The organism is Streptomyces sp. NPDC054813, assembly GCF_053611365.1.
Genome location: NZ_JBSHAF010000019.1, coordinates 140,340 through 195,441 on the forward strand (window position 1 = coordinate 140,340; position 55,102 = coordinate 195,441).

The following is a 55,102-nucleotide window of genomic DNA, read 5'->3' on the forward strand; positions in this document are numbered from 1 at the left end:
GCCCCTCATTACACCTACGCAGCCCCCCAGTGGGGGTGAGGGGGGGGGGGCGGGGGGGGGGGGGGGGGGGCCCCCCCCCCGGGGGGGGGGGGGGGGCCCCCCCCCCCCCCCCACGGCCGGTCGTCCCACACGGACGGATCGGCGGCGATCCCGCCGACGGACCAGGGGGACGTCGACTCCGGCGGCACGTTCATCTTCCGCAGGCCGACGCTGGGCCCCGCGGGCACCCCGCCGGCCGACCGACCGCCCATGGACGACGGCACGATGACCTTCCGCGCGATCCGCGCCGAGAACCCCCCGTACACGGGGGCGGCGACGGCCGGCACGGGTTCCGGCGGGGCCGGCGGACCGGGTTCCGGTGCGGCGGGCGCGGGTGGTCAGGGCGCGGGTGCCGGCGCGGCCGGGTTCGGCGGTCCGGGTTCAAGCGGCCAGAGTGCCGGGGCCGGGGCCGGCGGACAGGGCGCCGGTGCAGCGGCTTCGGGCGGGTTCGGTGCACCGGGGTCCGGTGATCCGGGCGCGGCCGGGGCCTCCGGGTCCGGTGGCTACGGCGCTCAGGGCCCCGCCGGTGCACCCGGTGCGTCCGGATTCGGCGCGCAGGGCCCGGTCGGCGCTCCCGGTGGCGCCCGCCCCGGCTTCGGCGCCGGAAAGGCCGCCGCGGAACGCGCCGCCGCGGCCCCGGCTCCCGCCGCTCCTCAGGCCGTCGCTCCCGCCGTACCCGCGCAGTCCGCCGGGTCCCAGGCTGCCGCCCCCATGACCGCGGGGCCCGGCGGGGGGCAGTCCTCCTGGGCGCAGCAGGTGCATCAGCTCGCGGGTGATCAGCCGGTCGCGCCCTGGAAGCCGCCAGTGGAGGACGTCTTCCAGGCGGCCGCCCGGCGGCAGGCGTCGGCCCGCCCCGCGGGACTCGGCAAGCGGTTCGCCGCGCGGCTCGTAGACAGCCTGGTCGTCGGCATGGTGACCGCCGCGGCCGCCGTACCGTTCGGCACCCGGGCGGCCGACCACGTGCGGGACAAGATCGACGCGGCCAAGCTCTCCGGCCGTACCGAGACCGTCTGGCTGCTCGACGGCACGACCGGCCTCTACCTCGGCATCGTGCTCGCCGTCCTGCTCCTCGTCGGCGTCCTCTACGAGGTGCTGCCCACCGCCAAGTGGGGCCGCACGCTCGGCAAGAAGCTGTTCGGCCTGGAGGTACGGGACATCGAGGGCCACGAGCCCCCGGCGTTCGGCGCCGCGCTGCGCCGCTGGCTGGTGTACACGGTGCCCGGTCTGCTCGGCATCGGGATCGTCGGCGTCGCCTGGTGTCTCTTCGACCGGCCCTGGCACCAGTGCTGGCACGACAAGGCGGCGCACACCTTCGTCGCCGGCTGACGGGGCGTCGTACCCCGTACGGCCCCTCGCCGGATGCGGACCGGGCGGCTTCGCGGTCCACTCGGGCCATGAGCACCGAACCGCCCCCGGACTCCGGACAGCCGCCGGAGGACGACCCGTTCAAGAAGCAGCCGCCGTCCGGTGAGCCGGGCGCGGGCCAGGGGCCGGGCTCGCCGTACGACACCCCGTACGGCGGCGCGCAGCCCCCGCCGCCCTCCTACGGCGGCGGTCCCTACGGAGCGGGTGGCGGCGGTCCCTACGACGGCGGAGGCGGCGGTCCCTACGGCGGAGGCGCCGGCGGCCATCCCGCCGATCCGCTCGCCGGGATGCCGCCGCTCGCCGACAGCGGCAAACGCACTCTCGCCCGGATCATCGACATGGTTCTGGTGCTCATCGTGGTCTGGCTGCTCACCTGGGCCTTCGGGGTGCGCGAGTACCAGGTGAACGGCGACAGGATGGAGTTCGGCAAGTCCTTCGCGCAGTCGCTGGTGGCCGCCGTCCTGTTCGTCGGGTACGACACCCTGATGACCGTCAAAGCCGGGCAGACCCTCGGCAAGAAGTGGCTCGGCATGCGGGTCGCCGACCTGGCCGACGGCGCCACGCCCTCCGCTCAGACCTCGCTGGTGCGGGCCCTGGTGCTGTGGCTGCCGTTCGCCTTCTGCTGCGCCTGTGTGTGGACGATCATCTGCGGCGGCTGGAGCTTCTTCGACAAGCCGTACAAACAGGGGCTGCACGACAAGGCCGCGAAGACGGTCGTGGTCAGTACGAGGAACTGACACCGGGAGGGGCCGGGGGCGCACAAGCAGTCGGCGGGTCCGTCAGTCTCACGGATCCGCCGACTTCACCTGCTTCTCGGGTGTACGTGTGTCAGGGCGCGGTGGGCTCCCGGACGGACTCGGCCGTGGCGGCGGCCACGGTCTCCCGGCGCAGGGGGACCCGCACCTGGGGCGATGCGATCGGGGCGGGCTCGGACTGTGCGACCGTGTGCGGCCGGGGGAGTGGCACCGTCATGGCGACCAGCAGTCCCAGACCGAGCGCCGCGAGCGCGATGACCGCGATCCCGATGCCCGAACTCGTCTGTGACAGCAGCAGCATGGCGAGCGTCGAGCAGATCACGGTGCACGAACCGTAGACGAGCTGTGCCGGGGTCGGACGAGGCATGGCAATCGTGTCCTCGGAAGATGTGGGGTGAGACGGGGAGCCGGCCTTGCTTTCCACCGGCTTCCGGACGTTCCACCGTTCGACTCTATTCGCGTGCATGCCCGAGCGGAACGGCCGGTAAGCGTGACCTAACCCACGGTACCGGTGCACAGGGGGCGCACGGTCGCATGGCATACGGCAACCGGAGGCATATGCGCGCCGGTTGAGCGAGGCCCGCCAGAGGTCAACCCCTACCACGGTGTCCGTAAAGCGAACTCCATCTCCGCATAGTGCAGTTGAACTGTCCAAGTCAAGGTCTGTCTTTTCTCGTAAACCAGTAGTCAAATGACGTCACTTGAATCGACGCGTTGATCGTGCGTGCACGGATCCCTCCATGAATCCGGACCCCCCTTCCGTGCGCGCGGCGCAGGGGAGGAACTCAAGTGACCAGTAGATCCAGGACGTTGAGAGCGCTCGCTATCGGGGTGACACTCGCAACGGCATCCGCGGGCTTCACCACCTTCGCGGTCGCCCAGGCCGCGACGAAGCCGGCGAGCTCCACCGTCGACCGGAAGGATCCGTCGACGAAGCAGGACGAGCACAATCTCGACGGCCCCCTGAGCAAGACCCAGGAAGCCCAGCGGCAGGAGGCCCTCGACCAGGTCATAGCCGGCAGGGCCCAGGTCAAGGACCGGGACGGCTCGAAGGTCGTTCAGCTCAAGGGCAAGAAGGGCGACAGCAAGTACGTCGAGCTCGGCCGGGAGAAGACCGACAAGATCTTCACGATCCTGGTGGAGTTCGGCGACCAGAGCGACCCCCGCTACGGCGGCACGGTCGGCCCGCTGCACAACCAGATAGCCGCGCCGGACCGCACCAAGGACAACTCCACGGCCTGGCAGGCGGACTACAACCAGGCCCACTTCCAGGACCTCTACTTCGGCACCGGCAAGAAGACCGAGTCGCTGAAGAAGTACTACGAGAAGCAGTCCTCGGGCCGCTACTCGGTCGACGGCGAGGTCACCGACTGGGTCAAGGTCCCCTACAACGAGGCCCGTTACGGCAACAACGCCTGCGGCTCCACCACCTGCTCCACGGTCTGGAACCTGGTCCGCGACGGACTGACGTCCTGGGTCGCCGGCCAGAAGGCGGCCGGCGAGTCCGACGCCGCCATCAAGGCCGACCTCGCCCAGTACGACCAGTGGGACCGCTACGACTACGACGGCGACGGCAACTTCAACGAGCCCGACGGCTACGTCGACCACTTCCAGATCGTGCACGCCGGCGAGGACGAGTCCGCGGGCGGCGGCGCCCAGGGCACCGACGCCATCTGGGCGCACCGCTGGTACGCCTTCGGCACCGACGCCGGCGCCACCGGTCCCGCGGGCAACAAGCTCGGCGGCACCCAGGTCGGCGACACCGGCATCTGGGTCGGCGACTACACCATGCAGCCGGAGAACGGCGGACTCGGCGTCTACGCCCACGAGTACGGCCACGACCTCGGCCTGCCCGACGAGTACGACACCAACGGCGGCGAGAACTCCACCGGTTTCTGGACCCTGATGTCCTCCGGCTCCTGGCTGGGCACCGGCAAGGAGGCCATCGGCGACCTGCCCGGCGACATGAACGCCTGGGACAAGCTGCAGCTCGGCTGGCTCAACTACGACGTGGCCAAGGCCGGCGCGAAGTCCTCGCACAAGCTGGGTGTGGCCGAGTACAACACCAAGAACAAGCAGGCCCTGGTGGTCTCGCTGCCCGACAAGGCGGTCACCACCACCGTGGTCGCCCCGGCCCAGGGCTCGGCCCAGTGGTGGAGCGGCAGCGGCGACAACCTCAAGAACACGCTGACCCGCGAGGTCGACCTCACCGGCAAGTCGTCGGCGGCACTGAGCCTGGACGGCTGGTACGACATCGAGTCGGGCTACGACTACCTCTACGCCGAGGTGTCCACCGACGGCGGCGCCAACTGGACCGCCCTGGACGGCACGGCGGGCGGTCAGGCCATCCCGCGCGACGGCAGCGACAAGCCGGCGCTCACCGGTTCGGTCGACGCGTACACCAAGCTGTCGTACCCGCTGGACGCCTACGCGGGCCAGAAGATCCAGCTGCGCTTCCGCTACCAGACCGACGGCGGGGTCGCCCTGAAGGGCTTCGCGGCCGACGAGATCACGGTGACCGCGGACGGCTCGGCCCTCTTCTCCGACAACGCGGAGTCGGCGGACCCGGCTTGGACCGCGTCCGGCTTCTCCCGCATCGGCGCGTCCTTCACCAAGGACTACGCGCAGTACTACATCGCGGAGAACCGCCAGTACGTGTCGTACGACAAGACCCTCAAGACCGGTCCGTACAACTTCGGCTTCTCGACGACCCGTCCGGACTGGGTGGAGCACTACCCCTACCAGAACGGCCTGTTGATCTGGAAGTGGGACCTCTCCGAGGCCGACGACAACACCAGCGTCCACCCGGGCACCGGTCTGATCCTCCCGATCGACTCGCACCCGACGGCGCTCAAGTGGTCCGACGGCACGCTGATGCGCAACCGCGTCCAGGCCTACGACTCGCCGTTCAGCCTCTACGCGACGGACGGCATCACCCTCCACAAGGCGGACGTGGCGACCAGGATCAAGCAGTCGTCCGGGGTGTCGGTCTTCAACGACCACAAGAGCACCTACTACGACGCCTCGAACCCGGCCGCCGGTGTCAAGATCACTGACACCAACACGAAGATCAACATTGTCACGGAGGCCCGAGACGGCTCGACGATCTCCCTCCAGGTCGGCCCTGCGGTGAAGTAGCTCGCATCTTCGCAGGTCAGAGACGTATCGGCGGCGACCCCCTGGCGGGTCGCCGCCGATCGTGTTTAGGTGCGTCCTGTGGATTTCTTATTGACACCGACTCGTACGGGGGTATGACCGCATGACCGCAGGAGGGTTCTGCAAGCTGCCGAACGGCAGCGTGGTGGTGGCACTGAACCTGCCCAGCCCCGCCCCTGCCGGGGGCACCGCCGGGGTACGGGTACTGGTCGTCGCCCAGAACCGCGCCCGCGCCCTGACCAGGCTCCGCAACCTGGGCATGCGGGCGGTCTACCTGCGGGGCAACGCCGCCCCGCCGACCCCGGACGAGATCACGGCCGTCCTCCACCACCCCGACGGCCTCATATGGCGAACGGCCCCTGACAACGGTGTCACGGTGACGGAGCTGTGGCATCCGATCAGGGCCCTGCTGCGCCGGCCGGCCGCGCAGGCCTGACTTCCCCACCACTCCTTGGAGCCCGTTCGGAGCCCCTTCAGACGACGGGCTTCCCGGTCAGTTCCACGCCTGCCTCGCGCAGTTCCTGGAGCGCCGCGGTGGTGGTCTCCGCGGCGACCCCGGCGGTCAGGTCGAGCAGGACGTGCGTGCGGAAGCCCTCCTTCGCTGCGTCCAGCGCGGTGGCCCGCACGCAGTGGTCCGTGGCGATCCCGACGATGTCCACCTCGGTGATCTCCCGGGCGCGGAGCCAGTCGGCCAGCGGAACCCCGTTCTCGTCCGTGCCCTCGAAGCCGCTGTAGGCCGCGGAGTACGCCCCCTTGCTGAACACCGCGTCCACCGCGCCGGAGGCGACCGCCGGGGCGAAGTTCGGATGGAAGCCGACGCCCTCCGTGCCGGCCACGCAGTGCGCCGGCCAGCTGTGCACATAGTCGGGGTTGTCCGCGAAGTGGCCGCCCGGCGCGATGTGGTGGTCGCGGGTCGCCACCACGTGACGGTAGCCGGCGGGCGCCTGCCCGATCAGCTCCGTGACCGCGGCGGCCACGTCGGCGCCGCCCGTCACCGCGAGGCTGCCCCCCTCACAGAAGTCGTTCTGCACATCAACGACGATCAAGGCGCGGCGCATGGTCGGTGTCCTTCGCAGTCGGTATCGGGTCTGTCGAGGGGGGAGACGCAGAAAGAAGGGGTGCGGGCCCGGCCTGAACCTCCGAGCGTAGAGACTTACGGGGGCGTAGGGGAGGGGGCTTTGCGGGGCGCGTACGCGGGCACCCGCTCTAGCTACCCGAGCGCCCCTGGACGTACTCCGTCGGAAGGACCGCTTCTCCGCGGGAGAGCTGGGTCGCGGAAAGCGGCAGATTGGCCCTGGCCGTCGCGTGGCGCGCACGGGACGCGTCCAGCGGCTCGCGGCCGACCACCTGGCCGGACTTCACCAGTTCGACCAGCAGCTGCTGGTCGACGAGGTCGGCCGGCACCTCCCCGGTGCCGATGACCTCCGCCTCCGCCACCCCTTCGGCGTCCAGCCGCCGCGCCGCCCACTTGCGGCCGCCGACGGACGTCTTGCCGCCGGTCGATTTCTTGGCGACCGGCACCAGCGGGGCCTTCGGGTCGGCGGACCCGGCGCGGGCGACCAGCTTGTAGACCATGGAGCAGGTGGGGTGCCCGGAGCCGGTGACCAGCTGGGTGCCGACGCCGTACGCGTCCACGGGCGCCGCGGCCAGCGAGGCGATGGCGTACTCGTCGAGGTCGGAGGTGACGATGATCCTGGTGTCGTTCGCGCCCAGCTCGTCCAGCTGCTGCCGGACCCGGTGGGCGACCAGCAGCAGGTCGCCGGAGTCGATGCGGACGGCGCCCAGCTCGGGGCCGGCCACCTCGACGGCCGTACGGACCGCCTCGGCGACGTCGTAGGTGTCGACCAGCAGGGTGGTTCCCCGGCCGAGCGAGACGACCTGGGCCTGGAAGGCGTCGCGCTCGTGGTCGTGGAGCAGGGTGAAGGCGTGGGCGGAGGTGCCCACCGTCGGGATGCCGTAGCGGAAGCCGGCCGCCAGGTCGGAGGTGGTCGCGAAACCGCCGACGTAGGCGGCGCGGGAGGCGGCCACGGCGGCCAGCTCGTGGGTGCGGCGGGCGCCCATCTCGATCAGCGGGCGGTCGCCCGCGGCGGAGGCCATCCGGGAGGCGGCGGCCGCGATCGCCGAGTCGTGGTTGAGGATGGAGAGGATCACGGTCTCCAGGAGCACGCACTCGGCGAAGGAGCCCTCCACCCGGATGATCGGCGAGCCCGGGAAGTAGACCTCGCCCTCGGGGTAGCCCCAGATGTCACCGCTGAAGCGGTAGCCGGCAAGCCAGCGCAGGGTGGGCTCGTCGACGATGTTCCGCTCGGCCAGGAAGCCGAGGACGTCCGGGTCGAACCGGAAGTTCTCCACGGCGTCCAGGACGCGTCCGGTGCCCGCCACGACGCCGTACCGGCGCCCCTCGGGGAGCCGCCGGGTGAAGACCTCGAAGACGCTGCGCCGCTCGGCCGTACCGGCCTTGAGCGCGGCCTGCAGCATCGTCAGTTCGTACTGGTCCGTGAAGAGCGCCGTCGAGGGAACATCCACCGGCAGCCCAAGGTCCGCTGTGTTCATGGCAAGCATGCTACCCCCATCTCGTCAGTGTGACGATTTGTGGGGCGCGTGGCAGCATGGGCCTTGTGACGTCACCCGCTCCCGTAGAGATCGAACGCACCGAGTCGGCGGAGGAGGTCTTCGCCGTACCCGAGCCCGACGTCCCCTGGGTGACGATCGTGCACAACGACCCCGTCAACCTCATGAGCTATGTGACGTACGTCTTCCAGACGTACTTCGGCTATCCCAAGGACAAGGCCACCAAGCTCATGCTGGACGTCCACCACAAGGGCCGGGCGGTCGTCTCCAGCGGCAGCCGCGAGGAGATGGAACGCGACGTGCAGGCGATGCACGGCTACGGCCTGTGGGCCACCCTCCAGCAGGACCGGAAATGACCCCCCGGCCGGACCGGAAATGATCCCTCGCCCGCAGGACCGGACGTAGCCAGGCCCCTCGACCAGCACCGGAAGCAGCGAACCCCCTCCATGCCAGGAATCTTCGAACCGCTCCCCGGCGGCGGCGCGGCCGTCGCGCTCGACGACGTCGAGATCTCGATCATCCGGACGCTGGCCGTCCAGCTGCTGGAGCTCATCGGCCCCGGCCCCGCCGAGGACGCCCCCGACGACCCGCTCGCCGAACTCTTCGCCGAGGGTCCGAGCGAGGCGCCCTCCGACCCGGTGCTGCGCCGGCTCTTCCCGGACGCCTACGGCGACCCGGAGCGGCTGCCCGACTCCTCGCAGGAGGCCGAGGAGCAGCAGGCCCATTCGGCCGAGTTCCGCCGCTACACCGAGAACGACCTCAGGGCCGGCAAGCGGGAGAGCGCCCTCGCGGTGATCCGCTCCCTGGACGCGCTGGCCCCGGTGGGGGAGGGCGGCGCGATCCTGAAGCTGGCGCCCGAGGAGTCCCGGCAGTGGCTCGGTGCCCTCAACGACCTGCGCCTCGCCATCGGCTCCCGCCTCGACATCACCGACGAGGACGACACCGACCTGCTCTACCGGCTTCCCGACGAGGACCCGCGCAAGCCGATGGTGATGGCCTATCTGTGGCTCGGCGGCCTCCAGGAGACCCTGGTCACCACCCTTATGCCGTAATCCATCCCGTTTTTGCGTTCGCTCAGAGGACGCTCAAATCCGGATAACGATCCAGTCACCGTTGCGGCCTGGTGTGACATTTTCTGTCGCGCTTTGTCCGGTTCTTCCAGTGGTGTGCGCCACAATCCCTCTCGGCGGAACCCGGTGATCAGTATTGCGGCCGTGATAAATCTTCACGACCGCCCGGCGACACCACCCACGTGTCCGTCCGGGTGCGCCACCGAACCGGCAACAGCCGGTCAGGCACCACTCCAGCAATCCGGGGGGATCGAAACCCGATCCGCGGCCGACCAGAGGCCCGGGTCGGCATGGAGAAAGGCGCACACCACACATGACCTCCGCTCAGGTCGACACGTCGGAGCAGTCCTCCGAAGCCTCGGAAGAGGGGTACGAGCGCGGGCTCGGCAGCCGCCAGGTCCAGATGATCGCCATCGGCGGCGCCATCGGCGTCGGCCTCTTCCTGGGTGCCGGGGCGAACATCGCCAAGGCCGGACCCAGTCTCATCCTGATGTACGCCCTCGCGGGCGGCATCATCTTCTTCATCATGCGGGCGCTCGGCGAGCTGCTCCTGTACCGCCCGGTCTCCGGCTCCTTCGCCGAGTACTCCCGGGAGTTCCTCGGCCCGTTCTTCGGCTACTTCACCGGCTGGACGTACTGGCTGATGTGGGTCGTCACCGGCATGGCCGAACTGACGGCCGCCGCGATCTACGTCAACTACTGGTTCCCGTCCGTCCCCCAGTGGGTGACCGCGCTGGTCTTCCTGGTGATCCTCTTCGGGGTCAACCTGATCTCCGTGAAGGTCTTCGGAGAGCTGGAGTTCTGGTTCTCCATGGTCAAGGTCACCGCCCTGATCGGCATGATCGTGATCGGCCTCGGCGTCCTCACCTTCGGCTTCAGTGCCGCCGGTGACACCGCGTCGGTCGCGAACCTCTACCAGTTCGACGGCTTCTTCCCCAAGGGCGTCGGCTCCTCCCTGATGACCCTCCAGGGCGTCATGTTCGCCTACCTCGCGGTCGAGCTGGTCGGCGTCACCGCCGGCGAGTCCGAGAACCCGGAGAAGACCCTCCCCAAGGCGATCAACACGCTCCCCTGGCGCATCGCGCTGTTCTACGTCGGCGCGCTCACCATCATCCTGTGCGTCGTCAAGTGGACCGAGTTCGCCCCGGGCGTCTCCCCGTTCGTCGCGGCCTTCGCGAAGATCGGCATCCCGGCCGGCGCCGGCATCGTCAACTTCGTCGTCCTGACCGCCGCGCTGTCCTCCTGCAACTCCGGCATGTACTCCACCGGCCGGATGCTGCGGAACCTGGCCGACAGCGGCGAGGCCCCGGCCGTGTTCCGGAAGCTGTCCGCGTCCAAGACCCCGGCGCTCGGCATCACCGTCTCGGTGCTCTTCATGGGCATCGGCGTGGTCCTCAACTACATCGTCCCGGAGAAGGCGTTCGGATACGTCACCTCGGTGGCCACCGCGGCCGGCATCTGGACCTGGCTGATGATCCTGATCAGCCACGTCCTCTACCGCCGCGCGGTCGACGCCGGCCGGCTGCCCGCGTCCTCCTTCCCGGCGCCGGGCGGGGCGGTGTGCAGCTGGATCGCCATCGTCTTCCTGCTCTTCGTGACCGGCCTGATCGCGTACGACGGCGACTCCCGGGTCTGCCTGTACGTGATGGCCGGCTGGGCCGCCGCGCTCGGCATCGGCTGGCTGGTCCTCAAGTCCCGCCACCCGGAGGTCACCGAGCGGCGTGAGCGGGCGCCGCTGGAGAAGGTGAGCTGACCACCCCCTCGCCACCCCCCAGGACGTCCCGTCGCAGGGAGCACTCGTGGCGCCCCCTGCGGCCGCCGCTCAGGACGTCCGGCATATGGGCCGCCCCGTACCAGCCTTCGGTACGGAGCGGCCCTCTGCTTATCCTGGCCGACATGCTGACCATCACCCAGGCCCTCGTCGACCAGATCGTCGCCCACGCGCGCAAGGACCACCCCGACGAGGCGTGCGGGGTCGTCGCGGGAGCGGCCGGCTCGGACCGGCCCGAGCGGTTCATCCCGATGCTGAACGCGGCGATGTCCCCGACGTTCTACGAGTTCGACTCCGGCGACCTCCTCAGGCTCTACCGCGAGATGGACGACCGCGACGAGGAGCCGGTGGTCGTCTACCACTCCCACACGGCGACGGAGGCGTACCCGTCCCGGACGGACATCAGCTACGCGAACGAGCCGGGCGCCCACTACGTCCTGGTCTCGACAGCGGACACGGACGGCGGCGGCGACTTCCAGTTCCGGTCCTTCCGCATCGTGGCGGGCGAGGTCACGGAGGAGGAGATCAGCGTCGTCGAGGGGTACTGACCTGTTCTCTTCCGTGCCGCGCACCCAGACTTCTCCGCCGCGACGGCGCTCAGCCGCGACGGCGGATTTCGGCGGTGCCGGACCGAGCGGCGGTCACCTGCGGGCCGGTGGGGGCTGAGCGCGCAGTTCCCCGCGCCCCTTCAGGTCGGCCGCCCCCGCCTGTGTCTCGAAGTGCGGTCGGAATCCGTCCACCATTCGGGATCACACTCCGGAGCACGGGCCGGGAATCGATACGATGACCCCATGGTTTCCTACGACGTGAGCGAGAAGGCGGCGGGCGGCATGCTCGTGGCGCGGCTGCACGTCGACCTGTGCAGGCTGAACAGCGCCATCTGTTGACGTTCCCTGCCGCCGTACGGCCGTGAGCCGCGGCGTGCCGCTGCGCGCCCACCCACCCAGACTTTCCGACAGGAGCCCTGAGCCATGGCCATCGAGGTCCGCATCCCGACCATCCTCCGCCAGTACACCGACGGTCAGAAGGCGGTGGACGGCAGCGGTGGCACCCTCGCCGAACTGCTCACCGACCTCGAGACCCGGCACCCGGGCATCCACGCCCGCATCGTGGACGACGGCAAGCTGCGCCGCTTCGTCAACGTGTACCTGAACGACGAGGACGTCCGTTTCGTCGACGGCATCGAGACCAAGCTGACCGACGGCGACACCGTGACGATCCTGCCGGCGGTCGCCGGCGGCATGGCCTGAGATCGGCATGCGCTACGACTCCCCGTTGGCCGCGGTCGGCAACACCCCCCTGGTGCGCCTGCCGCGGCTCTCGCCGTCCGCCGACGTCCGGATCTGGGCCAAGCTGGAGGACCGCAACCCGACCGGCTCGGTCAAGGACCGCCCCGCCCTGCACATGATCGAGCAGGCGGAGAAGGACGGCCGGCTCACCCCGGGCTGCACCATCCTGGAGCCGACCTCGGGCAACACCGGCATCTCGCTGGCGATGGCGGCGAAGCTCAAGGGCTACCGCATGGTGTGCGTGATGCCGGAGAACACCTCGCAGGAGCGCCGGGACCTGCTGGGCATGTGGGGCGCGGAGATCATCTCCAGTCCGGCGGCCGGCGGTTCCAACACCGCCGTGCGGGTGGCCAAGGAGATCGCCGCCGAGCACCCGGACTGGGTGATGCTCTACCAGTACGGCAACCCGGACAACGCGGGGGCGCACTACGCGACGACCGGTCCGGAGATCCTCGCCGACCTCCCCTCCGTCACGCACTTCGTCGCCGGGCTCGGCACCACCGGCACCCTCATGGGCGTCGGCCGGTACCTGCGCGAGCAGAAGCCGGACGTGAAGATCGTCGCCGCCGAACCCCGGTACGACGACCTCGTGTACGGGCTCAGGAACCTCGACGAGGGCTTCGTACCCGAGTTGTACGACGCCTCCGTGCTCACCACCCGCTACTCGGTGGGCTCGGCGGACGCCGTCACCCGGACCCGGGAACTCCTCCAGCAGGAGGGCATCTTCGCGGGCGTCTCCACCGGCGCCGCGCTGCACGCCGCGATCGGCGTCGGGAAGAAGGCCGTACAGGCCGGCGAGAGCGCGGACATCGTGTTCGTCGTCGCCGACGGCGGCTGGAAGTACCTGTCGACCGGGGTCTACACGGCCGCCACGACCGAGGAAGCCATCGAGACCCTCCAGGGTCAGCTCTGGGCATAGCCCTCATCATGCACGCGCCAACCCCCTCCTATGAGGGGGCTAAGCGCTGTCCATGCCGGAGCAAAGATCTTCCTCCGGGGGGACCGGGCTTCCCCGAACCCGACTAGCTTCTCCTCCGTCCTGTTCATGCCATGCGTGTCGGCATCGCAGGGTGTTCGAAATGTCATGCTCATGACTGCGCGCACTCTGCCGCCGCTACGCGCGTCACGGGCCTGCCTTGTAACCCCACCGATGGAGGCAGTACCCCCATGCGTGAATCACGACGGAGCCTGCGAAGACTCCTGGCCGTAGCCTTCCCCGCCCTAGCCCTCGCCGTCTCCGGATTCGTCGCGGCACCCACCGCCGGGGCCGCCCAGCCCGCGGCCGCGGCACCCCACGCCACCACCAAGGTCACCCAGAACGCCAAGGCCCTCAGCGACCCCGCCCGCCAGGCCGTGCACAGCACCGGCAAGGCCGGCCAGAAGGTGCCCACCAAGCACCTGTGCGCCACCGCCACCAAGGCCGGCCAGGTCTCCTGCTTCGCGCAGCGCCGGACCGACATCAAGCAGCAGCTGGCCTCCGCGCTCGCCGCCGCTCCCTCCGGCCTGAGCCCGGCCAACCTGCACAGCGCCTACAACCTGCCCTCAACGGGCGGCTCAGGCCTGACCGTTGCCGTGGTCGACGCCTACAACGACCCCAACGCGGCCTCCGACCTGGCCACTTACCGCTCCACGTACGGCCTGTCCGCGTGCACCGTCGCCAACGGCTGCTTCAAGCAGGTCAGTCAGACCGGTTCGACGACCTCGCTGCCGACGAACGACTCCGGCTGGGCCGGTGAGGAAGCGCTCGACATCGACATGGTCAGCGCGGTCTGCCCGAACTGCAAGATCATCCTCGTCGAGGCCAACTCGGCCACCGACTCCGACCTCGGCGCCGCCGAGAACGAGGCCGTCGCGCTCGGCGCCAAGTTCGTCTCCAACAGCTGGGGCGGCTCCGAGTCCTCCTCCCAGACCAGCGAGGACACCTCGTACTTCAAGCACCCGGGCGTCGCGATCACCGTCTCCTCCGGTGACTCCGCCTACGGCGCCGAGTACCCGGCCACGTCCCAGTACGTGACCGCCGTCGGCGGCACCGCCCTGTCCACCAGCTCCAACAGCCGCGGCTGGACCGAGTCCGTCTGGAAGACCAGCAGCACCGAGGGCACCGGCTCCGGCTGCTCCGCCTACGACGCGAAGCCGAGCTGGCAGACCGACACCGGCTGCTCCAAGCGTATGGAGGCCGACGTCTCCGCGGTCGCCGACCCCGCCACCGGCGTGGCGGTCTACGACACCTACGGCGGCTCCGGCTGGGCGGTCTACGGCGGCACGAGTGCCTCCTCGCCGATCATCGCCGGTGTGTACGCCCTCGCGGGCACCCCGGGCTCCAGCGACTACCCGGCGAAGTACCCCTACAGCCACACCAGCAACCTGTACGACGTGACCAGCGGCAACAACGGCTCCTGCTCGACGTCGTACTTCTGCACCGCCGGCACCGGCTACGACGGCCCGACCGGCTGGGGCACCCCCAACGGCACCGCCGCCTTCACCTCCGGCACCAGCACCGGCAACACGGTGACCGTCACCAACCCCGGCAGCCAGTCCACCGCCACCGGCAGCTCGGTCAGCCTGCAGATCTCGGCCTCCGACAGCGCGGGCGCGACCCTCACGTACAGCGCCTCCGGCCTGCCCACCGGCCTGTCCATCTCCAGCTCCACCGGCCTGATCTCCGGTACGGCGTCCACCGCGGGCACCTACAGCACCACCGTCACCGCGAGCGACTCCACCGGCGCCTCCGGCTCCGCCTCCTTCACCTGGACCGTCAGCACCAGCGGCGGCGGCACCTGCACCTCCGCCCAGCTGCTCGGCAACCCGGGCTTCGAGTCGGGCAACACCACCTGGACCGCCTCCAGTGGAGTCATCACCAACGACACCGGTGAGGCGGCCCACGCCGGCTCCTACAAGGCCTGGCTCGACGGTTACGGCTCCAGCCACACCGACACGCTCTCCCAGTCGGTGACCATCCCGAGCGGCTGCACCGCCACCACGTTCACCTTCTACCTGCACGTCGACACGGCCGAGACCACCACCAGCACCCAGTACGACAAGCTGACGGTCACCGCTGGTTCGACCACCCTGGCCACGTACTCCAACCTCAACGCGGCCACCGGATACGTGCAGAAGTCCTTCAGCCTCGGGTCCTACGCGGGCTCGACCGTCACCCTGAAGTTCAGCGGTGTCGAGGACTCCTCGCTCCAGACCAGCTTCGTCGTCGACGACACCGCCGTCACGACCAGCTGACCTCGCCCGTGAACTGACCGGATCCCGCGCCCGGAAGCCGTCCGGGTGCGGGATCCGTATGAGCGGCGGATACGTCATACCGGCACCAAGGGTCCCTTCCCCGACGGAAAGGCGGACACCTCATGCGCCGTACGACGTTCCACCGTGCGTCTCTCGCCACGGCGAGCCTGCTCCTGCTGGCGGGCTGCGGCTCCCAGGGCGGAGGCGAGGACAAGGGCAGCGGCACGGTTTCCCCCTCGCCCACCACCAGCCCCACCACCAGCCCCAGCGCGAGCGCCAGTGGCTCCTCCGGGAGCTGCGCTCCCCTGCGCGCCGAGCTCACCGCCGCCGACAACGGCCGTACCTTCTGCCTGGCCGAGGACGGTGCGTTCCGGGTCACCCTGAAAGGCACCGAACAGCGCCCCTGGAAGAAGGTCGCCGCAGCCGGGGACACGGACGCCCTGAAGCCCATCAACTACGGGCTCATGCTGCGCACCGGCTACGGCGGAGCCGCCTACCAGGCGGTCGCCGCCGGCACCGTCACCCTCACCTCGTCCCGCCCGCTGTGCGCCGAGCCCACCGCGCCCGGCGGGGTCTCCTGCAAGGGCATCCAGGAGTGGCAGGTCACCGTCAGGGTGAAGTGACCCTCAGGGGGCCAGGTGCCGCACCTGGTCCCACAGCACCGGGTCGACCACGCCCACCCGGCGCCGGAACTCCCACACCGAGACCTCGCGCAGCTCGTCCGTCTCCAGGAAGCTCGGCCGGCCGTGGGCGTCCCCGACCGAGCCCGGCGGCAGCGGGATCACCCCGGCCCGCTCGTCGTGGTACTTGCTGGTGATCTTGGCGACGGTCGCATGGTTGCCGCGCACCGCCAGCACCAGACAGGGCCGGTCCTTGGTGCCCGGGCCGTCCTCGTAGGGCACGTTGGCCCACCAGATGTCCCCCGGATGAGGCCGGCCCGCCTGCACGCGCGTGCCGCGCGGATACCCCGGCGGGCGGGTGCGGTGCCCGCGCGGACGATGCCCCCGGCCCCATCCGTCGACGAGCGTGGCGACCAGCGCCAGCAGGACGACTGCCGCGAGCGCGAGCCACCATGACGTGTCCATACGACGACGTTACCGGCGCGAGATAATCGACGCGCGCCCTTGCGCGATCCTTATGCGCCCCCGGTCCAGCCGAACCGGTGACAGCACAGGTGAGTTCGCCCACAACGGCCCCTGGCGGAGGAGCGACCGGCCCTTTTGCGCCTTACGCTCGACAAACCGCACGACCCCCGCTCACCTCTCTCTTCTCCGACTCCAGTTCCCGGTTGTTCCGGGTGTTCCGCCAACGGAGGTTTCTGCTTCATGAAGCTCACCGTCGTCGGCTGCTCGGGGTCGTTCCCGTCCGCGGAATCGGCCTGCTCGAGCTACCTCGTAGAGGCCGACGGCTTCCGGCTGCTCCTCGACATGGGCAACGGCGCCCTTGGCGAGCTGCAGCGCCACTGCGGTCTCTACGACCTCGACGCGATCTTCCTGAGCCATCTGCACGCCGACCACTGCATCGACATGTGCGCCTACTTCGTGGCGCGCTACTACCGCCACGACGGCGGACCGTGCCCCCCGATCCCGGTCTACGGCCCCGAGGGCACCGAGCACCGCCTCACCACGGCCTACGCCGACACCCCCACCGCCTCCTCGATGAGCGAGGTCTTCGACTTCCACACGGTCAAGCCGTCCACGTTCGACCTCGGCCCCTTCACGGTCCACACCGAGCGGGTCCGTCACCCCGTGGAGGCCTACGGCGTCCGCGTCGAACACGCCGGGAAGTCCCTTACGTACTCGGGCGACACCGGCGTCACGGACGCGCTCGAATCGCTGGCCCGGGACACCGACCTGTTCCTGTGCGAGGCGGCCTTCACGCACGGCAAGGAGAACATCCCGGACCTGCACCTCAACGGCCGCGAGGCCGGCGAGGCCGCGGCCCGCGCCGGCGCCCGCCGGCTGGTCCTCACCCACATCCCCCCGTGGACCGACCCCGCCGTCAACCTCGCCGACGCCCGCGAGGTCTTCGACGGCCCGGTGGACCTGGCGGCGCCCCGCGTCGTCTACGAGATCTGACACGTCGCACTACGGGGTTCAGGCCTGTACGTACGACGAGGCCCCCGCAGCCGCCGGGCTGCGGGGGCCTCGTCAGGCCGGGGTCGGACTCACGCCTTCGTGAGGTCCTCGATCTCCTCCTCGGGCTCGCGGCCCGGGGTGGGGAGGTTGAACCTGATGATCGCGAAACGGAAGACGAAGTAGTAGATCGCTCCGAACACCAGGCCGATCGGGATGATCAGCCAGGGCTTGGTCGCCAGGTTCCAGTTCAGCACGTAGTCGATCGCACCCGCGGAGAAGGTGAAGCCCGCATGCACCCCGAGCGCCCAGGTGATCGCCATGGACAGGGCGGTGAGCACCGCGTGGATCACATACAGCAGCGGCGCGATGAACATGAAGGTGAACTCGATCGGCTCGGTCACACCGGTCACGAACGAGGTCAGCGCCATCGACATCATCATGCCCATCACGGCCGCGCGGCGCTCCGGGCGAGCGGTGTGCGCGATGGCGAGGGCGGCGGCCGGCAGGCCGAACATCATGATGGGGAAGAAGCCGGACATGAACTGACCGGCCGTCGGGTCACCGGCGAAGAAGCGGGTGAGGTCACCGTGGACGACCTGGCCGGAGGCGTCCTTGAAGTCGCCGATCTGGAACCAGGAGACGGTGTTCACGAACTGGTGCATGCCGACCGGGATCAGCGCGCGGTTGATCAGACCGAACAGACCGGCACCGAGGGCGCCCAGACCAGTGATCCACTCACCGAAGTTCGAGATGCCCTCGCCGATCGGCTTCCAGATCAGACCGAAGAAGACGCCCATCACCGTGCCGACGAAGGCCATGATGATCGGGACGAGCCGGCGGCCGTTGAAGAAGCCGAGCCAGTCCACCAGCTTGGTCCGGTGGAAACGCTGCCAGACCACCGCACCCAGCAGACCCATCACAAGGCCGCCCAGCACACCCGGGTTGTTGTACGTCGCGGCTATGTCCGCGCCCGCCTGGACCTTCGCGTCGGTGACGGGGAACGCGGTGAGGACGTTCTTGTAGACCAGGAAGCCGACCAGGGCAGCCAGCGCGGTGGAGCCGTCCGACTTCTTGGCGAAGCCGATCGCGACACCGATACAGAACAGCATGGGAAGGTTGTCGAAGATCGCGCCGCCCGCCGTGGCGAACACCGAGGTGACCTTGTCGGGCAGGTGCAGCTTGTCGTGGATGTCCTGCTGACCGAAGCGAAGCAGCAGACCCGCCGCCGGCAGTACGGCGATCGGGAGCTGGAGACTGCGGCCGACCTTCTGCAGGCCCTGGAACAGACCGGATCCCCACTTCTTTGTGGGAGCCGCCGTTGTGGTGGCGGTTGTCATACTTCCTCCATCGGTGGTGGTCTACACCACTCAGTGGTGTAGACCTGTTGTACACGATGGGGGCGTTATAAGGAACCCGTCAATTCCGCAACCGGAGAACTACGCTTTGTACGCCGTCCGGGGACCGTCCGCTCAAGCCTTGGTGACGTCCTCGACCTCGTCCTCCGGCTCCCTTCCCGGCGTCTTCAGATCGAACCTCGTGATGGCGAACCGGAAGATCACGTAGTAGACCGCCGCGAAGCACAGGCCGATCGGGACGATGGCCCAAGGCCTGGTCGCCAGGTTCCAGTTGATGACGTAGTCGATGAGCCCCGCCGAGAAGCTGAACCCGTCGTGCACCCCGAGCCCCCATGTCACCGCCATCGACACCCCCGTCAGCAGCGCGTGCACCGCGTACAGCAGCGGGGCGATGAAGAGGAACGAGTACTCGAGCGGCTCGGTGATCCCCGTGACGAACGACGTCAGCGCCACCGACAGCATCAGACCGCCGATCTCCTTGCGCCGGTGCGGCTTGGCGCAGTGCGTCATCGCGAGCGCGGCGGCCGGCAGCGCGAACATCATGATCGGGAAGAACCCGGACGTGAACTGCCCCGCGTGCGGGTCGCCCGCCAGGAACATGTTGATGTCCCCGTGCACCGTCCGGCCGTCGGGCGTGGTGTAACTGCCGAACTGGAACCAGATGGGCACGTTCAGGAACTGGTGCAGCCCGATGACGAGCAACGCCCGGTTCGCGACCCCGAACACCCCCGCACCCCACGCGCCCGCGTCCCGCAGCCAGTGGCTGAAACTCTCCAGCCCGTCACCGATCGGCGGCCACACCCACAGACACACCACCGCGAAGACGATCGCGACGAACGACATGATGATCGGCACCAGCCGCCGCCCGTTGAAGAAGCCCAGCCAGTCCACCAGCCTCGTGCGATGGAAACGGGCCCAGAAGTAGGCGGCCATCAACCCCATGGCGATCCCGCCGAAGACGCCCGGATTCTGGAACGTGAACGTCGACACCGAGCCGTCGCTCACCTGACAGCCGATCCCCGGCAGCGTCCTGGACCCGCCCGGGCAGTCCTCCGGGAACTGGTGCAGCACGCCGTAATAGACGAGGAAGCCCGCCACCGCCGCCAGCGCCGTCGACCCGTCCGCCTTCTTCGCCATCCCGATCGCGACCCCGACGCAGAACAGCAGCGGGAGCCCGATCGACCCGTCGAGCAGCGCGCCGCCCGCGCCCTGCATCACCTTGGAGACATCCGTCCAGCCAAGGCCCTGGTCCCCGAACACGTCAGGCTGCCCCAGCCGGTTGAGGATCCCCGCCGCCGGCAGCACCGCGATCGGCAACTGCAGGCTCCGGCCCATCTTCTGCAGCCCCTGGAAAAGAGCGTTCCACCGCTCCCGCGCGGGACTGACCGTGCTGTCGGCGCTCTCGGCACTCATGGGCGCGTCCTCCGGGCCGCTCGGCTCCACCCCAGGGGTTTGGCGACCGCCCATCCGCTGGTGTAGACCAGTTGACGACGGTTCCGCCGCAGTGCTCGCCATCATTCGGCAGGCGCGGCACGGCCGCTCGAAAAGTTGGGCCAACTGTGGGTTACTGCGACAAAGCGGTTCGGATCAGGGAGAAGGAACATGGCCAGCAAGGCTGAGAAGATCGTCGCCGGCCTCGGCGGAATCGAGAACATCGACGAGATCGAAGGCTGCATCACCCGGCTGCGCACCGAGGTGCACGACGCCTCCAAGGTCGACGACGCCGCCCTGAAGGCCGCCGGCGCCCACGGCGTCGTCAAGATGGGCAACGCCATCCAGGTCGTCATCGGCACCGACGCCGACCCGATCGCCGCGGAGATCGAAGACATGATGTGAGCCTCCCGGCTCACGCGAAGGGGCTTCTCCCGCCTCGGGACAAGCCCCTTCTGCCGCTCCGGATAGGCTCATGGCCATGTCTCGAATCGACGGCCGCACCCCCGAACAACTCCGCCCGGTCACCATCGAACGCGGCTGGAGCAAGCACGCCGAGGGCTCCGTCCTCGTCTCCTTCGGCGACACCAAGGTCTTCTGCACCGCCTCCGTCACCGAAGGCGTCCCCCGCTGGCGCAAGGGCAGCGGCGAGGGCTGGGTCACCGCGGAGTACTCCATGCTCCCCCGCGCCACCAACACCCGCGGCGACCGCGAGTCCGTCAAGGGCAAGATCGGCGGCCGCACCCACGAGATCTCCCGCCTCATCGGCCGCTCCCTGCGCGCGGTCATCGACTACAAGGCCCTCGGCGAGAACACCATCGTCCTCGACTGCGACGTGCTCCAGGCCGACGGCGGCACACGTACCGCGGCGATCACCGGCGCATACGTGGCGCTGGCCGACGCCGTCACCTGGGCGAAGGAGCGCAAGCTCGTCAAGGCCGGCCGCCAGCCCCTGACCGGCACGGTCTCCGCCGTCTCCGTCGGCATCGTCGGCAAGGTCCCCCTCCTCGACCTCTGCTACGAGGAGGACGTCAGGGCCGAGACCGACATGAACGTCGTCTGCACCGGCGACGGCCGTTTCGTGGAGGTCCAGGGCACCGCCGAGGCCGAACCCTTCGCCCGCGACGAACTCAACGCCCTCCTCGACCTCGCCGTCGCCGGCTGCAACGATCTCGCCGCGATCCAGCGCGCGGCACTCGAAGCCACCCTCACGGCAAAGTAAAGGGAACCCAAAAAGCCGAGGTACGGCGGGGCAACCAGGGTGGGCGGCACCGCGTCCCCATAGGTACGGGCGCACGGCGTGAAAACCGTGCGCTCGGCCAGTCGTACCCAACGGGAGGGGAACACCGTCATGGCCGCCAGCCGACGCAGAGGCCGTCACCGAGGCCGCAGCACCGCCATCGCCGCCGCCGCCGCGACCGCCGCACTCGCCGCCGCGCTGCTCACCGGCTGCGACGCCGTGAACAAGGCCCTGGACTGCGTCCAGACCGCCGACTCCATCGCCGACAGCGTCACCGACCTCCAGCAGGCCGTGGAGAACGCGGCGAACGACCCCACCCAGGCCGACGCCTCCCTCGACTCGATCCAGAGCAACCTGAAGAAGATCGGCGACAAGACCGACGACGCCGACGTCAACAAGGCGGTCGACGACCTCGACAAGGCCGTGGACAACGTCCGTACGTCCATCAGGAACGGCGACTCGACCCCCGACGTCACCCCGGTCACCGACGCGGCCGGCGAACTGACCAAGGTCTGCACGCCGTAACCCGCCGGCCGGGGCCTTGGGATACTGCGTGTCATGACGACCCGCCTGATCCTCGCCACCCGCAACGCCGGAAAAATCACCGAACTCCGCGCCATCCTCGCCGAGGCGGGACTGCCCCACGAACTGGTGGGCGCCGACGCGTACCCCGACATCCCCGACGTCAAGGAGACGGGCGTCACCTTCGCCGAGAACGCACTCCTCAAGGCCCACGCCCTGGCCCGGGCGACGGGCCTCCCGGCGGTCGCCGACGACTCGGGCCTCTGCGTCGACGTCCTGAACGGCGCCCCCGGCATCTTCTCCGCCCGCTGGGCCGGCCACCACGGCGACGACAAGGCTAACCTGGACCTCCTCCTGGCCCAGCTCTCGGACATCGCCGAGGAACACCGGGGCGCCCACTTCGCCTGCGCGGCGGCGCTGGCGTTGCCGGACGGCACGGAGAGGGTGGTCGAGGGCCGGCTGCGGGGGCTCCTCCGTCACACCCCGTCCGGCGCGAACGGCTTCGGCTACGACCCGATCCTCCAGCCGGAGGGGGAGACGAGGACGTGCGCGGAGCTGAGCCCGGAGGAGAAGAACGCGATCAGCCACCGGGGGAAGGCGTTCCGGGGGCTGGTGCCGGTGGTGCGGGAGTTGTTGGGCTGATTGACCGCACGGAAACGGCCTGCGCATCGTTCCTTCGATTCGCAGGCCGTTTGTGTGCGGCGGAAGGGATTCGAACCCTCAAGCCCGATCAAGGGCCACAGATCCTAAGTCTGCTGCGTCGCCGTTGCGCCACCGCCGCCAGCGCCTGCCATCGTACCGGGAGTTGTTCGCTGCCGTTTGCCTCCCCTGCACCACGTGCTGGTGATCGCGTGGCAGTTCGGGCACAGCAACCGCAGGTTCCCCTTTCGGTTGTCGCGCCAGTCCGCGTTCATGTGGTCGACCTCCAGGGTCATGGGCTTGTCGAGCCAGACGGGACCGACTCCGCATCTGGCGCATTGTTCGGGCACACCGATCTCGTGGAGCGCGCGGCGCAGACGCTTGGTCGCGATGCGGTTCTTGCCGTCATGCCGGACCAGAACGTCGTCCGGGTGCTTGGCGTTCGTTCCGCGCTTTCCCCTTTGATGTGCCTGTCCCACGAAGTGCGCGGTCGTCAGGTGCCCTTCGGTGATCCACTTCCGTAGATTCGCTCGCTGTGCGCTGGTGTCCGGTCGTCCCAGGCGGCGCAGTACCTCTGCTAGGCATGCCGACTCGGAGACCGCTGCTCGCACCTCTTCGGGCGAGGGCTGCGGGAGCCTGCCGAATGGGAGGAAATGGGAGACGTCGATGCCGAAGTGAGCGAAGCGCTTCATGAGGTAATGACGGAGGTAGCCGTACGGCTTGGTGCCGAAGAGCGCGATGACTTCGTCGATGTCGGAGCACCGCTGGGCGGCTTCCGCCAGTTGCTCCCGGGTGTACTGCACGTTGCTGCTCATGAGCTGCCACCCCTGACGCGCCCTTTGCCGCGTCCCCGGTAGTTGTCCGTGGTGGAGTGACAGTTGGGGCAGAGCAGCCGAAGATTCTCGACTCGGTTGTTTCGCCAGTCGCCGTCGATGTGGTCGACCTCCAGTGGCAGAGGCTCCCCGAGCCAGACTGCTGCGATTCCGCAGAGCGCGCAGCGCTCTTCAACGCCCACCTTGCTCATTGCGCGCTTCAGGCGTGAGCTAGGAATCCGCGGAGCATGGGGTGATGTGGCCTCGACGAGGATCTCCTCGGGCGTCCGGCGTCGCCGGTTGTCCTTCATGCGTTCCGTTCGGGCGGCCGGTGTGAAGTGCGAGGTGTCGATTCCGTATGCGTTGATTCGTCGGCCGATGTTGGCCTGATGGCCGCCCACGCTGTCGAGTCCGAGGCGGCGCACCACCTCGTTGATGCTCGCCGATGTTGCGACTACCGGCTCAAGCACCTCCCGCGTCCACTTCACCCCCTCCCGCTCGAAGTGCGACACATCGACCCCCAGCTTCTTCATCCGCCCGAGCACGTACCGCCGCGTCGAACTCCCCGGATCCACCCCCAACCGCCTCAACGCCTCCGACAACGTCCGCGCCCCCCGAGCCGCCTCCTCCAGCCGCTCCCTGGTGTACGCACTGGCCCCCATCGAGCCCCCTCCGTTCCGGCTGCACGTTCGCAGCCCGTACGGAGTAACGAACCGTTTATCGGACAGTCACGCCCGGATATGAAAACGGCCCGCGCCGGGGTTTCCGGAGCGGGCCGTGGGGTGGGGCAGGGGCCGTCAGATGCCCAGGTCCTTGATGATCTTGGCGACATGGCCGGTGGCGCGGACGTTGTAGAGGGCACGTTCGACCTTGCCCTGCTCGTCCACGATGACCGTGGAGCGGATGACGCCCATGTAGGTCTTGCCGTAGTTCATCTTCTCGCCGTACGCGCCGTAGGCGTCCAGGACCTTCTTGTCGGGGTCGGCGACGAGGGTGACCCTGAGGTTCTCCTTGTCGCGGAACTTGCCGAGTTTCTCCGGCTGGTCGGGGGAGACGCCGATGACGTCGTAGCCCGCGCCGGCCAGCAGGTCGAGGTTGTCCGTGAAGTCGCAGGCCTGCTTCGTGCAGCCGGGCGTCAGCGCGGCCGGGTAGAAGTAGACGATGACCTTGCGGCCCTTGTGGGCGGAGAGGGACACCTCGTTGCCGTCGGCGTCGGGGAGGGTGAAGTCGGGGGCTACGTCCCCGGGCTGGAGTCGCTCGCTCATCGGTCCAGCGTAACGGGGGGTCCTGACAGTGCGGGGGCGGTGAGAACTGACAGACTGTCCAGGACAGGGAGCACGGGAGACTTCGGAGGGCCCACGGTGGCGGACACGTCGGACACCAGAACCCCGGCGCAGATCGAGGCGGACATCAAGCGCCGCCGCGATGTGCTGGCCGAGACGCTGGACGAGATCGGGGTGCGGGTGCATCCGAAGACCATCGTCGGCGATGCGAAGGCCAAGGTCGCGGCCAACGTCGATCACACGCTCGGACGGGCCTACGTCCAGGTCAACCGGGTGGTGAGCGATGTGCGGGCCCAGTTCGTGGACGAGGACGGCGCGCCCCGCCTGGAGCGGGTCGTGCCGGTCGCGCTCGTGGCCGTGGGTGTGGTCGGGCTGCTCGTGTTCGGTAACCGGCGGCGTAAGAGCTGAGCAGAGGCAGGTAGGTTCAAAGGCGTGAGCGCCAACAGAAACGACACCCATCACGACAAGCTGCCCATCCGCATGCTGCACGACCGGGTGCTGGTCAAGCAGGACACCGGCGAGGGTGAGCGGCGGTCGGGCGGTGGGATTCTCATCCCTGCCACGGCGGCCGTCGGGCGCCGGCTGGCCTGGGCCGAGGTGGTCGCGGTCGGGCAGAACGTGCGGACGGTGGAGCCGGGTGACCGGGTGCTGTACGACCCGGAGGACCGTGCCGAGGTCGAGGTGCGCGGGGTGCCCTATGTGCTGATGCGTGAGCGCGACCTGCACGCGGTGGCCGCCGACCGGTTCGAGGGCTCGGAGGACTCGACCGGCCTGTATCTGTGATTCAGTGACCGAAAGGGGCCTGGTGACTGCGGTCACCAGGCCCCTTTGTCGTTCCTTTGCTATGTTCGAAGGAGCCAGCCCGACGAGACGCGCCGTACCGGGACCGTGAAGGCAAAGACGACGCACCCCGTTCAGTGAACGTCTCGGAGGTGCCTGTCATGGCCTGGGTTCTGCTTGTCGTCGCCGGTCTGCTCGAGGTCGGCTGGTCGGTCGGAATGAAGTACACCGACGGGTTCACCCGGCTCGTGCCCAGTCTGCTCACCGGCGGTGGGATCGTCGCCAGCATGCTGCTGCTCTCGTACGCCGCCCGGACCCTGCCCATCGGTACCGCGTACGGCGTCTGGGTGGGGATCGGGGCGGCCGGGGCGGCGGTGTTCGGGATGCTGGTACTGGGGGAGCCGACCACCGCCGCGCGGATCTTCTTCGTGTGCCTGCTGCTGGTCGCCGTGGTGGGACTCAAGGCGACCAGCGGTCACTGACCGGGCGAGAACCGGCGCCGGACCGGTTACTGGAGTCCGAAGCCGCCGCCGTCGTCGCCCGCTGTCGTCCCGGTCGTGTCGCCGCCGTCGGTGGTCCCGTTCGTCGTCCCGGTGGTGGTGCCGCCGTCGGTGGTCCCGTTCGTCGTCCCGGTGGTGGTGCCGCCGTCGGTGGTCCCGGAGTCCGTGCCGGAGGTCGTCGTGCCGGACGTGGTCGAGCCGTCGGTGGTGGAGCCGTCCGTGGTGGACCCGTCGGTGGTGCCCGCGGTGGTGGAGCCGTCCGTGGTGCCGCCGTTGTCCTGGCCGCCGTCGGTGGTTCCGCCGTTGTCCTGGTTCCCGCCGGTGGTGCCGCCGTTGTCCTGGCCGCCGGTGCCCGGGGTGGCCGGGTTCTGGGTGGCGGGGGCCACGGTCTCGGCGCCGGGCTGGAGGTCGAGGTCGAAGGCGGAGGCCACGACGCCCTTGAGGGCGGCCTTGGTGTACTGCGCCCAGATCTCGGTCGGGGCCCCGCCGCCGTTGATGCGTTGCAGGCCGAGCGCGCCGTAGAGCGACTTGTGGCCGGCCGTGACCGGGTCCTGGCCCATCACGGAGACGACGGTGGCGAGGTCGGGGGTGTAGCCCGCGAACCAGGCGGCGGTGTCCTCCTCGGCGGTGCCGGTCTTGCCGGCCGCGGGGCGGCCCGCGGCCTGGGCGGCGGTGGCGGTGCCGTTGTCGACCACGCTCTGCAGGATCGAGGTGGTGGTGTCGGCGGCCTGTCGGCTGACGGCCTGCTTGGTCACCGACCGCGGCAGCTTGATCTCCTGCGTGCTGTCCTTGGTGACCTTCTCGACCATCGAGTACGTGCCGTGCTTGCCGTGGTTGGCGAGCGTGGCGTACGCCTCCGCCATGTCCAGGACGCTGGCGGTGGCGGTGCCGAGGGCGATGGACGGGTACGGCTGGAGGTCCTTGGTGTCGGAGGGGATGCCCAGGTCCACGGCGGTCTGCTTGACCTTGGACGGGCCGACGTCGACGGCCATCTGCGCGTACACCGCGTTCACCGACAGGTCGGTGGCCTTGCGGACGGTGATCTGGCCGTACGACTTCTCGTCCTCGTTCTCCGGCGCGTAGCTGCCACCGGGCCAGCCCTGGACGGCGCGCTTGTTGGTGCCGTCGTAGTAGGTGTTCGGGGTGATGGTCTGGCCGGACTGGGTGGTGGAGGCGTTGTCGACGGCGGAGGCGAAGACGAACGGCTTGAAGGTGGAGCCGACCTGGAAGTCACCGCGGGTCGCGCCGTTGGTGTACTGCTTCACGTAGTCGATGCCGCCGTACATGGCGACGACCTTGCCGGTCTTCGGGTCGACCGAGGCGCCGCCGGCGCGCACGTAGTTGTCGGCCTTGTTGTTCTTCTTGTCCAGCTGGGAGATCAGCTTGTCGTCGACCGCCTTGACGAAGGCGTTCTGCTTGTCCTTCTCGATGGTGGTGGTGATGCGGTAGCCGCCGGCCTCGAGGGAGTCGGCGTCGACGATCTTGTTCTTGATCAGGTAGCTCTTGACGGCCTCGACGAGGTAGCCGCGCTGCCCGGACATGCCGGTGGAGGCGGTCTGCTCCTTGGGCATCGGGAACTTCATGCCGGCCCGCTTCGACTCGCTGAGCCAGCCCTTCTTGACCATGCCGTCCAGGACGTAGTTCCAGCGGGCGACGGCCGCCGCCTTGTTCTCGGGGTGGGCGACGACGTCGTACTCGCTGGGCGCGTTGACGAGGGCCGCGAGGTAGGCGGCGCGGGCCGGGTCGAGGTCGGTGGCGTCCTTGCCGTAGTAGGCCTGGGCGGCGGCCTGGATGCCGTAGGCGTTGCGGCCGAAGTAGCTGGTGTTGAGGTAGCCCTCCAGGATCTCGTCCTTGGACTCGGAGCGGTCCAGTTTGATCGAGATGAAGAACTCCTTCACCTTTCGGGTGACGGTCTGCTCCTGTGCGAGGTAGTAGTTCTTCACGTACTGCTGGGTGATCGTCGAGCCGGACTGGGTGCCCTTTCCGGTCGCGGTGTTCCAGGCGGCCCGCAGCATCGCTTTGGGGTCGACGGCGGACTCGGTGTAGAAGTCGCGGTCCTCGGCGGCGAGCACGGCGTGCTGGGCGTCCTTGGAGACCTGGGCGAGGGTCACGTTCTCCCGGTTGACCTCGCCGTCCCGGGCCAGCTGGGAGCCGTCGGCGTACAGGTAGACGTTGGACTGCTTGGTGGCGAACGTGTTGGCCGTCGGGATCTTCACCATCGAGTAGCCGAGGAAGAACAGGCCGATCAGCAGGAGTATCCCGATCACGAAGGTGCCGAGCAGCATGCGCCAGGTGGGGAGGATCCGCCGCCATCCGGTCCGCTTGGGCCGCTTCATCTTCTTCTCGCCCCCCTTCGTCTCCTGGACCGCCGTCGGCGGTTCTGTCGGGCCTTCGCCGCTCTGGTTCGGCTGGTGCGGCTGCGGCTCGTCGCTCATGGTGTGCGCGGACTCCTGTGGTGCGGTGCGTCGTACGTCCCGGCGGGCCGGTACGTCTTCGGCGCTAACGGCGCCTTCGTTACGGGAGGCTACTCATGCCTCCTTTGATGAAGACTGTCCCATCCGTCGATCAGTTCCCTGAACACGGCACGCATCGGGGTCGCCGAAACGTGTCAGGTGCGGGGACGGGGGTCGTGCGGACGAACTGGTAGGCGTGGTAGCGGAGTTCGACTCCGGATCCTGGGTCTGTGAGCTCGGGCACTGTCCTTTCGGGGCCGGAAAACGGAAGGCGCGGCGACCTCTCCTCCGCATAGGCTGCTGCGCTTCGGGCCGGCGGGTGGAGGAGGGCTGTGGCGTGGGCGCGGGACGGTTGTACCTCGCCGTAGCGGCGGGGGGTTTCCGACGGTATGCGACATACCGGGCGGCCACCGCCGCCGGGGTGTTCACCAACACCGCCTTCGGGATCATTCTCGTGTACACGTACCTGGCGCTGTGGGACGAGAAACCGCACCTCGGAGGCTATGACCAGGCGCAGGCGGTCACCTATGTGTGGCTCGGGCAGTGCCTGTACGCGACGCTCGCCATCCAGGGCGGAGGCGTGGAGAAAGACCTGATGGAGCGTATCCGTACGGGTGAGATCGCGATCGACCTGTACCGTCCGGCCGATCTCCAGCTGTGGTGGCTGGCGACGGACGTGGGCCGGTCGCTGTTCCAGATGCTGGGCCGCGGCGTGATCCCCTTCGCCTTCGGGGCGCTGTTCTTCCCGATGGCCCTGCCGACGGACGTGGCGACCTGGGCGGCCTTCGCCGTCGCCCTGTTCCTGGCCATGCTCGTCAGCTTCGGCATCCGCTACCTGGCCGCGCTGAGCGTGTTCTGGCTGATGGACGGCATGGGCGTGAACCAGGCCCTGATGGTCCTGGGGATCTTCTGCTCGGGCATGACCCTGCCGCTGAACGTCTTCCCGGGCGCCCTCGGTGACGTCGTGCGGGCCCTGCCGTGGGCGGCGCAGCTCCAGGTGCCGGCGGACGTCCTGCTGGGGGAGACCGCCCCGCTGGGCGCGTACGCCTTTCAGGCGGCGTGGGCGGTGGCGCTGCTGACGGCGGGACGGCTGGTCCAGACGGCGGCGACCCGGCGGGTGGTGGTGCAGGGTGGCTGAGCAGCGGGTCCTGGCCGGGCGGCGGGCGTCGCGGCCGGCGGAGGGCGTGCGGGCGTACCGGCTGATCGCCGGGATGTGGATCCGCTCCTCCCTGACCTACCGCACGTCCTTCGTCATCACGATGTTCGGCAACCTGACGGTGACCGGGCTGGACTTCGCCACGATCCTGCTGATGTTCACGCAGGTCGACCGGCTCGGCGGCTGGACCATGCCCGAGGTGGCCTTCCTGTACGGGCTGTCCACGACGGCGTTCGGCTTCGCCGACCTGGTCTTCGGTTCGATGGACGTGCTGGGCACCCGGATCCGTGACGGCTCCTTCGACACCCTGCTGGTGCGGCCGGCTCCGGTGCTCGCCCAGCTCGGCGCGGACCGCTTCGCGCTGCGCCGCCTCGGCCGGGTCGTGCAGGGCGGGCTGGTGCTGGGGTACGCGCTGTCCGCCGTGGACGTCGAGTGGACGGCGGCGAAGGTGCTGCTGGTGCCGGTGACCGTGGTGAGCGGCGCGGTGATCTTCTGTGCGCTGTTCCTGGCGGGCGCGACCTTCCAGTTCGTGGCACAGGACGCGGCCGAGGTGCAGAACGCGTTCACCTACGGCGGTACGACGCTGCTGCAGTACCCGCCGACGGTGTTCGGGCGTGACTTCGTGCGCGGGGTGACGTTCCTGCTGCCGCTGGCCTTCGTCAACTGGGTGCCGGCCGCGTATGTGCTGGGGCGGCCGTATCCGCTGCGGCTCCCGGAGTGGACGGCGTGGTCTCCGCCGCTGGTGGCGGTGGTGTGCTGCGCGCTGGCGGGCCTGGCGTGGCGGGCGGGGCTCAGGTCGTATCGGAGCACGGGGAGTTGAACGGAGCACGGGGAGTCGGACGGAGCACGGGAGTTGACGGTGTTCATTGAAGTGGACCGGGTGGAGAAGGTCTTCGAGGTCCGGCGCAAGACCGGCTTCCTGAAACGGGAGCGCCGGCAGGTACGGGCGGTGGACGCGCTCTCCTTCACGGTGGAGCGCGGCGAGATGGTCGGCTACATCGGCCCGAACGGCGCCGGGAAGTCGACGACGATCAAGATGCTGACGGGGATCCTGACGCCGAGCGGCGGCCGGCTGCGGGTGGCGGGCATCGACCCGTCGCGCGAGCGCACGAAACTGGCCCACCGCATCGGTGTCGTCTTCGGCCAGCGCACCACGCTGTGGTGGGACCTTCCGCTGATCGACTCCTACCGGCTGATGCACCGCATGTACCGCATCCCCGACGCGCGGTACCGGGAGAACCTGGACCGGCTGGTCGAACTCCTCTCCCTGGAGAGCCTGTTGGACGTTCCGGTGCGGCAGCTCTCGCTCGGCCAGCGGATGCGCGGCGACATCGTGGCGGCACTGCTGCACGACCCGGAGGTGCTGTACCTGGACGAGCCGACGATCGGCCTGGACGTCATCTCCAAGGCCAAGGTCCGCGACTTCCTGCGGGAGCTGAACACCGAGCGCGGCACCACGGTCCTGCTGACCACCCACGACCTCCAGGACATCGAGCAGTTGTGCTCGCGCGTGATGGTCATCGACCACGGGCGGCTGGTGTACGACGGTCCGCTCGCCGGTCTGCACGAGGCGGGGGAGAGCGAACGGACCCTGGTGGTGGACCTGGAGCGGGAGCTGCCGCCGGTCGAGACGGGCGGGTCGGCGCGGGTGGTGAAGGTGGAGGGACCACGGCAGTGGCTGGCGTTCCCGGCGTCGGAGTCGGCGGCGCCGCTGGTGGCGCGGATCGCGGCGGAGTATCCCTTGGTGGACCTCTCCGTCCGGGAACCGGACATCGAGACGGTGATCGCGAAGATGCTGGGTTCCCTGGAGACGCCGAGTACCTCCGTCGGGGTGCACGACGCCATAGTGCCGGGCGACCGGAACTCGTAGTCTGCACTCATGACCGACGATGCCGCGGAGCTGCGTGCCTCCGACGCCGATCGCGAACGAGTCGCCGAGGTCCTCAGGGACGCCCTCGCGGAGGGGCGGCTCGACATGGAGGAGTTCGAGGAGCGGCTGGAGGCGACGTACAAGGCCCGTACGTACGGTGAGCTGACGCCGATCACGAGGGACCTGCCCGCGGCGGCCGGTTCGCCGTCGGTGTCCCCGGCGGTCTCGCTGAACAAGCCGCCCGCGGAGAGCGGCGGTTGGGGCGGCCGGATAGTCGGCGGCGAGGGCTCGTCCTCCTGGGCGGTGGCCGTGATGTCCGGCTTCCAGCGCAAGGGCCGCTGGACGGCACCCAAACGCTTCAACAGCCTCGTGTTCTGGGGCGGTGGCGAGATCGACCTGCGCGAGGCGAACTTCGCGGACCGCGAGATCGAGATCAACTGCGTCGCGATCATGGGCGGGATGAGCGTGATCGTGCCGCCGGGTGTCGAGGTCGTGATGCGCGGCATCGGCATCATGGGCGGCTTCGACCACCGCGAGGAGGGCACCCCGCCGGACCCGGCCGCACCGCGGGTGATCGTGACCGGCTTCGCCTTCTGGGGCGGTGTCCAGGTGGAACACAAGGTCACCAGGGCGGAACGGCAACGCCTCAAGGAAGAACGCCGCCAGGAGAAACTGGACCGCAGAACCTCCCGCCACGAACTCCACGCGGCCCGCCGCGAGTTGCGCGAGGAGCGCAGGACCGAACGAGAAGAGCGCCGCGAGGACCGGAGCCGCCGGAGGCACGGCCACTACTGAGCGACGGCGGGGCAGCCCACCTGGGGGCGCGGGGAACTGCGCGATCGGCCCCCACCGGCCCGCGGGGAACCACCGGCCGCCACCCGTCCGCCCGGTGAACCCCCGGCGGGTCCGGCACCGCCGGGTACCGCCGTCGTGGCTGGTCGCCGTTGCGGCGGGATGGGTGTGAGCCGGAGTGTCTGTGGGCTCGGGTGGCTGTGCGGGACGCTCCCTCACAGTTCCGTCGAGCCGCCGCCCCTCAAGTCGGTCAGGGCGAACGTGTCGGCCATCTTCGCGAAGCCGCTGTCGTTCGGGTGGAGGTGGTCGCCGGAGTCGTAGTAGGGGCGGAGGCGGTTCGGCGCGTAGGGGTCCCGCAGCGCCTTGTCGAAGTCGGTCACCGCGTCGTACACGCGCCCCGCCCGGATCCGCTCGTTGATCTCCTGGCGAACCGTTTCCCTCGCCGGCGACCAGCCACGGTGGCCCTGGAAGGGCATCAGCGTCGCCCCCACCACCTTGAGCCCGCGCGCGTGCGCCGCGCGGACCAGCCCGCGCAGCCCGGCGACGACCGCGTCGGGGTCGGCCGGCCGACGGTTGCGCAGGATGTCGTTGATCCCGAGATCGATGACGACGACCTTGACGTTCGGACGGGACAGCACGTCACGGGCGAAGCGCCCGACACCGCTCTCGTTCTCCGCGGGCCGCCCGAGCCCGTCCGTGAGGACCTGGTTGCCGCTGATCCCCTCGTTGACCACGCTGTAGTGCGGCAGGTCGGAGCCTCCCGCCACGGCCCGCCGCAGCCGCCCCGCCAGCACGTCCGGCCAGCGCCGGTTCGCCCCCGGCGTCGAGGTGATTCCGTCGGTCAGCGAGTCCCCGAACACCACGACCGTGCCCTCGGAGTCGTCGCTCAGCACGTCCAGCGCGGTGAGATACCGCCAGTACGGCGTCTGCCCGGTGTACGCGGCCGCGTCCGCGTCCTGCGTACGGTCGCCGTCCGCGACGTAGGACACCTGACGGGCCCGCGGGTGGTAGGTCACCGGCCCGGACGGCGTCGGGGAGTACGTCGTGACCAGCACGTCCGCCCCCCGCGGCACCCGGATCGCCACCGGGTCGCCGACCACCTGCCCGCCCGCCGGTACGACGACGGACCCGGAGCCGCCGAAGGTGAGCCGCCGCATCGTCCCGGCGTCGGCCGCCGCCGTGTCGTGGCCGGCCGCGAGGGCGATCGAGGCGTGGGCGATGGTGAGCGCCGACTGGCCGTACAGGTTCGAGAGCGTGATCCGGGCGCTGGTGCCGGCCGCGGTCGTGTGCACGACGTTGCGCACCGACCGGCCCGCCAGCCCCTCCGCCTCGGTGCCCGGTTCGCCGCCCACCGGGGACGCCGACCAGGCGCCGACCCAGTTACCGGCCGATGCGGGCGCCGCCGAGGCGCCGTGGTGGCGGCCCCCGCCGCCCGTGCCGGCGGCGCTCCGGGACGAACCGTCGGCGGCGACGCCGGCGTAGAGGGCGGCGGACAGCGCCACGATCAGCGCGACGACCGCGCTGAGCAGGGCGTAACCGTGGTGACGCCGGGTCATGCGTGTTCAGTTCTCCTCGAACGACGGGCAGGCCTCTGACGGGCGGGCCTGCCGGAGTTTTCCGAAGAGACAGACGGTGGGAACTCTTGTTCCGTTCCAGGAGTAGGTCAGGAAGGGACAATATGTGCGGGATCACCATGAGGGTGAGACCGGCTGCGAACGGGTGGAGCAGATGGAGGAACGTACGGAAACGCCGGACACCGACGGCCGGGCGGACGGCCGGGCTGAGGGCCGGGTGGGGAGCACCCCGTCCTACAAGTCCATGAACGCCTTCACGCCCGCCGACGAGGAGCGCCAGCGCGGCGTACGGCGCATGAAGACCACGGCGACCGGCCTGCTGCTGCTCGTCGCCCTGGTGTACGTGCTGGCCAAGTGGGCGTCCGGCGCGGGCGCCGGTTCCTGGGCGGACTACGTGGCCGCGGCGGCCGAGGCGGGCATGGTCGGCGCGCTCGCCGACTGGTTCGCGGTGACCGCCCTGTTCCGGCACCCGCTCGGCCTGCCCATCCCGCACACCGCGATCATCCCGACCAAGAAGGACCAGCTGGGCGTCTCGCTGGGCGAGTTCGTCGGCGAGAACTTCCTCTCCCAGGACGTCGTACGACAGCGGTTGCACGCCGTCGGCATCGCCGGCCGGCTCGGCGCGTGGCTGGCGGAGCCGAAGAACGCCGACCGGGTGACGGCGGAGCTGGCGACCGCACTGCGCGGCGCCCTGACCGTGCTGCGCGACTCCGACGTGCAGGCCGTGGTCGGCGAGGCCATCACCCGGCGGGCCGACGCCCAGGAGATCGCCCCCGGCATCGGCAAGATGCTGGACCGGGTCGTCGCCGACGGCGGTCACCGGAGGGTCGTGGACCTGGTCGTCAGCCGGGCGTACGACTGGCTGGTGCAGCACGGGGACTCCGTGATGGACGCCGTGCAGGGCGGGGCGCCGGGCTGGACGCCCCGCTTCGTGGACCGGCGGGTCGGCGACCGCGTCTACAAGGAACTGCTGCGCTTCTGCGCCGAGATGCGGGACATGCCGTCGCACCCGGCGCGCGGCGCCCTCGACCGCTTCCTCTCCGACTTCGCGAACGACCTCCAGTCCGACACCGACACCCGGGCCCGGGTCGAGCGGCTCAAGGGCGAGGTCCTGGGCCGGGGCGAGGTGCAGGACCTGATCGCGTCCGCCTGGACGTCCGTACGGTCCATGATCGTCTCGGCGGCCGAGGACGAGCGCAGCGAGCTGCGGCTGCGCGTCCGCGCCTCCCTGATCTCCCTGGGGGCCCGGATGGCCGGCGAGCCGAAGGTCCAGGACAAGGTCGACAGCTGGGTCGAGGGCGCGGCCGTGCACGTCGTGTCGACCTACCGCAAGGAGATCACCTCCCTGATCACCGACACCGTGGCGGGCTGGGACGCCGAGCACACCACCCGGAAGATCGAGGCGCACATCGGTCGCGACCTGCAGTTCATCCGGATCAATGGCACGGTGGTGGGGTCGCTGGCCGGAGTGCTGATCTTCACGGTGTCGCGGGCGCTGGGCGCGTAGGGCGCTTCGATCGCCCGGAGCGGGGCACCCGGTCGGGGGTTTCGGTTCTCTCGCCGGCCGAGGAGGCGCGGATGGCTACGGGTGCGGACGTGGGCGTGGACGGAGTGGACGGCGGTCACGGCCGCGGCCGGACGATCACCTCCCGGATCCCGGCCCGCCTGGACCGCCTACCCTGGTCCCGCTGGCACTGGACGATCGTCATCGGCCTCGGCACGGTCTGGATCCTGGACGGACTCGAGGTCACGGTCGTAGGCAATATCGCGAGCCGCCTGTCGGAGCCGGGCAGCGGGCTCGCGATCTCGTCGTCCCAGGTCACCGGCACGGCGGCCGCGCTGTACGTGGCCGGCGCCTGCGTCGGAGCCCTCTTCTGGGGCCGCCTGACCGACCGCCACGGCCGTAAGAAGCTCTTCATGATCACCCTGGCGGTCTATCTGGCCGCCACCGCCCTGACCTCGATCTCCTTCGCTCCCTGGTGGTTCTTCACCTTCCGCTTCCTGACCGGCTTCGGCATCGGCGGCGAGTACGCGGCGATCAACTCCGCGATCGACGAACTGATCCCGGCGTACTACCGGGGCCGCGTCGACCTGATCATCAACGGCAGTTTCTGGGTGGGCGCGGTCGGCGGCTCGCTGCTCTCGATCGTCGCGCTGAACACGGACTTCCTGGCGAAGGACGTGGGCTGGCGCCTGACCTTCGCGCTGGGGGTGGTCCTCGGCCTGGTCATCCTGCTGGTACGACGCAACGTCCCGGAGAGCCCGCGCTGGCTGCTGATCCACGGCAGGGAGCAGGAGGCGGAGGAGATCGTCTCCTCGATCGAGGGCCGGGTGGAGGCCGAGAAGGGCGAGCCGCTCCCCGAACCGGCGAGCGAGCTGGTGATCCACCAGCGCTCCGGCGTCACCTTCCGCGAGATCGCCCGCACGGTCTTCCACGACTACCGCCGCCGGGCCGTCCTCGGCTTCTCCCTCTTCATCGGCCAGGCGTTCCTCTACAACGCGATCACCTTCGGCTTCGGCGCGATCCTCACGAAGTTCTTCGACGTGCCGACCGGCGACACGGGTTACTACTTCGTGGTCATCGCGGTCGGCAACTTCCTGGGCCCCCTGCTGCTGGGCAAGCTCTTCGACACGGTGGGCAGGCGGGTGATGATCTCGTCGACGTACCTCCTTTCCGGGGTGCTGCTGTTCCTCACGGCGTGGCTGTTCGGCCAGGGCGTGCTCACGGCGGGCACGCTGACGGCGTGCTGGTGCGCGGTGCTGTTCTTCGCGTCGGCGGGAGCGTCCAGCGCGTATCTGACGGTGTCCGAGATCTTCCCGATGGAGACGAGGGCGATGTCGATCGCCTTCTTCTACGCGCTGGGCACGGCGGCGGGCGGCATCAGCGGCCCGCTCCTCTTCGCCGACCTGACAGGGACGGGCAAGGTGGCCGACACGGTCCTGGCCTTCCAGATCGGCGCGGGCCTGATGTGCGCGGCGGGGCTGGTGGCGGTGTTGTGCGCGGTGAACGCGGAGCGGCGGTCGCTGGAGGACATCGCCACCCCGCTGACGGCGGCGCCGCCGGGCGGGGCGGCGAACGCCTCCGCGTAGGGGTAGGGGGGCGGGGGCTTCGGCCGCCCAGTGACACGGCAGGGGTTTCGGCCGCCCAGTGACAGGGCTGCGCGGCCCAAGGCGCGCTCAGCGGCCCAGTGACACCGCCGCCGCCAGGAAGGCGGCGCCCCCGCACACGGTCAGGGCCCAGCCCGCACAGCGTGCCCGCAGCCCGCGGTACCGCCGCTCGTACTCGCCCCGCAGGGAGACACACCGGGCGGCGATCCGTTCGAGGTCCTGCCGGGCGCGCTTGAGACTGTCCTCGACGTAGTGGCGTTCGACCTCGTCACGCTGGGACGTGGTCAGCCAGTCCAGGTGCCCGGTGAACTCCCGGGCCCGCTGTTCGGCCTCCGCGACCCTGGCCTGCCACAGCAGGTAACCCTCCACCTCGTTGGCGAGGTCACCGCCGGCCTGCTGCTGCGGTCTGCCGCCCACCCGGTGTTCCGCATCGGTCATGAGTGGACGCCGTGGGCCTCGGCCTCGGCCAGGGCGATGTCGGGGTGGTGCAGGTCGAACGCCGGGGACTCGCTGCGGATCCGCGGCAGGGTGACGAAGTTGTGCCGCGGCGGCGGGCAGGAGGTCGCCCACTCCAGCGAACGGCCGTAGCCCCACGGGTCGTCGACGCCGACCGGCTTGCCGTACCTGGCCGTCTTCCACACGTTGTAGAGGAACGGCAGGATCGACAGGCCGAGCAGGAACGAACCGATGGACGACACCGTGTTGAGGGCGGTGAAGCCGTCGGCCGCCAGGTAGTCGGCGTAACGGCGTGGCATGCCCTCGGCGCCCAGCCAGTGCTGGACCAGGAAGGTGCCGTGGAAGCCGATGAACAGCGTCCAGAAGGTGATCTTGCCGAGCCGCTCGTCGAGCATCTTGCCCGTCATCTTCGGCCACCAGAAGTGGAAGCCGGAGAACATCGCGAAGACGACCGTACCGAAGACCACGTAGTGGAAGTGGGCCACCACGAAGTACGAGTCGGAGACGTGGAAGTCCATCGGCGGCGAGGCCAGGATGACACCGGTCAGACCACCGAACAGGAACGTCACGAGGAAGCCCGTCGCCCACAGCATCGGCGTCTCGAAGGACACCGAGCCCTTCCACATGGTGCCGATCCAGTTGAAGAACTTCACGCCGGTCGGGACCGCGATCAGGAAGGTCATGAAGGAGAAGAACGGCAGCAGCACACCGCCGGTGACGTACATGTGGTGGGCCCACACCGTCACGGACAGACCGGCGATCGCGATGGTCGCCGCGACCAGGCCCATGTAGCCGAAGACCGGCTTTCGGGAGAAGACCGGGAGCACCTCGGTCACGATGCCGAAGAACGGCAGCGCGATGATGTACACCTCCGGGTGGCCGAAGAACCAGAAGAGGTGCTGCCAGAGCAGGGCTCCGCCGTTCGCGGCATCGAAGACATGGGCGCCGAACTTGCGGTCCGCCTCCAGCGCGAACAGCGCGGCGGCGAGGACGGGGAAGGCGAAGAGGACCAGGACGGCGGTCAGCAGCACGTTCCACACGAAGATCGGCATCCGGAACATGGTCATGCCGGGGGCGCGCATGCAGATGATCGTGGTGATGAAGTTGACCGCGCCGAGGATGGTGCCGAAGCCGGAGAAGGCCAGACCCATGATCCACATGTCGGAACCGAGGCCAGGCGAGCGGACCACGTCCGACAGCGGCGAGTAGGCGAACCAGCCGAAGTCGGCCGCGCCCTGCGGAGTGAGGAAGCCGCCGACCGCGATGGTCGAGCCGAACAGGTAGAGCCAGTAGGCGAACATGTTCAGCCGCGGGAAGGCGACGTCCGGCGCACCGATCTGGAGCGGCATGATCCAGTTCGTGAAGCCCGCGAACAGCGGCGTCGCGAACATCAGCAGCATGATCGTGCCGTGCATCGTGAACGCCTGGTTGAACTGCTCGTTCGAGACGATCTGCAGACCCGGCCGGGCGAGTTCGGCGCGCATGAGCAGCGCCATCACGCCGCCGATCAGGAAGAACGCGAACGACGTGAGCAGATACAGCGTGCCGATGGTCTTGTGGTCGGTGGTGGTGAGCCACTTGATGACCACGTTGCCGGGCTGCCGGCCTCGCAGGGGCACCTCGCTGTCGTAGTGGGGGACGGCGGAGGGCTCGGGGTCGTTGACAACGGTCACCGGTGTGTGTCTCCAGACGCTCGCGGTTCGCCCGCACCATGGCGTGATCCTCCGGCCATCCTGGCGGCTCCGGGCCGGGAGAGAAGCCCCGAGCCGCCCGCATACGGCCGAACGCGTGATCAGGACCCACGGGTGGAGCAAGCCCGGCGCCCGCCCGCCCCCCGGGACGGCCGGTGCCTAGTCGGCCTCGGCGGCCGGTCCCCGGTCGGCCCGGCGCCCCCGCCTGCGCAGCAGGAGCAGTCCGCCCGCCAGCGCGGTGATCCCCGTGGCCGCGGTCCACCCGACGACATCACCGGACCCGGTGGCGGCGAGGTCGTCGCCCTTGCCCATGGCCGACGGGGCGGACGAGGCCGACGCCGGAGCGGACGCGGAGGACAAGACCGACGCCGGAGCGGACGCGGAGGGCGATACCGATGCCGGTGCCGTCGGACTCGGGGACGAAGTCGTACCCCCTGCAGCCTGCGCCCGGTCCCGCGTGAACGTCAGAGTCCCGAAGCCCAGTTGGTCGTACCCCCCGCTGTTCGGCCCGTAGTCCCCGCCGCCGCCCTCCGGCGCGGCCTTCGCCGCGATCCGGGTGACGTACGTCGCCGGCATGGACCGCCGCTTGGTGTAGTGGTTGGCGATCATCGCCCAGACGGGGCGGGTCATCGCCGGGTCCACCCCGGCCGCCGCGGTCGCCGTCTCGGTGCCCGACCAGCCGCCGACCGCCCCCTTCCTACGGGTGTTCGCGGTGTACGGCACCTGCCCGCCCATGCTCCACTTGGCCACGTACTGCGCCCCCTTGAGGAACCGGCTGTCGTCGTAGCCGTACAGGTCGATGCCCTGGTTCCAGGCCATCTCGCAGAACGTGCCCATCAGGCCCACCCCGAGGAGCGCGTGGCCCTGGTCGCGCCCCGCCTCAAGCCACTCGCCGAGCCCGCCGTCCGCCTCCTCGCCGTACACGACGGGAATGGCGTTCCTGATCGCCCCGAGCCCGTCGCCGTGCTTGAAGTAGTCGACCGCGCGGGCGACCTGGGCCCGGTCGTCGCAGAAGATGCCGGTGGCCAGGACGCAGGCCATGGCGGCGAGGTCCCAGTTGGTCCAGTAGTTGGAGACGACGGCGCCGTTGTGCCGGACCAGGAAGTCGTCGCTGGGGGCGGCGAAGAGCTTGCTGAGCATCTCCTGGAACCGGGAGAGCTCGAAGTCCCCGTGACCGCGGACGAGTTCGGCGGCGTTGGCGAACTGGTAGCCGTACAGCCCGGCGGCCAGGAACCGGTCGGCGGACCCGTTGACCGCGGTGAGGGTGGACGACCAGGCGTTGAGGACGGCCACGGCGGTGTCGGCGTACCCGCTCTCGCCGGTCACGTGGTAGCGCAGGGCGTTCTGGTAGGCGGCGTGGATGTCGTTGTAGAGCAGCGCGTAGTTCTCCGGGGTGCCCGAGCCCCGGTAGACCACGGCCTGCGGCCGCGCCTGCCAGCCGCTCTGCGCGTGCCGGTTGGCGGTGAGCCGGGCGAACCCGGCCGTGTAGGGCGCGGCGCCCGCCCGCACCTTGGCGGCCATGCGGTCGAGATCGGTACGGGTGTGCAGCAGGCCGGGGTGGGCGAAGGCCCCGTCGGCCGCCGCGGCGGTCCGGCCCGCCGCGGTGATCCCCGTGGCGGCACCCACCGTCGCTCCCGAGGCCTTCAGCAGGCTCCGGCGGCTGATCTGTCGAGTCGTGTGCATGCCCTGGGAGACGGGCGGCAACAGCCCCGATAACAGAAACCAGGGGGGCGGATCAGGCGCCGGTCGTCGACCCCGGCCGCACGATCATCAGAACCGTCACCGCGGCCCAGAGGAGATTGAACACCCCGGTGAACATGGCGAGTCGGGCCGTCGCCCGCCGCGCCACGCCCTCCGCGCCGCCCTCCGCGCCGCCCTCGGCGGCGCCCTCCAGCAGCGCGCTCTGCCGGGGCAGTACCAGCGCGGCGAGGACGACCGCCGCGAGTGCGGTGAGCGCGATCGACGTGATCAGCCAGGCGCTGCCCAGCACATGCATATTGCTCGCGGTGGCGAACCCGAACACCGGGACGACGACACCGACGACGGCGTACACCCGGCAGATCCGGTACAGCAGTTGAAGGGTCTCGGCGGCGCGGACGTCGTCCGGTGCCTCGATGGCGCGGCGGGCGGCCGGCGGGAACATGCTGGCGGCGACGGTGACGGGACCGATCGCGACGATCGCCGCGAGGACATGGACGGCGAGGAGGAACTTGGTCACGGCCTCGACCGTAGGCGGCCGGAGGATCTTGCAGAAGCGGCGATACTGCCACCACTCAACGGATTCTCGCCAGTCGTACGTCCCGCTGCCTCCCGATGTTCGCCCCCGGTTGGCGACAACCCGTCGAACGGGTACGTTCCTGCCATGCACACCGTCGCCGTACTGGTCCTGGACCAGGTCATCCCGTCCGACTTCACCGTGCCGATCGACACCTTCGGCTGGGCCCGGCTGCCCGACGGCCGGGACGCCTACCGGGTCCGGGTGTGCGGGCCGGCGGGCGAGGTGACCGCGGCGGGCGGCGCGTTCACGGTGAAGGCGCCGTACGGGCTGGACGCGCTGGCCGAGGCGGACACGATCATCGTGCCGGGCGTCGCGGATCCCGCGTATGTCCTCCCGGCCGAGGTCGCCGACGCCCTGTGCGCGGCGGCGGCGAACGGCACCCGGATCGCGTCGGTCTGTGTCGGGGCGTTCGTCCTCGCGGCCACCGGCCTCCTTGACGGCCTGCGCGCCACCACGCACTGGGCCGCGGCCGACACCCTCGCCGCGCTCCACCCGGAAATCGACATCGACCCGAACGTCCTCTACGTCGACAACGGCCAGTTCCTGACCTCGGCGGGCGCGGCCGCGGCCATGGACATGTGCCTGCACATGGTCCGTATGGACTACGGTTCGGCGGTCGCCGCCCACGCGGCCCGGATGTCGGTCATGCCGCTGGAGCGGGAGGGCGGCCAGGCCCAGTTCATCGTCCACGACCAGCCGCCGGCACCGGCCGGTGCCACCCTGGAGCCGCTGCTGAGCTGGCTGGAGGACAACTGCGACCGGGACCTGACGCTGGAGGAGGTCGCGGCGCGGGCCGGTATGAGCACCCGTACCCTCAACCGCCGCTTCCGCGACCAGACCGGCACGACCCCGCTGCAGTGGCTGCACCGGGCGCGGGTGCGCAGGGCACAGCACCTGCTGGAGACCACCGCGCACCCCGTCGAACGCATCGCGACCCAGTCGGGCTTCGGCTCCCCGACGGCCTTCCGGGAACGCTTCCGCAAAGTGGTCGGCACGAGCCCACAGGCATACCGCCGGGCCTTCCGCAGCGCGGACGCCTCCTAGCGGGAGTCCGCGTCCGGCTGTGCCCCGAAGGGGCGCTGGGGGTACCCCCGGCCGAAGGCTGGGGGAGGAACTGCGCGACCGGCTACGACGGTGCCGCGGTCGGGTGACGGCCAGGCACGGCACTTCCAGCGGAGCGCTTGGCGCGGATGCCGCTCAGGCGCGCCGGTCGGCGACCGCCCAGGACGCCAGTGCCACCGCACCGGCCACGCCGAAGACGGACGGCCAGGCGCCGACCTTCTTGGCCAGCGGATGCGACCCGGCGAACGCGGCGACGTACGCGACGGACAGCGCCCCGGCGGCCTTCCCGCCCGCCCGCTGCCGCCACTGCTGCGCGGCGACGCCCCCGGCGACGGCCAGCACGGCCCCACCCAGCGGCCGCTTCTTCGTCCACCGGGCCACGCCGTACCCTCCGACAAGCCCGCTCGCGGCGATCACCGAACTGGGAATCCTGGCCATGCCTGTCTCCTTCTGCCGCCTTCTGTCTGGATTTCCCGAGGCTAACTCGGCGGCGGCAGCGCTGAGCGAACATGAGTCGACCCTTGTCAACCTTTGTCAACCCTTGTCAGTCCTGGGGAATCGACGAAATGCGGCTCCGGAGGTGACGGAGTGCGCCGAGCGGGGGCAGCGGGCCGGGTGGCCGCCGCGTTTGTGGCACGCCGGCCGGCCACTCTGAGCGTCGCAGTCGGCCGGCCCAACGAACCCGTTGCCGGTCAGCAGTTGATGGGCGGGTTACCGGAAGCGACTCGGCAGAAGTCCGACCCGAGTCCGCCGTCGACGGTGCCGGCGTTCGGGCCGACGGAGAGGAAGTCGCCGTCGGCGCCGCCGAGGATCCTGCCGGTCGCCGTGGTACCGGCGTTGGCCGTGATGGAGTCGCCGCCGGCGCCGCCGTCGACGGTGCCGGCAACGATGCCGTTGACGACGATGTAGTCGCTCCCGCCCGAGCCGTTGACGCTATCGCCCACGGCAAGGGCGCCGCAGCTGATGTAGTCGGAGCCGGCGGTACCAGTGACGGTCGTACCGGACACGGGACGGCCGTTGACCGTACATGAAGTCAGGGCTTGTGCAGGCGTCGCGGTCAGGGCGAGGGGAGCGGCCGCGAGGGTGGCGGCGCAGAGCGTACGCATCGCGTATCTGATCATGTGATGAGTGGTTCACGACGACTTCATGATCGCAATTCTGCGCCATCGGTGACTCTGCCGTTCGGGGTGGTGTGCCGCCCGGACGGGTCACCGGGGCTGAGGGTCGGATGATCGGGTTTGCGGCTGGTGTCCACGGAAGTTCACCCGGGAACCCTCACGCCCCGGCCCGGGAAGTCCACACGACCCCACCCTGTCTCTTGGCGGAGCCTCAGTGACCCTCTTCGTCACCCCGGACGGCACCCGTATCGCCCACCGCGACGTGCACGGAGGCGACGCGGGCCGGCGAGCAGCACCGGCGCGAGGCCGGCGGAGGCCGCCACCTCAGCGATCAGCCCACCGGGAGGGATACCGGCCCAGGCCGGCGAGTCACCGAGCGCGCTGACTCGGCCCGGCATCCCGCGCGGCTCGTCCCGCAGACGCTTCGCCGAGGTGGGCTACCTGACGGTCACTGGCTCCTGGTCTTGTCGGAGTTCGGGATGCCCTTCTGGGTGGCCTTCGCGTAGGCCTGCTCCACGGTGAGGCTCCGGTAGGCCGCCGCCGAGGCAGGGAGGCCGCCCAGCGGCCACGGGGAGGCCTTGGCGCACTGAACAGTGTCGCCGGCGATCGCCGTGTGGGCCTGGGCGGTCGCCGCGCCGATGTCCACCGGGGGCTTGGAGCCGGACGAGGAGCCGCCGCCGACCTTGAGGTCCGGGCCGACGACCACGTGGACGGTGGTGAGGCCGGGGACTGTGGTGAGGGAGGAGGGAGACAGACCCAGGGCGCTGGCCACCTGCTGCGCCTCACCCTTGTAGCGCGGGTCAGCGGCCGAGTACTCCACCTTGCTTGCGCTCACCGTCGTGGGGGTGCGCTCGAAGACGGAGTCGGAGTAGCCCTTGCCGGCCAGCTCGCTTTGCACGGCGGCCGCACGGCCCGGGATCCCGGTGCCGTTGAACACGTGGACCTCGACCGTGGACGGATCCACCGACTGGCCGGCGGAGGCGGTCGCGCCCGCGGACGGCTTGGGCGAGGACGAGGTGGTCGGCGTCAGCGACTGGTCGTCGGCTATCGAGTCGAAGAGTTGCTGCGCGCCCGGCCCCGGCACCAGCCAGGCGTTTGGATTGTAGGGGTCCTGCCCCGTCGGCATGGTGGCGAAGGTTATGTGGTCGGTCGGGATGCTCCCGAGCGTGTTGGCGAGGCCGACCAGGCTGCTCACACCGGCCAGCCCGTCGTCCACCGCGAACGCATGCGAGGCGGCCTCCGCGAGCTTGAAGACGTGCGAGGGGTCGGCCAGTGTGCCGGCGCTCTTCATCTTGTGGATCAGCGCGCTCAGGAAGATGTGCTGGGTCTGGGCGCGGTCCACGTCGCTCGCGCCCCCGAACGCGTGCCGGGTGCGTAGGAACTTCAGCGCGCCCTGGCCGACCAGGGTGTGTGTGCCGGCGGACAGCTTGAGGTGCGAGCCCGGGTCGTAGACGTTGTCCGTGGTGCAGACCTGCACGCCCCCGACAGCGTCGGACATGTTCACCACGCCGGAGAAGTCCACCACCATGAAGTGATCGATGTGCACCCCGGTGAGGGCGTTGACGGCTGCCACCGTGCAGCCCGGCCCGTAGTTCAGGCTGTTGGTGATCTGGTCGTTCGAGGGGAAGTCGTGGGGCTTGCCGTTCTGCGTGCACGACGGCATCCGGAGGTCCGTGTCGCGTGGGATGCTCATCACCGTCGCGTTCCGGTGGTCCGCCGAGACGTGCACCAGCATCTCGACATCCGCGTGCGGCAGGGACTGGTCCGAGCCACCCAGGCGTCTGTCCAGCGCGCTGTTACGGGTGTCGGAGCCGATCACCAGGAGGTTCAGCGCACCCGGGATCACGGCGCCCTTCTGCGGCTGTGTGCCGGTGTTCAGGGCACTGTGCTTGATGTTGCTGTCGAGCTGGTAGAACCAGGCACACCCCGCGGCCGCGACGAGCACCACGAAGGCGCCGACGCCCATGGCTATTCGCTTCGCCCTCTTCTTGGCCTTCGGCTTGCGCCTCCTACCGGGAGTCGGCTTGTCGCGCGGTGCCCGGACCACCGGGGGCAGGGCGTCTTCGGGGGGCCGGGACCCGCCGTCGGAGATGTACGACACGATCGCGGCCTTCCTGACTACGCGTGCCACGTCGGGCTGAGGGCGATGGCGCGCAGCTGCTTCATGGTGAGCGCGGGGGCCTTGCGGGTCGCGGCGGTCTGCTGGGAGCCGGAGTTGAAGGCGCTGACCACCACGCGGAAGCCGTCGGTGCGCATGGTGTCGACGGTCCACATCACCACCCCGTCGCCGCCCTTCTCCCCGGGCCCCTGCCGCTCGGCGACCTTCGTCCCGTCGGGGAGGGTCTCGGACCCGGCCCCGAACAGGTCCCCCTCGACATCGGACATGTCCGGCTGCACGTTGATCTGGACGAGACTCCTGCCCTTGCCGTCGTCGACGACGAGGTAGGTGAACTGGGAGTCGTCATCGGCCCCGTGCGCCACGACCTTCAGCCCCTTGGGGATCAGCGAGGCGAGGGTCTGCCGGATGGCCTTGCCCCCGTCGCCCTGGGCGATGGGCGGCTCCTGGGTCTGCCGCGGATCCTCCGGGATGGCGTCGACGACCCCACGCCAGTCCTTCGCGCCGGCAAGCACCTTCAGCTGGGCGGCGGACAGCGGAGGTTGCTCCCGGCTGATCGGCGCGTCCTTCTCCGCGGCGGCGTTCCACTCGCTCACGGTGACGTGATGGCCGTCCGGAGTGACGAGGTTCGCGGTCCAGAGCTTGGTGTCCACCCGCCGGTCGGGATACTCGTACCCCTTGAGGACCGTCACGACGGAAGCGTCGGGCAGATGGCTGGTGGCACAACTGTCGTACGGGATATAGACCTTGTCCGGGCAGCGGACGGCCTGCCGGGCGTCGTAACCGCCCGGCGCCACCCGGTTCACGGCGACGCTGATGGCGGCGGCGCCGTGACCGTCGTCGTACACGAGCTGCGCGTACGGCGCCACGAGCGGCTGGCCCTTGTCGACTCCCCGCCCCTCCGCCTTGCTGAACTCACCCTTGGGCAGCAGCTTCTCCAGCGTGCGGATCATCTCGTCCGAGGTGGCGGCGTGACCGGCGGGGGACGGCGTGACGTGCGGGGCCGTACCCACGGAGGCGGGCGGCCGTACGGACGACGACCCACCCCAGGGCACCAGCAGCGCACCGCCCACACCGGCGAGCGCGACACCGGCGGCGCCGCCGAGCACGGTGGCCCGCCGCCGCAGCCTCAGCCGCCGCCCCCGGGCCGTGCCGGCGGCCGCGAGTGCGCCCCGGTCGGTGTCGAAGGTGTCGCCGGCGTCGTGCAGGAGGGCGGAGAGCCGGCCCTCAAAGGCATCGCTACTGCTGTCGCTACTGCTGTTTCCGTCGCTGTGCTGCTGCTCCACGGGCATGACGAACCACCGTTTCCACAAGGTTGATGCGCTTGATGTCAGGAGCGGGCGTACTCGGCGAGGTTCTCGCCCAGCAGCTCGCGCAACCGCGCGAGGGCGCGCACACACCGCGTACGGACGGCGGCCGAACTCATGTTGAGCGCGTCCGCGGTCTCGTGTATCGACCGGTCCTCCCAGTACCGCAGGACGACGACGGCCCGGTCCTTGGCGGGCAGCCGCGCGAGCGCGTCGAGGAGGGTCAGCCGCAGCGAGGGATCAGCGCCTGTGTCGGCCGGCTCGGGGAACGAGTCCCTGGCTCTCTCACTGCTGCTGAACCGCCGCCGGTGGGCGAGGAAGGTCCGGGTGAGCACGGTCTGCGCGTACCCGGCGGGGTTCCCGACGCGGGAGACCCGCCCCCAGTGGACGAAGATCCGCCCGAGGGCCTCCTGCACCAGATCCTCCGCGAGGTGGGTGTCCCCGGCGGTGAGCAGACAGGCGGACCGGTACAGATGCCCGGCCCGCGCCGCGGCGAACTCGGCGTAGTTCTCCACAGGCCCCTGACTCATCCGCACGCTCCCCCGTCCCCGGCGCTCTGCCGTTCCATCCTCTTGATGCGGTGGGCCCGGGAAAATGTTTCAAAGAATTCTCAGGGCAAGCTCACTGCTCATCCCCCGCGCCCGGCGAGCAGGATGAGGCACCGGCTAGACCAGCGCCTCCCGCACCGCGTCGACGAGCGCGGTCGCACGCGTGTCCTCCGCCCCTTCGACGATGCTGTTCATGACGTAACCGAAGGCGATGCCGTGCTCGGGGTCGGCGAACGCCAGCGATCCACCACGGCCGGGGTGGCCGAAGGCGCGGGGACCGGTCAAGGGGTTCATCTCGACCGGCAGCATGTACCCGGAGGCGAACCGGATCGGGAACATGATGACCTTGTCCACCCCGGCGGCCTGCTCCTCGGTCGCCGACGCGAGGGTCTCCGCGCTGAACAGCCGTACCCCGTCAACCTCCCCGATCAACGCCGCGTACATCCGCGCAAGGCCGCGCGCGGTCCCGATCCCGTTGGACGCGGGCAGCTCCGCGGCCTGCACCTCGGCCGAGTTGAAGTCGATCTCGGCGGGATCGGTGACGGCGAACGCCCTGTTGCTCAACGACTCCGGATCCTGGAGCGCGGCGACGAACTCCCGCGCCTCAGGCGGCACGAGATCCAGCGGTACGGTGCTCAGGTCGACGTCCGGCTTCGGATACACCATCCGGCTGACCCGCCCGCGCTCTGCCGCCGGCAGCCCGATGAAGAAGTCCAGCCCGAGCGGCCCGGCGACCTCCTCGGCGAAGAACCGCCCGGGTGTACGCCCGGAAACCCGCCGAACGACCTCCCCCACCAGCCACCCGAAGGTCCGCCCGTGATACCCGTGCGCGGTTCCCGGCTCCCACGCGGGCCGCTGAGCGGCGAGCGCGTCCACCATCGGCTGCCAGCGCAACGCCTCACCCAGCGGCACCGACGGCTCGACCGTGACCACCCCGGCCCGATGCGACAGCAACCACCGCACCGGGATGTCCGCCTTGCCGTTCACGGCGAACTCCGGCCAGTAGGCGGCCACCGGTGCATCGAGATCCAACTCGCCACGCTGGGCGAGCAGATGAGCGACCGTGGCGGTGGCCCCCTTGGTCGCGGAGTACACGAGCTGCAACGTGTCCCGCTCCCAGGGGCGTCCGGTGTCGGGATCGGCGACTCCTCCCCACAGATCCACCACCGGCCGCCCGTCCCGGTACACGCACACAGCGGCCCCGACATCTCCCCGCTGGGCGAAGTTGGCGCGGAACGCCTCCCGCACACCCTCGAAACCGTCGGCCACTTCCCCATGGATCAACGTCATGTTCTCCATCCTGGCACCGAGGCGGTCCGGCGGGATGGCCTCGGGACGGACTGGGCCAGAACGTTGCGGTCCGTGCCCGGGACGAGGCCCTGAAGCATCGGCCGCCACCCGAGTAACTCCTGTGGGCGGCTGCCGGACGCCTGCACGTCCGGGCTGCTCACCGGAGTCCGGTCACCAGGGCACCTCCCCCGCGTCGTCGAAGAAGCTGCCGGTCGGGCCGTCGTCGGGCAGGGTCGCGAGCCGGATCGCGATCGCCGCGCCCTGTTCCGGGGTGCGGACACCGCGGAAACCGTTGAGGTCGGTCGCGCAGTAGCCCGGGCAGCCGACGTTGATCAGGATGTTCGTGTCGCTCAGTTCCTTTGCGTACTGGACGGTGACCGCGTTGAGGAACGTCTTCGACGGCGAGTAGGCCACCGCGATCGGGCCCGTTTCGGCGCCGGGGGTGGTCTGCAGGGTGAGGGAGCCGACGCTGCTGGACATGTTCACGATCCGCGGCGACGCCGAGCGGCGCAGCAACGGCAGCATCGCGTTGGTCACGCGGATGACGCCGATCACGTTGGTCTCCACGGCAGCCCGTACCGTCGCGACGTCGACGATGGTGGGCATCTGCGGCGCACTGCCGGTGATCCCGGCGTTGTTGACGAGCACGTCGAGGCGTCCGGCGCGGTCCTCGACCAGCCCGGCGGCAGCGGTCACGCTCGCGTCGTCGGTCACGTCCAGCGGTACGCCGAACGCGTCGACGCCCGCAGCCTGCAACTTCGCCACGGCACTCTCGCGACGCTCCTCGTCCCGCGCGCCGACCCCGACCCGCCAGCCGAGGGCGCCCAGGCCCGCGGCGATCTCGTATCCGATGCCCTTGTTCGCGCCGGTCACCAGCGCGATGGTCTGTTCGCTCATACCGCCGATCCTGTCCGGACCCGAGGCGGCTCGGCCAACACCGATCGGGTGGATATCGATACCGCCCGGGTATCGATCCCGGTCGGCCCAGTAGCATGACGGTGTGGAGACGCGGGAGTTGCGGTACTTCGTGGCGGTCGCCGAGGAACTGCACTTCGGCAAGGCCGCCCAGCGGCTCGGGATCGCGCAGCCCCCGCTGTCGCGGGCGATCGGCTTGCTCGAACGGCGCCTCGGCGCACCATTGCTGGAACGCACCAGCCGCGCGGTCACCCTGACCGAAGCCGGCTCAGTGCTCCTGCGCGAGGCCCGGGCGGCACTGGACGCCGTCGAGGCCGCCGAGCGCCGCACCCGCCGCGCTGCCCTCGCCGCGACCGGCCGGCCCGGTGTGGTCCTCGCCACGAAGGCCGGTGCCTCCGGCGAACTGCTGGCGAAACTCCTCGACGCCTACGCCGCCGAACCCGACGCGGTCACCGTCGACCTGCTCCTGTGCGGGATCGGCGAACAGGAAGGCATGCTGCGCGACGGCCGGGCCGACGTGGCTCTGCTGCATCTGCCGTTCGACTCGACGGTCGGCTTCGACACGGAGGAACTCCGTACGGAGAAGCAGGTCGTGATCCTCCCGGCCGGACACCCCCTCACCACCCGGAGCCAGGTGCGGTGGGCGGAGGTCGCCGAACTGTCCGACCTGCCGATGCCGCGCTGGCCCGGCCCGGACGGCAGATACCCGGACGGCCCCGGCCCCCAGGCCCGCGACCACGCACAGCTGCTCCAGCTGATCGCCCTCGGCCGTGCCTGCTGGATCGCGCCGGAGTCCTCCCGGGCCCAACTGAGCGACGGTCTCGCCGCCGTACCCGTGCAGGACGCGCCCTCGGTCACGACCGTGATCGCCTGGCCGCCCCACAGCCGGTCCCGAGCCGTCGCCGGACTCGTCCGGGCCGCGACAGGACTCTGACGACACGCCCCGTGCCCGGACCCCGCCGACGGGACCCGCGACGACGTCCACCGAGCCTCTCCACGCGCTCGGTCACACTGCCCGGTGCCGTCAGCCGAACGGGGCGGTGCCGGTGTGTCCAGGAGGCCGGGACCTCCTGGACACCACCTCCCCGTCGGCGTGCTGTCAGCGGACCGTCATGAGTCCGTGGCCGTGACGTCCGAGGCGTACACGAGGGCGACCCGGTGGTTGTACTGGATGGTGTACATCGCCTTGCCGCCGGTGACGACCGTGCCGCTGGACGGGAAGAAGTCGTCCGTGAGGGACGGCGCCACGGTGGCCACGTAGGCCTGGCCGGCCTGGACGGAGTACATGCTCAGCGCCGCCTGCGTCGAGGGCGACAGGCCCGCGGGGTACTCGGCGGCGTCCGGGTAGCTGGAGCCGTACACCGCCACCGGGGAACTGCCGGCCGCCGTGATCACCTTCACCCCGTGGGCCGGCGCGGTGTTGCAGCCGTGCGGGTTGTAGAACCACACCTTCGCGCCGCTGTACCAGATGGCGGTCCAGTCGCCGTCCTGATCGGCGACCACGAACTGCTGTCCCGCCGCCGCGGTGCTGCCCCAGTCGTTGATCCGGTCGGTGCCGGCCGCACCGGGGTGGATCGCCTGGTCCCCGAAGAGGGGGGCGGTGTCGCTGGGCCCGGTGCGCAGGTAGACGAAGTTCGACGCCTGCTGCGTCTCGGTGCACGCGGTGGTGGCGCCGGTCGGGTCGTCGGAGGGGCAGATCTGGACGGTCTGCAGGTTGTCGGCGAAGCGCGGGGCGATCGTGACCACCGAGCCGACGGGACCGACGCCGTGCCGCCCGTTGTGCACTCCGAGCAGGCTCATGAGGTGGTTCCAGTCCCAGGACGGGCCCGGGTCCCAGTGCATGCCGGAGACGAGGGACGACTTCGGCCCGGCGACGTTGTCATGGCCGATGATGTGCTGCCGGTCCAGCGGTATGTCGAAGCGCGCGGCGAGGTACTTCACCAACTCGGCCGTGGCCTCGTACTGCGCCTCGGTGTACCAGGTGGCACCGTGCGCGGCGTAGCCCTCGTGCTCGATGCCGATCGAGTGCATGTTGGTGGAGTAGTTGCCCGCGTGGAAGGCGAGGTCCTTCGTGGGCACCATCTGCGTCACCGCGCCGTCGGAGGACCGCATGACGTAGTGCGCGGCGGCGCCGCCCGCCTGCTCGAAGGTGGTGATGGCGGCGTCGTACGAGCTCTCGGTGTCGTGGATGACGATGCTGTCGATCCGGATACCGTTGGCGGGCCGGTTGGAGACCTGCCCGTTGGACGGCGCCGCCGGCACGAAGGTGCAGGCGACCGTGGTCGGGCACTCGGTGGCGGTGTCCGCCGCGGACTTCAGGTCCAGGGAGGCCAACTGGCGGGTGGCCGGGGCGACATCGCTGTCAGCCGCCAGCTTCACGTGCTCGCCGTCGGCCGTGGTGCGGTGGGCGCCCTTCTTCACGGTGGCGAAGACACGGTCGGCGAAGGCCGCGGCGCCCTGCCGCTCGGTGGACTGGCTGTAACGGGCCACGGCGCCGTACCAGTTACCCGGGTCGGTGGCGATGGAGCCGTTCAGGGCCTTCTGGTACGAGGCGAGCAGCGCCGCACCACCGCGGATGTTGGCCGTCGGGTCGGTACGCAGCTTCTGGGCCGGCAGACCAGTCAGCTTCGCGGCGGCCTGAAGGGTGTGCAGGGCCGGAGCGGCGGACATTTGCTTCAGATCGTGGCGGCCCGCCGCGCCCGCGTCGCCGCCGGCCATCATCGCCGGGGTCACGTCCGTCAGGTGCATCGGACCGTAACCGCCGTCCGTGCTGTGCTGCCCGGCATGGGTGTCCCAGGCGGACTCCTGGTACGCCACCGCAAGCAGCAGCTGACGCGGGACGTGGTACGCGTCGGCGGCGGCCGTGAAGTCCTGTTGCAGCGAGGCCGCCGCAACAGGGCTTCCACCGGCGGCCAGCGCCGGCACCGGCACGGCCGCCCCACCCGCGACGGCGAGCGCGGCGACGGCGGTCAGCAGGGCCGGCCGGCGGCCCTTCGACGCGTCTCCGCGTCTGGGATTGCTTGAGCTCATGAAAGAGTCCTCGAACCTCGGAGGATCAAATGGCGGAATGGAGGATGCGTGCGACGGGACATCGGTTCATCGACCGGACCGGTATACGCACGGCTCCGCGACCTACGCGGGGCTTCGTCCGTCGGCGCCTGGAAGTGGATGATCCCTCTCTGCGCGAAGGCGCGTCAACTTCACGTCGCCGAACGGAACTTGAACGTGGCCGTTGACCACGCACCACGACAGGCGCCGACCGGCGCATGGGCACAGTCACCGACAAACGCGCCGGAACCCTGCCCTAGGAGGCTCCGGAGCCCTGCCCAAAGATCCGCCGGAAGAGACCGGCAAGGCGTCCGACACCGGCACCCCCGCATCGCATGCCCGGGGCAGCCCTCCGCCGCCAGCCTTTTCGCACTCCCTGCGCGGAAGCCGATGCCCGCTGTTCCCCGCGGACTCCTCTACGATCCGACCGATGGCGTCGGCAGAGGGGGCGGACAGTGCGACGGGATCTCCGGGTGGGAGACATAGTCAGGGTTTCCTGCCCCGACACCCCCGCACGAGTCGCCGGAAAGTCGAGTCACCACGTGTCGATCGAGTGGCCCTGGTGGTCCGTCGACCCGGACTGCGACTGGATCCACTGGAACGGAGAGGTGGCCCTGGCCCATGACCCGACGTCGCACGACGGTCAGGACGGACTCTTCCGCACCACCCCACCGCCCGACCACCTGACGCCCGGCGCCCCCTGCCAAGTCGGCATTCCCCCCACCCTCGTGCACGTGATCGCCGTCGACCGCTTCGACCCGCCCCTGGAGACCGGCCGCCTGCCCCGCCCCCACCGCCACGTCGTGGTCCTCCGCACCGGCCACTCCCACGACCCCGAACGGGAAGAGCAGGGCCACGAGATCGACCCGGACGACGACATCCCGATCACCCTCGACCTGGTCTTCCGCCCCTACGCCTGCCTGACGCCCGGCGACGAGGTGGCCGACGCGGCAGGCCGCGCATGGAGCTTCGACACCCCCTGGGACTGGCACCCCTTCGACGGCGCCACCCCCGACGAGCCCCGCTGGCCCCTCACCCTCCTGACCCGAGACGGCCACCCAGCCGACCCATACCCGGCCGCCGCCGTCACCGACGCGACGAAGACCGGCTCACACCACGAGGAACTGGCCCGTTGGTCGGAACTGGCCCAGGCAACCCCGCCCGGACACCGCCAACCCCGTGAGCCGTGAAGCCTCCCTGGCCAACGGCCCCTCGCAACCCACGCAAGGGCCGTCCAACGCAAGCCCCACCGCATCCTTCCCGGCCGCCCGCTCGCTTCTTCCCCGTGCTGGAGTGAGCTGAGTCAAGGGTCGGCCGAAGGCCGATCGGCGCCAGCCGACGCGGACGCGCAGCGCAGCGGAGCGGGAGCGCCCTTTACTCAGCTCACGGAAGCACGACACTGAGAAAGAAGCGGGCGGCTGGGGGCACCTTGCAGGCGACGGTTCGGCGCATGACCTCGATACCGGCCCCGGCCCTACCCCACAAGCGGTTTAAGCCCCGGGCAGCTCAAGACCGGAAACCTGCGCGTGGACCAGCCTCTGCTCCCCACCGCACACCCGCAGTCCGAACGACTCCGACCCGGGACACCCGGCAGAGTCGAAGGCTTCCACGACCTCCTCGACGCGCTCCCACAACCGCATCGGCCCGGCCTCCCGCACCTCCCATCCACCGTCGCACGGCGTGAGCGACGCGGCAGAGCCACGGACTACGTCGACCAGATGCACGACCTCGCCCACGGTGGTCATCTGAGCGTCGGGCACCGCGCATTGGGCGAGGAAGCGTAGATGGAATGCCACCGGACTGTCAGCCGTGATCCGCTCCGGGCCGTACCGCGCCGGCCTGGCCTTCTCCGGTAGCCCAGCAGCCCAGTGGGCGGGGTTGCCGAAGACCGGAGCCGCGTGCGCCCGTACCGACATGAAGGAGACGGTGCCCGGCAGCAGCGACCCCTCCGCCGTACCGTCCTCCGCGACCGTGAGGAGGACGCGCGCATAGCCGTACAGCCACCCCGACAGCGTGAGCAGGATCTTCCCGCCCGGTCGGGTCTGTGCGAGGAGCGCGCCCGGCACGGAACGGAACGAGCAAGCGGCCACGATCCGGTCGAAGCGCGCCTCGGGCCAGTAGCCGTACCGCCCGTCCGCCACGGCCAGAGTCGGCGTGTAGCCGCAGCCGTACAGGGCGTCGGCCGCCACCGCCAGCCGGTCCGGATCGACGTCGATGCTCGTGACGTCGGCAGACCCGAGGTACTCGCAGGCCAGCGCGGTGGAGTAGCCGCTGCCGGTGCCGAGCTCCAACACCGTGTGCCCTTCACTCACCTCGGCATCGGCCCACATCCTCAGGACGAGTGAGGGCAGGGTCGAGGAGGAGGTGGGCGCCCCACCGTGCCGTACCTCGGGCGCGCTCCAGTCCGGCTCCCTGTCGTCGAACTGGGTG

54 protein-coding genes, 1 tRNA gene and 1 riboswitch (1 of these 56 running past the window's edge) are annotated in these 55,102 nt (G+C 70.1%); of the genes, 30 read left to right on the forward strand and 25 right to left on the reverse strand.

The genetic code is table 11. From position 1 onward, the window contains the following. The first annotated feature begins 249 nt into the window (after positions 1–249). Both ACWGJB_RS33155 and ACWGJB_RS33160 read left to right on the forward strand, forming a co-directional pair. On the forward strand, positions 250–1,365 hold the full coding sequence (locus tag ACWGJB_RS33155; RefSeq protein ID WP_453383737.1) for an RDD family protein: 1,116 nt from the start codon (positions 250–252) through the stop codon (positions 1,363–1,365). Between the two features lie 68 nt (positions 1,366–1,433). Continuing rightward, a complete protein-coding gene (locus tag ACWGJB_RS33160; RefSeq protein WP_453383738.1) occupies positions 1,434–2,141 on the forward strand; it encodes an RDD family protein in 708 nt (235 codons plus the stop codon). A gap of 91 nt (positions 2,142–2,232) precedes the next feature. Here the strand turns inward: ACWGJB_RS33160 and ACWGJB_RS33165 are convergent, their stop codons facing one another. Beyond that, a complete protein-coding gene (locus tag ACWGJB_RS33165) occupies positions 2,233–2,526 on the reverse strand; it encodes a hypothetical protein (RefSeq protein WP_453383739.1) in 294 nt (97 codons plus the stop codon). Between the two features lie 422 nt (positions 2,527–2,948). On the opposite strand from ACWGJB_RS33165, the gene ACWGJB_RS33170 reads away from it, so the two are divergent. Next, positions 2,949–5,297 carry an immune inhibitor A domain-containing protein gene (locus ACWGJB_RS33170; protein WP_453383740.1) on the forward strand — a complete coding sequence of 783 codons (2,349 nt, stop codon included), beginning with the start codon at positions 2,949–2,951 and terminating at the stop codon, positions 5,295–5,297. 121 nt (positions 5,298–5,418) lie between these two features. Beyond that, complete coding sequence (locus ACWGJB_RS33175; RefSeq protein ID WP_453383741.1) at positions 5,419–5,751, forward strand: hypothetical protein; 333 nt, start codon at positions 5,419–5,421, stop codon at positions 5,749–5,751. A 37-nt stretch (positions 5,752–5,788) separates the two neighbouring features. Here ACWGJB_RS33175 and ACWGJB_RS33180 read toward each other — a convergent pair whose 3' ends face one another. After that, complete coding sequence (locus ACWGJB_RS33180; RefSeq protein WP_453383742.1) at positions 5,789–6,373, reverse strand: nicotinamidase; 585 nt, start codon at positions 6,371–6,373, stop codon at positions 5,789–5,791. A 148-nt stretch (positions 6,374–6,521) separates the two neighbouring features. Continuing rightward, entirely contained in the window at positions 6,522–7,868 is a 1,347-nt protein-coding gene (locus ACWGJB_RS33185) for a nicotinate phosphoribosyltransferase (RefSeq protein ID WP_453383743.1), read from the reverse strand. 56 nt (positions 7,869–7,924) lie between these two features. Between ACWGJB_RS33185 and clpS the strand changes: the two genes are divergently transcribed. From clpS to ACWGJB_RS33230, 9 genes are all read left to right on the forward strand, one after another. Then, positions 7,925–8,242, forward strand: a complete 318-nt coding sequence (gene clpS / locus ACWGJB_RS33190; protein WP_089106662.1) for an ATP-dependent Clp protease adapter ClpS — start codon at positions 7,925–7,927, stop codon at positions 8,240–8,242. Between the two features lie 90 nt (positions 8,243–8,332). Beyond that, positions 8,333–8,938, forward strand: coding sequence for a DUF2017 domain-containing protein (locus tag ACWGJB_RS33195; RefSeq protein WP_453383744.1), 606 nt, complete (start codon positions 8,333–8,335; stop codon positions 8,936–8,938). A gap of 331 nt (positions 8,939–9,269) precedes the next feature. Beyond that, positions 9,270–10,709, forward strand: a complete 1,440-nt coding sequence (locus ACWGJB_RS33200) for an amino acid permease (protein ID WP_453383745.1) — start codon at positions 9,270–9,272, stop codon at positions 10,707–10,709. 143 nt (positions 10,710–10,852) lie between these two features. Then, positions 10,853–11,275 carry a Mov34/MPN/PAD-1 family protein gene (locus ACWGJB_RS33205; protein WP_453383746.1) on the forward strand — a complete coding sequence of 141 codons (423 nt, stop codon included), beginning with the start codon at positions 10,853–10,855 and terminating at the stop codon, positions 11,273–11,275. A gap of 243 nt (positions 11,276–11,518) precedes the next feature. Further along, positions 11,519–11,614: a putative leader peptide gene (locus tag ACWGJB_RS33210; protein WP_453383747.1), complete on the forward strand. Its 96-nt coding sequence runs from the start codon at positions 11,519–11,521 to the stop codon at positions 11,612–11,614. A gap of 84 nt (positions 11,615–11,698) precedes the next feature. Beyond that, positions 11,699–11,977, forward strand: a complete 279-nt coding sequence (locus ACWGJB_RS33215; RefSeq protein ID WP_352220916.1) for a MoaD/ThiS family protein — start codon at positions 11,699–11,701, stop codon at positions 11,975–11,977. 7 nt (positions 11,978–11,984) lie between these two features. Next, entirely contained in the window at positions 11,985–12,935 is a 951-nt protein-coding gene (locus tag ACWGJB_RS33220; RefSeq protein WP_453021270.1) for a PLP-dependent cysteine synthase family protein, read from the forward strand. 248 nt (positions 12,936–13,183) lie between these two features. Further along, entirely contained in the window at positions 13,184–15,250 is a 2,067-nt protein-coding gene (locus ACWGJB_RS33225) for a putative Ig domain-containing protein (protein ID WP_453383748.1), read from the forward strand. A gap of 122 nt (positions 15,251–15,372) precedes the next feature. After that, positions 15,373–15,873, forward strand: coding sequence for a hypothetical protein (locus ACWGJB_RS33230; RefSeq protein WP_453383749.1), 501 nt, complete (start codon positions 15,373–15,375; stop codon positions 15,871–15,873). 3 nt (positions 15,874–15,876) lie between these two features. Here ACWGJB_RS33230 and ACWGJB_RS33235 read toward each other — a convergent pair whose 3' ends face one another. After that, positions 15,877–16,335, reverse strand: a complete 459-nt coding sequence (locus tag ACWGJB_RS33235) for a type II toxin-antitoxin system PemK/MazF family toxin (protein ID WP_453383750.1) — start codon at positions 16,333–16,335, stop codon at positions 15,877–15,879. 240 nt (positions 16,336–16,575) lie between these two features. Here ACWGJB_RS33235 and ACWGJB_RS33240 point away from each other — a divergent pair, with 240 nt between their 5' ends. Then, entirely contained in the window at positions 16,576–17,328 is a 753-nt protein-coding gene (locus ACWGJB_RS33240) for an MBL fold metallo-hydrolase (RefSeq protein ID WP_453383751.1), read from the forward strand. 89 nt (positions 17,329–17,417) lie between these two features. On the opposite strand, the gene ACWGJB_RS33245 is transcribed toward ACWGJB_RS33240, so the two are convergent. After that, positions 17,418–18,665, reverse strand: a complete 1,248-nt coding sequence (locus ACWGJB_RS33245) for a PTS transporter subunit EIIC (protein WP_453383752.1) — start codon at positions 18,663–18,665, stop codon at positions 17,418–17,420. A 132-nt stretch (positions 18,666–18,797) separates the two neighbouring features. Continuing rightward, positions 18,798–20,096 (reverse strand): PTS transporter subunit EIIC, encoded by a 1,299-nt coding sequence (locus tag ACWGJB_RS33250; protein WP_453383753.1) that lies wholly within the window; start codon positions 20,094–20,096, stop codon positions 18,798–18,800. A 189-nt stretch (positions 20,097–20,285) separates the two neighbouring features. Here ACWGJB_RS33250 and ACWGJB_RS33255 point away from each other — a divergent pair, with 189 nt between their 5' ends. The 4 genes from ACWGJB_RS33255 to rdgB all read left to right on the forward strand — a co-directional run bounded on the left by ACWGJB_RS33255 (position 20,286) and on the right by rdgB (position 22,518). Next, positions 20,286–20,519 carry a PTS glucose/sucrose transporter subunit IIB gene (locus tag ACWGJB_RS33255; protein WP_365802983.1) on the forward strand — a complete coding sequence of 78 codons (234 nt, stop codon included), beginning with the start codon at positions 20,286–20,288 and terminating at the stop codon, positions 20,517–20,519. Positions 20,520–20,595: 76 nt separating this feature from the next. Then, positions 20,596–21,336 (forward strand): ribonuclease PH, encoded by a 741-nt coding sequence (gene rph, locus ACWGJB_RS33260; RefSeq protein WP_360489428.1) that lies wholly within the window; start codon positions 20,596–20,598, stop codon positions 21,334–21,336. Between the two features lie 129 nt (positions 21,337–21,465). Continuing rightward, positions 21,466–21,879: a hypothetical protein gene (locus tag ACWGJB_RS33265; RefSeq protein WP_453383754.1), complete on the forward strand. Its 414-nt coding sequence runs from the start codon at positions 21,466–21,468 to the stop codon at positions 21,877–21,879. A gap of 33 nt (positions 21,880–21,912) precedes the next feature. Then, positions 21,913–22,518 (forward strand): RdgB/HAM1 family non-canonical purine NTP pyrophosphatase, encoded by a 606-nt coding sequence (rdgB, locus tag ACWGJB_RS33270; protein ID WP_453383755.1) that lies wholly within the window; start codon positions 21,913–21,915, stop codon positions 22,516–22,518. Positions 22,519–22,573: 55 nt separating this feature from the next. Here rdgB and ACWGJB_RS33275 read toward each other — a convergent pair. The 4 genes from ACWGJB_RS33275 to bcp all read right to left on the reverse strand — a co-directional run bounded on the left by ACWGJB_RS33275 (position 22,574) and on the right by bcp (position 24,592). Then, positions 22,574–22,657, reverse strand: a tRNA-Leu gene (locus ACWGJB_RS33275). Then, complete coding sequence (locus ACWGJB_RS33280) at positions 22,623–23,330, reverse strand: HNH endonuclease signature motif containing protein (protein ID WP_453383756.1); 708 nt, start codon at positions 23,328–23,330, stop codon at positions 22,623–22,625. Before ACWGJB_RS33280 ends, ACWGJB_RS33275 begins: the two co-directional genes overlap by 35 nt. Further along, complete coding sequence (locus ACWGJB_RS33285) at positions 23,327–23,989, reverse strand: HNH endonuclease signature motif containing protein (protein ID WP_453383757.1); 663 nt, start codon at positions 23,987–23,989, stop codon at positions 23,327–23,329. Before ACWGJB_RS33285 ends, ACWGJB_RS33280 begins: the two co-directional genes overlap by 4 nt. A 135-nt stretch (positions 23,990–24,124) precedes the next feature. Beyond that, positions 24,125–24,592, reverse strand: a complete 468-nt coding sequence (gene bcp, locus ACWGJB_RS33290) for a thioredoxin-dependent thiol peroxidase (RefSeq protein WP_453383758.1) — start codon at positions 24,590–24,592, stop codon at positions 24,125–24,127. Positions 24,593–24,688: 96 nt separating this feature from the next. Between bcp and ACWGJB_RS33295 the strand changes: the two genes are divergently transcribed. The 3 genes from ACWGJB_RS33295 to ACWGJB_RS33305 all read left to right on the forward strand — a co-directional run bounded on the left by ACWGJB_RS33295 (position 24,689) and on the right by ACWGJB_RS33305 (position 25,872). Further along, positions 24,689–25,018, forward strand: a complete 330-nt coding sequence (locus tag ACWGJB_RS33295; protein WP_360489424.1) for a DUF3618 domain-containing protein — start codon at positions 24,689–24,691, stop codon at positions 25,016–25,018. 72 nt (positions 25,019–25,090) lie between these two features. Continuing rightward, a complete protein-coding gene (locus ACWGJB_RS33300) occupies positions 25,091–25,393 on the forward strand; it encodes a GroES family chaperonin (RefSeq protein WP_453383801.1) in 303 nt (100 codons plus the stop codon). A 58-nt stretch (positions 25,394–25,451) separates the two neighbouring features. Next, positions 25,452–25,520: riboswitch (guanidine-III (ykkC-III) riboswitch) on the forward strand. A gap of 31 nt (positions 25,521–25,551) precedes the next feature. Further along, positions 25,552–25,872 (forward strand): DMT family transporter, encoded by a 321-nt coding sequence (locus tag ACWGJB_RS33305; protein ID WP_360489423.1) that lies wholly within the window; start codon positions 25,552–25,554, stop codon positions 25,870–25,872. 26 nt (positions 25,873–25,898) lie between these two features. Here the strand turns inward: ACWGJB_RS33305 and ACWGJB_RS33310 are convergent, their stop codons facing one another. Beyond that, positions 25,899–28,325: a transglycosylase domain-containing protein gene (locus ACWGJB_RS33310; protein WP_453383759.1), complete on the reverse strand. Its 2,427-nt coding sequence runs from the start codon at positions 28,323–28,325 to the stop codon at positions 25,899–25,901. A 355-nt stretch (positions 28,326–28,680) separates the two neighbouring features. Here ACWGJB_RS33310 and ACWGJB_RS33315 point away from each other — a divergent pair, with 355 nt between their 5' ends. The 4 genes from ACWGJB_RS33315 (at position 28,681) to ACWGJB_RS33330 (ending at position 32,164) form a co-directional block, all read left to right on the forward strand. Beyond that, positions 28,681–29,481 carry an ABC transporter permease gene (locus ACWGJB_RS33315; protein ID WP_453383760.1) on the forward strand — a complete coding sequence of 267 codons (801 nt, stop codon included), beginning with the start codon at positions 28,681–28,683 and terminating at the stop codon, positions 29,479–29,481. A 73-nt stretch (positions 29,482–29,554) separates the two neighbouring features. Next, positions 29,555–30,319 carry an ABC transporter permease gene (locus ACWGJB_RS33320; RefSeq protein ID WP_453383802.1) on the forward strand — a complete coding sequence of 255 codons (765 nt, stop codon included), beginning with the start codon at positions 29,555–29,557 and terminating at the stop codon, positions 30,317–30,319. 33 nt (positions 30,320–30,352) lie between these two features. Next, on the forward strand, positions 30,353–31,369 hold the full coding sequence (locus ACWGJB_RS33325) for an ABC transporter ATP-binding protein (protein ID WP_453383761.1): 1,017 nt from the start codon (positions 30,353–30,355) through the stop codon (positions 31,367–31,369). A gap of 9 nt (positions 31,370–31,378) precedes the next feature. Continuing rightward, a complete protein-coding gene (locus tag ACWGJB_RS33330) occupies positions 31,379–32,164 on the forward strand; it encodes a DUF1707 SHOCT-like domain-containing protein (RefSeq protein ID WP_453383762.1) in 786 nt (261 codons plus the stop codon). A gap of 212 nt (positions 32,165–32,376) precedes the next feature. Here the strand turns inward: ACWGJB_RS33330 and ACWGJB_RS33335 are convergent, their stop codons facing one another. Further along, positions 32,377–33,717, reverse strand: coding sequence for an SGNH/GDSL hydrolase family protein (locus tag ACWGJB_RS33335; RefSeq protein ID WP_453383763.1), 1,341 nt, complete (start codon positions 33,715–33,717; stop codon positions 32,377–32,379). A 262-nt stretch (positions 33,718–33,979) separates the two neighbouring features. Between ACWGJB_RS33335 and ACWGJB_RS33340 the strand changes: the two genes are divergently transcribed. After that, positions 33,980–35,242 (forward strand): DUF445 domain-containing protein, encoded by a 1,263-nt coding sequence (locus ACWGJB_RS33340; protein WP_453383803.1) that lies wholly within the window; start codon positions 33,980–33,982, stop codon positions 35,240–35,242. Between the two features lie 71 nt (positions 35,243–35,313). Beyond that, complete coding sequence (locus tag ACWGJB_RS33345) at positions 35,314–36,825, forward strand: MFS transporter (RefSeq protein ID WP_453383764.1); 1,512 nt, start codon at positions 35,314–35,316, stop codon at positions 36,823–36,825. Between the two features lie 87 nt (positions 36,826–36,912). On the opposite strand, the gene ACWGJB_RS33350 is transcribed toward ACWGJB_RS33345, so the two are convergent. From ACWGJB_RS33350 to ACWGJB_RS33365, 4 genes are all read right to left on the reverse strand, one after another. Next, positions 36,913–37,281 carry a cytochrome C oxidase subunit I gene (locus ACWGJB_RS33350; RefSeq protein WP_453383765.1) on the reverse strand — a complete coding sequence of 123 codons (369 nt, stop codon included), beginning with the start codon at positions 37,279–37,281 and terminating at the stop codon, positions 36,913–36,915. After that, positions 37,278–38,972: an aa3-type cytochrome oxidase subunit I gene (gene ctaD, locus ACWGJB_RS33355; protein ID WP_453383766.1), complete on the reverse strand. Its 1,695-nt coding sequence runs from the start codon at positions 38,970–38,972 to the stop codon at positions 37,278–37,280. The genes ACWGJB_RS33350 and ctaD overlap by 4 nt, the downstream gene beginning before the upstream one ends. 177 nt (positions 38,973–39,149) lie before the next feature. After that, positions 39,150–40,673, reverse strand: coding sequence for an alginate lyase family protein (locus tag ACWGJB_RS33360; RefSeq protein ID WP_453383767.1), 1,524 nt, complete (start codon positions 40,671–40,673; stop codon positions 39,150–39,152). A 52-nt stretch (positions 40,674–40,725) separates the two neighbouring features. After that, complete coding sequence (locus ACWGJB_RS33365; protein WP_453383768.1) at positions 40,726–41,208, reverse strand: DUF2269 family protein; 483 nt, start codon at positions 41,206–41,208, stop codon at positions 40,726–40,728. Positions 41,209–41,352: 144 nt separating this feature from the next. On the opposite strand from ACWGJB_RS33365, the gene ACWGJB_RS33370 reads away from it, so the two are divergent. Beyond that, entirely contained in the window at positions 41,353–42,312 is a 960-nt protein-coding gene (locus tag ACWGJB_RS33370) for a GlxA family transcriptional regulator (RefSeq protein ID WP_453383769.1), read from the forward strand. Positions 42,313–42,465: 153 nt separating this feature from the next. On the opposite strand, the gene ACWGJB_RS33375 is transcribed toward ACWGJB_RS33370, so the two are convergent. The 7 genes from ACWGJB_RS33375 to ACWGJB_RS33405 all read right to left on the reverse strand — a co-directional run bounded on the left by ACWGJB_RS33375 (position 42,466) and on the right by ACWGJB_RS33405 (position 49,606). Further along, positions 42,466–42,768 carry a hypothetical protein gene (locus ACWGJB_RS33375; RefSeq protein WP_453383770.1) on the reverse strand — a complete coding sequence of 101 codons (303 nt, stop codon included), beginning with the start codon at positions 42,766–42,768 and terminating at the stop codon, positions 42,466–42,468. A gap of 254 nt (positions 42,769–43,022) precedes the next feature. Continuing rightward, positions 43,023–43,436: a hypothetical protein gene (locus tag ACWGJB_RS33380; RefSeq protein ID WP_453383771.1), complete on the reverse strand. Its 414-nt coding sequence runs from the start codon at positions 43,434–43,436 to the stop codon at positions 43,023–43,025. Between the two features lie 460 nt (positions 43,437–43,896). Next, positions 43,897–45,549 carry an LCP family protein gene (locus tag ACWGJB_RS33385; RefSeq protein ID WP_453383772.1) on the reverse strand — a complete coding sequence of 551 codons (1,653 nt, stop codon included), beginning with the start codon at positions 45,547–45,549 and terminating at the stop codon, positions 43,897–43,899. A gap of 17 nt (positions 45,550–45,566) precedes the next feature. Then, the gene (locus ACWGJB_RS33390; protein WP_453383773.1) at positions 45,567–46,856 is read right to left on the reverse strand and encodes a hypothetical protein; all 1,290 of its coding nucleotides are present in this window, start codon (positions 46,854–46,856) and stop codon (positions 45,567–45,569) included. A 38-nt stretch (positions 46,857–46,894) separates the two neighbouring features. Further along, positions 46,895–47,401 carry a SigE family RNA polymerase sigma factor gene (locus ACWGJB_RS33395; protein ID WP_453383774.1) on the reverse strand — a complete coding sequence of 169 codons (507 nt, stop codon included), beginning with the start codon at positions 47,399–47,401 and terminating at the stop codon, positions 46,895–46,897. A 135-nt stretch (positions 47,402–47,536) separates the two neighbouring features. Then, a complete protein-coding gene (locus ACWGJB_RS33400) occupies positions 47,537–48,709 on the reverse strand; it encodes a serine hydrolase domain-containing protein (RefSeq protein ID WP_453383775.1) in 1,173 nt (390 codons plus the stop codon). Between the two features lie 171 nt (positions 48,710–48,880). After that, positions 48,881–49,606, reverse strand: a complete 726-nt coding sequence (locus ACWGJB_RS33405) for an SDR family oxidoreductase (protein ID WP_453383776.1) — start codon at positions 49,604–49,606, stop codon at positions 48,881–48,883. A gap of 103 nt (positions 49,607–49,709) precedes the next feature. Here ACWGJB_RS33405 and ACWGJB_RS33410 point away from each other — a divergent pair, with 103 nt between their 5' ends. Continuing rightward, positions 49,710–50,558 (forward strand): LysR family transcriptional regulator, encoded by an 849-nt coding sequence (locus ACWGJB_RS33410; protein WP_453383777.1) that lies wholly within the window; start codon positions 49,710–49,712, stop codon positions 50,556–50,558. Between the two features lie 176 nt (positions 50,559–50,734). On the opposite strand, the gene ACWGJB_RS33415 is transcribed toward ACWGJB_RS33410, so the two are convergent. Continuing rightward, complete coding sequence (locus tag ACWGJB_RS33415; protein ID WP_453383778.1) at positions 50,735–52,654, reverse strand: N-acetylmuramoyl-L-alanine amidase; 1,920 nt, start codon at positions 52,652–52,654, stop codon at positions 50,735–50,737. A 560-nt stretch (positions 52,655–53,214) separates the two neighbouring features. Between ACWGJB_RS33415 and ACWGJB_RS33420 the strand changes: the two genes are divergently transcribed. Beyond that, the gene (locus ACWGJB_RS33420; protein WP_453383779.1) at positions 53,215–53,862 is read left to right on the forward strand and encodes a hypothetical protein; all 648 of its coding nucleotides are present in this window, start codon (positions 53,215–53,217) and stop codon (positions 53,860–53,862) included. A gap of 300 nt (positions 53,863–54,162) precedes the next feature. Here ACWGJB_RS33420 and tgmC read toward each other — a convergent pair whose 3' ends face one another. Further along, positions 54,163–55,102, reverse strand: the 3' portion of a protein-coding gene (tgmC, locus tag ACWGJB_RS33425) for an ATP-grasp peptide maturase system methyltransferase (protein WP_453383780.1). Its footprint extends 260 nt past the window's final position; 940 of the gene's 1,200 nt are visible here — the last part of the coding sequence; its start codon lies off the right edge, out of view — the gene reads right to left on this strand; the stop codon is at positions 54,163–54,165.

Bases quoted from the DNA above. Each gene is read 5' to 3' on its own strand.
- ACWGJB_RS33155 (WP_453383737.1), top strand. From the start codon at position 250: ATGGACGACGGCACGATGACCTTCCGCGCGATCCGCGCCGAGAACCCC.
- ACWGJB_RS33160 (WP_453383738.1), top strand. From the start codon at position 1,434: ATGAGCACCGAACCGCCCCCGGACTCCGGACAGCCGCCGGAGGACGAC.
- ACWGJB_RS33165 (WP_453383739.1), bottom strand. From the start codon at position 2,526: ATGCCTCGTCCGACCCCGGCACAGCTCGTCTACGGTTCGTGCACCGTG.
- ACWGJB_RS33175 (WP_453383741.1), top strand. From the start codon at position 5,419: ATGACCGCAGGAGGGTTCTGCAAGCTGCCGAACGGCAGCGTGGTGGTG.
- ACWGJB_RS33180 (WP_453383742.1), bottom strand. From the start codon at position 6,373: ATGCGCCGCGCCTTGATCGTCGTTGATGTGCAGAACGACTTCTGTGAG.
- ACWGJB_RS33185 (WP_453383743.1), bottom strand. From the start codon at position 7,868: ATGAACACAGCGGACCTTGGGCTGCCGGTGGATGTTCCCTCGACGGCG.
- clpS (WP_089106662.1), top strand. From the start codon at position 7,925: ATGGGCCTTGTGACGTCACCCGCTCCCGTAGAGATCGAACGCACCGAG.
- ACWGJB_RS33195 (WP_453383744.1), top strand. From the start codon at position 8,333: ATGCCAGGAATCTTCGAACCGCTCCCCGGCGGCGGCGCGGCCGTCGCG.
- ACWGJB_RS33200 (WP_453383745.1), top strand. From the start codon at position 9,270: ATGACCTCCGCTCAGGTCGACACGTCGGAGCAGTCCTCCGAAGCCTCG.
- ACWGJB_RS33205 (WP_453383746.1), top strand. From the start codon at position 10,853: ATGCTGACCATCACCCAGGCCCTCGTCGACCAGATCGTCGCCCACGCG.
- ACWGJB_RS33210 (WP_453383747.1), top strand. From the start codon at position 11,519: ATGGTTTCCTACGACGTGAGCGAGAAGGCGGCGGGCGGCATGCTCGTG.
- ACWGJB_RS33215 (WP_352220916.1), top strand. From the start codon at position 11,699: ATGGCCATCGAGGTCCGCATCCCGACCATCCTCCGCCAGTACACCGAC.
- ACWGJB_RS33220 (WP_453021270.1), top strand. From the start codon at position 11,985: ATGCGCTACGACTCCCCGTTGGCCGCGGTCGGCAACACCCCCCTGGTG.
- ACWGJB_RS33225 (WP_453383748.1), top strand. From the start codon at position 13,184: ATGCGTGAATCACGACGGAGCCTGCGAAGACTCCTGGCCGTAGCCTTC.
- ACWGJB_RS33230 (WP_453383749.1), top strand. From the start codon at position 15,373: ATGCGCCGTACGACGTTCCACCGTGCGTCTCTCGCCACGGCGAGCCTG.
- ACWGJB_RS33235 (WP_453383750.1), bottom strand. From the start codon at position 16,335: ATGGACACGTCATGGTGGCTCGCGCTCGCGGCAGTCGTCCTGCTGGCG.
- ACWGJB_RS33240 (WP_453383751.1), top strand. From the start codon at position 16,576: ATGAAGCTCACCGTCGTCGGCTGCTCGGGGTCGTTCCCGTCCGCGGAA.
- ACWGJB_RS33245 (WP_453383752.1), bottom strand. From the start codon at position 18,665: ATGACAACCGCCACCACAACGGCGGCTCCCACAAAGAAGTGGGGATCC.
- ACWGJB_RS33250 (WP_453383753.1), bottom strand. From the start codon at position 20,096: ATGAGTGCCGAGAGCGCCGACAGCACGGTCAGTCCCGCGCGGGAGCGG.
- ACWGJB_RS33255 (WP_365802983.1), top strand. From the start codon at position 20,286: ATGGCCAGCAAGGCTGAGAAGATCGTCGCCGGCCTCGGCGGAATCGAG.
- rph (WP_360489428.1), top strand. From the start codon at position 20,596: ATGTCTCGAATCGACGGCCGCACCCCCGAACAACTCCGCCCGGTCACC.
- ACWGJB_RS33265 (WP_453383754.1), top strand. From the start codon at position 21,466: ATGGCCGCCAGCCGACGCAGAGGCCGTCACCGAGGCCGCAGCACCGCC.
- rdgB (WP_453383755.1), top strand. From the start codon at position 21,913: ATGACGACCCGCCTGATCCTCGCCACCCGCAACGCCGGAAAAATCACC.
- ACWGJB_RS33280 (WP_453383756.1), bottom strand. From the start codon at position 23,330: ATGAGCAGCAACGTGCAGTACACCCGGGAGCAACTGGCGGAAGCCGCC.
- ACWGJB_RS33285 (WP_453383757.1), bottom strand. From the start codon at position 23,989: ATGGGGGCCAGTGCGTACACCAGGGAGCGGCTGGAGGAGGCGGCTCGG.
- bcp (WP_453383758.1), bottom strand. From the start codon at position 24,592: ATGAGCGAGCGACTCCAGCCCGGGGACGTAGCCCCCGACTTCACCCTC.
- ACWGJB_RS33300 (WP_453383801.1), top strand. From the start codon at position 25,091: ATGCTGCACGACCGGGTGCTGGTCAAGCAGGACACCGGCGAGGGTGAG.
- ACWGJB_RS33305 (WP_360489423.1), top strand. From the start codon at position 25,552: ATGGCCTGGGTTCTGCTTGTCGTCGCCGGTCTGCTCGAGGTCGGCTGG.
- ACWGJB_RS33310 (WP_453383759.1), bottom strand. From the start codon at position 28,325: ATGAGCGACGAGCCGCAGCCGCACCAGCCGAACCAGAGCGGCGAAGGC.
- ACWGJB_RS33320 (WP_453383802.1), top strand. From the start codon at position 29,555: ATGTGGATCCGCTCCTCCCTGACCTACCGCACGTCCTTCGTCATCACG.
- ACWGJB_RS33330 (WP_453383762.1), top strand. From the start codon at position 31,379: ATGACCGACGATGCCGCGGAGCTGCGTGCCTCCGACGCCGATCGCGAA.
- ACWGJB_RS33335 (WP_453383763.1), bottom strand. From the start codon at position 33,717: ATGACCCGGCGTCACCACGGTTACGCCCTGCTCAGCGCGGTCGTCGCG.
- ACWGJB_RS33340 (WP_453383803.1), top strand. From the start codon at position 33,980: ATGAACGCCTTCACGCCCGCCGACGAGGAGCGCCAGCGCGGCGTACGG.
- ACWGJB_RS33345 (WP_453383764.1), top strand. From the start codon at position 35,314: ATGGCTACGGGTGCGGACGTGGGCGTGGACGGAGTGGACGGCGGTCAC.
- ACWGJB_RS33350 (WP_453383765.1), bottom strand. From the start codon at position 37,281: ATGACCGATGCGGAACACCGGGTGGGCGGCAGACCGCAGCAGCAGGCC.
- ACWGJB_RS33360 (WP_453383767.1), bottom strand. From the start codon at position 40,673: ATGCACACGACTCGACAGATCAGCCGCCGGAGCCTGCTGAAGGCCTCG.
- ACWGJB_RS33370 (WP_453383769.1), top strand. From the start codon at position 41,353: ATGCACACCGTCGCCGTACTGGTCCTGGACCAGGTCATCCCGTCCGAC.
- ACWGJB_RS33375 (WP_453383770.1), bottom strand. From the start codon at position 42,768: ATGGCCAGGATTCCCAGTTCGGTGATCGCCGCGAGCGGGCTTGTCGGA.
- ACWGJB_RS33380 (WP_453383771.1), bottom strand. From the start codon at position 43,436: ATGCGTACGCTCTGCGCCGCCACCCTCGCGGCCGCTCCCCTCGCCCTG.
- ACWGJB_RS33390 (WP_453383773.1), bottom strand. From the start codon at position 46,856: ATGCCCGTGGAGCAGCAGCACAGCGACGGAAACAGCAGTAGCGACAGC.
- ACWGJB_RS33395 (WP_453383774.1), bottom strand. From the start codon at position 47,401: ATGAGTCAGGGGCCTGTGGAGAACTACGCCGAGTTCGCCGCGGCGCGG.
- ACWGJB_RS33400 (WP_453383775.1), bottom strand. From the start codon at position 48,709: ATGACGTTGATCCATGGGGAAGTGGCCGACGGTTTCGAGGGTGTGCGG.
- ACWGJB_RS33405 (WP_453383776.1), bottom strand. From the start codon at position 49,606: ATGAGCGAACAGACCATCGCGCTGGTGACCGGCGCGAACAAGGGCATC.
- ACWGJB_RS33415 (WP_453383778.1), bottom strand. From the start codon at position 52,654: ATGAGCTCAAGCAATCCCAGACGCGGAGACGCGTCGAAGGGCCGCCGG.